The 57,671-nt window shown below is 64.6% G+C and carries 52 protein-coding genes (2 of these 52 running past the window's edge); 28 read left to right on the top strand and 24 right to left on the bottom strand.

The window, feature by feature from the left end; all coding sequences use genetic code 11:
- The 3 genes from ATSB10_RS15695 to ATSB10_RS19810 form a co-directional block, all read left to right on the top strand.
- A protein-coding gene (locus ATSB10_RS15695) for a TonB-dependent receptor (protein WP_063673675.1) crosses the window boundary here: on the top strand, positions 1-1,963 show its 3' portion. The gene continues 1,280 nt to the left of window position 1, outside the view; 1,963 of the gene's 3,243 nt are visible here — the last part of the coding sequence; its start codon lies beyond the left edge, outside the window; it ends in the stop codon at positions 1,961-1,963.
- 142 nt (positions 1,964-2,105) lie between these two features.
- The gene (locus tag ATSB10_RS15690; RefSeq protein ID WP_063673674.1) at positions 2,106-2,492 is read left to right on the top strand and encodes a BlaI/MecI/CopY family transcriptional regulator; all 387 of its coding nucleotides are present in this window, start codon (positions 2,106-2,108) and stop codon (positions 2,490-2,492) included.
- Between the two features lies 1 nt (position 2,493).
- A complete protein-coding gene (locus ATSB10_RS19810; protein WP_063673673.1) occupies positions 2,494-4,365 on the top strand; it encodes a M56 family metallopeptidase in 1,872 nt (623 codons plus the stop codon).
- Between the two features lie 78 nt (positions 4,366-4,443).
- Here the strand turns inward: ATSB10_RS19810 and ATSB10_RS15680 are convergent, their stop codons facing one another.
- On the bottom strand, positions 4,444-6,771 hold the full coding sequence (locus ATSB10_RS15680) for a S9 family peptidase (protein WP_063673672.1): 2,328 nt from the start codon (positions 6,769-6,771) through the stop codon (positions 4,444-4,446).
- Between the two features lie 244 nt (positions 6,772-7,015).
- Between ATSB10_RS15680 and ATSB10_RS15675 the strand changes: the two genes are divergently transcribed.
- Entirely contained in the window at positions 7,016-7,759 is a 744-nt protein-coding gene (locus ATSB10_RS15675) for a glutathione S-transferase family protein (protein ID WP_063673671.1), read from the top strand.
- A gap of 1 nt (position 7,760) precedes the next feature.
- Here the strand turns inward: ATSB10_RS15675 and ATSB10_RS15670 are convergent, their stop codons facing one another.
- Complete coding sequence (locus ATSB10_RS15670) at positions 7,761-8,660, bottom strand: LysR family transcriptional regulator (RefSeq protein ID WP_063673670.1); 900 nt, start codon at positions 8,658-8,660, stop codon at positions 7,761-7,763.
- Positions 8,661-8,774: 114 nt separating this feature from the next.
- Here ATSB10_RS15670 and ATSB10_RS15665 point away from each other — a divergent pair, with 114 nt between their 5' ends.
- The 5 genes from ATSB10_RS15665 (at position 8,775) to ATSB10_RS19070 (ending at position 12,118) form a co-directional block, all read left to right on the top strand.
- On the top strand, positions 8,775-9,767 hold the full coding sequence (locus ATSB10_RS15665; protein ID WP_063673669.1) for an aldo/keto reductase: 993 nt from the start codon (positions 8,775-8,777) through the stop codon (positions 9,765-9,767).
- Between the two features lie 86 nt (positions 9,768-9,853).
- Complete coding sequence (queF, locus tag ATSB10_RS15660) at positions 9,854-10,675, top strand: NADPH-dependent 7-cyano-7-deazaguanine reductase QueF (protein ID WP_063673668.1); 822 nt, start codon at positions 9,854-9,856, stop codon at positions 10,673-10,675.
- Between the two features lie 157 nt (positions 10,676-10,832).
- Positions 10,833-11,450, top strand: a complete 618-nt coding sequence (locus ATSB10_RS15655; protein ID WP_063673667.1) for a hypothetical protein — start codon at positions 10,833-10,835, stop codon at positions 11,448-11,450.
- 237 nt (positions 11,451-11,687) lie between these two features.
- Positions 11,688-11,891, top strand: a complete 204-nt coding sequence (locus ATSB10_RS15650; protein ID WP_017463916.1) for a CsbD family protein — start codon at positions 11,688-11,690, stop codon at positions 11,889-11,891.
- A 53-nt stretch (positions 11,892-11,944) separates the two neighbouring features.
- Positions 11,945-12,118 carry a DUF1328 family protein gene (locus ATSB10_RS19070; protein WP_083966258.1) on the top strand — a complete coding sequence of 58 codons (174 nt, stop codon included), beginning with the start codon at positions 11,945-11,947 and terminating at the stop codon, positions 12,116-12,118.
- Between the two features lie 75 nt (positions 12,119-12,193).
- Here ATSB10_RS19070 and ATSB10_RS15645 read toward each other — a convergent pair whose 3' ends face one another.
- Positions 12,194-12,463: a hypothetical protein gene (locus tag ATSB10_RS15645; protein WP_063673666.1), complete on the bottom strand. Its 270-nt coding sequence runs from the start codon at positions 12,461-12,463 to the stop codon at positions 12,194-12,196.
- A 187-nt stretch (positions 12,464-12,650) separates the two neighbouring features.
- The gene (locus ATSB10_RS15640; RefSeq protein ID WP_063673665.1) at positions 12,651-13,553 is read right to left on the bottom strand and encodes a LysR family transcriptional regulator; all 903 of its coding nucleotides are present in this window, start codon (positions 13,551-13,553) and stop codon (positions 12,651-12,653) included.
- Between the two features lie 102 nt (positions 13,554-13,655).
- On the opposite strand from ATSB10_RS15640, the gene ATSB10_RS15635 reads away from it, so the two are divergent.
- From ATSB10_RS15635 to pyrC, 5 genes are all read left to right on the top strand, one after another.
- Positions 13,656-15,233 carry an NADH-quinone oxidoreductase subunit L gene (locus tag ATSB10_RS15635; protein ID WP_063673664.1) on the top strand — a complete coding sequence of 526 codons (1,578 nt, stop codon included), beginning with the start codon at positions 13,656-13,658 and terminating at the stop codon, positions 15,231-15,233.
- Positions 15,230-17,683 carry a YbcC family protein gene (locus tag ATSB10_RS15630; RefSeq protein ID WP_063673663.1) on the top strand — a complete coding sequence of 818 codons (2,454 nt, stop codon included), beginning with the start codon at positions 15,230-15,232 and terminating at the stop codon, positions 17,681-17,683. The genes ATSB10_RS15635 and ATSB10_RS15630 overlap by 4 nt, the downstream gene beginning before the upstream one ends.
- Positions 17,680-18,600: a sulfate adenylyltransferase subunit CysD gene (gene cysD / locus ATSB10_RS15625; protein WP_063674533.1), complete on the top strand. Its 921-nt coding sequence runs from the start codon at positions 17,680-17,682 to the stop codon at positions 18,598-18,600. The genes ATSB10_RS15630 and cysD overlap by 4 nt, the downstream gene beginning before the upstream one ends.
- On the top strand, positions 18,600-19,463 hold the full coding sequence (locus ATSB10_RS15620) for a DUF6671 family protein (RefSeq protein WP_063673662.1): 864 nt from the start codon (positions 18,600-18,602) through the stop codon (positions 19,461-19,463). The genes cysD and ATSB10_RS15620 overlap by 1 nt, the downstream gene beginning before the upstream one ends.
- A 75-nt stretch (positions 19,464-19,538) precedes the next feature.
- Entirely contained in the window at positions 19,539-20,591 is a 1,053-nt protein-coding gene (pyrC, locus tag ATSB10_RS15615; protein ID WP_063673661.1) for a dihydroorotase, read from the top strand.
- Between the two features lie 10 nt (positions 20,592-20,601).
- On the opposite strand, the gene ATSB10_RS15610 is transcribed toward pyrC, so the two are convergent.
- Together ATSB10_RS15610 and ATSB10_RS15605 are read right to left on the bottom strand one after the other, a co-directional pair.
- Positions 20,602-21,297 (bottom strand): EAL domain-containing protein, encoded by a 696-nt coding sequence (locus ATSB10_RS15610; RefSeq protein WP_083966348.1) that lies wholly within the window; start codon positions 21,295-21,297, stop codon positions 20,602-20,604.
- A gap of 207 nt (positions 21,298-21,504) precedes the next feature.
- Positions 21,505-21,708 carry a hypothetical protein gene (locus ATSB10_RS15605; protein WP_063673660.1) on the bottom strand — a complete coding sequence of 68 codons (204 nt, stop codon included), beginning with the start codon at positions 21,706-21,708 and terminating at the stop codon, positions 21,505-21,507.
- An 876-nt stretch (positions 21,709-22,584) separates the two neighbouring features.
- Here ATSB10_RS15605 and ATSB10_RS15600 point away from each other — a divergent pair.
- The 3 genes from ATSB10_RS15600 (at position 22,585) to ATSB10_RS19460 (ending at position 24,393) form a co-directional block, all read left to right on the top strand.
- Entirely contained in the window at positions 22,585-22,860 is a 276-nt protein-coding gene (locus tag ATSB10_RS15600; protein ID WP_063673659.1) for a type II toxin-antitoxin system TacA family antitoxin, read from the top strand.
- On the top strand, positions 22,857-23,357 hold the full coding sequence (locus ATSB10_RS15595; RefSeq protein ID WP_063673658.1) for a GNAT family N-acetyltransferase: 501 nt from the start codon (positions 22,857-22,859) through the stop codon (positions 23,355-23,357). Before ATSB10_RS15600 ends, ATSB10_RS15595 begins: the two co-directional genes overlap by 4 nt.
- Before the next feature lie 199 nt (positions 23,358-23,556).
- Positions 23,557-24,393 (top strand): hypothetical protein, encoded by an 837-nt coding sequence (locus tag ATSB10_RS19460; RefSeq protein WP_157469311.1) that lies wholly within the window; start codon positions 23,557-23,559, stop codon positions 24,391-24,393.
- Here ATSB10_RS19460 and ATSB10_RS15590 read toward each other — a convergent pair.
- The 8 genes from ATSB10_RS15590 to ATSB10_RS19625 all read right to left on the bottom strand — a co-directional run bounded on the left by ATSB10_RS15590 (position 24,293) and on the right by ATSB10_RS19625 (position 36,586).
- A complete protein-coding gene (locus tag ATSB10_RS15590; RefSeq protein ID WP_083966256.1) occupies positions 24,293-27,361 on the bottom strand; it encodes a glycosyltransferase family 2 protein in 3,069 nt (1,022 codons plus the stop codon). The genes ATSB10_RS19460 and ATSB10_RS15590 overlap by 101 nt on opposite strands.
- Positions 27,348-28,052, bottom strand: coding sequence for a glycosyltransferase (locus ATSB10_RS15580; RefSeq protein ID WP_236886444.1), 705 nt, complete (start codon positions 28,050-28,052; stop codon positions 27,348-27,350). The genes ATSB10_RS15590 and ATSB10_RS15580 overlap by 14 nt, the downstream gene beginning before the upstream one ends.
- Positions 28,053-28,392: 340 nt before the next feature.
- Positions 28,393-28,977, bottom strand: coding sequence for an SHOCT domain-containing protein (locus ATSB10_RS15575; protein WP_063673654.1), 585 nt, complete (start codon positions 28,975-28,977; stop codon positions 28,393-28,395).
- 902 nt (positions 28,978-29,879) lie between these two features.
- Complete coding sequence (locus ATSB10_RS15570) at positions 29,880-31,598, bottom strand: CsgG/HfaB family protein (RefSeq protein WP_063673653.1); 1,719 nt, start codon at positions 31,596-31,598, stop codon at positions 29,880-29,882.
- The gene (locus ATSB10_RS15565) at positions 31,598-32,275 is read right to left on the bottom strand and encodes a hypothetical protein (protein ID WP_063673652.1); all 678 of its coding nucleotides are present in this window, start codon (positions 32,273-32,275) and stop codon (positions 31,598-31,600) included. The genes ATSB10_RS15570 and ATSB10_RS15565 overlap by 1 nt, the downstream gene beginning before the upstream one ends.
- Positions 32,276-32,315: 40 nt before the next feature.
- Positions 32,316-33,425, bottom strand: coding sequence for a hypothetical protein (locus ATSB10_RS15560; protein ID WP_236886443.1), 1,110 nt, complete (start codon positions 33,423-33,425; stop codon positions 32,316-32,318).
- Entirely contained in the window at positions 33,416-34,627 is a 1,212-nt protein-coding gene (locus ATSB10_RS15555; RefSeq protein ID WP_157469307.1) for a hypothetical protein, read from the bottom strand. Before ATSB10_RS15555 ends, ATSB10_RS15560 begins: the two co-directional genes overlap by 10 nt.
- Before the next feature lie 399 nt (positions 34,628-35,026).
- Complete coding sequence (locus ATSB10_RS19625) at positions 35,027-36,586, bottom strand: ADP-ribosylglycohydrolase family protein (RefSeq protein WP_205631065.1); 1,560 nt, start codon at positions 36,584-36,586, stop codon at positions 35,027-35,029.
- Between the two features lie 290 nt (positions 36,587-36,876).
- On the opposite strand from ATSB10_RS19625, the gene ATSB10_RS19455 reads away from it, so the two are divergent.
- On the top strand, positions 36,877-37,317 hold the full coding sequence (locus ATSB10_RS19455) for a hypothetical protein (protein ID WP_157469305.1): 441 nt from the start codon (positions 36,877-36,879) through the stop codon (positions 37,315-37,317).
- 273 nt (positions 37,318-37,590) lie between these two features.
- Entirely contained in the window at positions 37,591-37,896 is a 306-nt protein-coding gene (locus ATSB10_RS15535) for a hypothetical protein (protein ID WP_063673648.1), read from the top strand.
- Positions 37,897-37,942: 46 nt separating this feature from the next.
- Here the strand turns inward: ATSB10_RS15535 and ATSB10_RS15530 are convergent, their stop codons facing one another.
- The 3 genes from ATSB10_RS15530 to ATSB10_RS15520 all read right to left on the bottom strand — a co-directional run bounded on the left by ATSB10_RS15530 (position 37,943) and on the right by ATSB10_RS15520 (position 39,521).
- Positions 37,943-38,335, bottom strand: a complete 393-nt coding sequence (locus ATSB10_RS15530; protein WP_063673647.1) for a hypothetical protein — start codon at positions 38,333-38,335, stop codon at positions 37,943-37,945.
- Positions 38,336-38,518: 183 nt separating this feature from the next.
- Positions 38,519-38,773, bottom strand: a complete 255-nt coding sequence (locus ATSB10_RS15525) for a hypothetical protein (protein ID WP_063673646.1) — start codon at positions 38,771-38,773, stop codon at positions 38,519-38,521.
- Between the two features lie 187 nt (positions 38,774-38,960).
- Complete coding sequence (locus ATSB10_RS15520; RefSeq protein WP_063673645.1) at positions 38,961-39,521, bottom strand: HD domain-containing protein; 561 nt, start codon at positions 39,519-39,521, stop codon at positions 38,961-38,963.
- A 672-nt stretch (positions 39,522-40,193) separates the two neighbouring features.
- Between ATSB10_RS15520 and ATSB10_RS15515 the strand changes: the two genes are divergently transcribed.
- The 6 genes from ATSB10_RS15515 to ATSB10_RS19770 all read left to right on the top strand — a co-directional run bounded on the left by ATSB10_RS15515 (position 40,194) and on the right by ATSB10_RS19770 (position 49,002).
- Positions 40,194-40,724, top strand: coding sequence for a hypothetical protein (locus ATSB10_RS15515; RefSeq protein ID WP_063673644.1), 531 nt, complete (start codon positions 40,194-40,196; stop codon positions 40,722-40,724).
- Complete coding sequence (locus tag ATSB10_RS15510; RefSeq protein ID WP_157469303.1) at positions 40,714-43,332, top strand: hypothetical protein; 2,619 nt, start codon at positions 40,714-40,716, stop codon at positions 43,330-43,332. Before ATSB10_RS15515 ends, ATSB10_RS15510 begins: the two co-directional genes overlap by 11 nt.
- Complete coding sequence (locus ATSB10_RS15505) at positions 43,320-46,262, top strand: site-specific integrase (RefSeq protein WP_157469301.1); 2,943 nt, start codon at positions 43,320-43,322, stop codon at positions 46,260-46,262. The genes ATSB10_RS15510 and ATSB10_RS15505 overlap by 13 nt, the downstream gene beginning before the upstream one ends.
- A 144-nt stretch (positions 46,263-46,406) precedes the next feature.
- Positions 46,407-46,745: a helix-turn-helix transcriptional regulator gene (locus ATSB10_RS15500; RefSeq protein ID WP_063673641.1), complete on the top strand. Its 339-nt coding sequence runs from the start codon at positions 46,407-46,409 to the stop codon at positions 46,743-46,745.
- Complete coding sequence (locus ATSB10_RS15495) at positions 46,735-48,003, top strand: type II toxin-antitoxin system HipA family toxin (protein ID WP_063673640.1); 1,269 nt, start codon at positions 46,735-46,737, stop codon at positions 48,001-48,003. Before ATSB10_RS15500 ends, ATSB10_RS15495 begins: the two co-directional genes overlap by 11 nt.
- A gap of 186 nt (positions 48,004-48,189) precedes the next feature.
- A complete protein-coding gene (locus tag ATSB10_RS19770; RefSeq protein WP_063673639.1) occupies positions 48,190-49,002 on the top strand; it encodes an HNH endonuclease in 813 nt (270 codons plus the stop codon).
- A gap of 122 nt (positions 49,003-49,124) precedes the next feature.
- Here ATSB10_RS19770 and ATSB10_RS15485 read toward each other — a convergent pair whose 3' ends face one another.
- The 6 genes from ATSB10_RS15485 to ATSB10_RS15460 form a co-directional block, all read right to left on the bottom strand.
- Positions 49,125-49,889: a hypothetical protein gene (locus ATSB10_RS15485; RefSeq protein ID WP_063673638.1), complete on the bottom strand. Its 765-nt coding sequence runs from the start codon at positions 49,887-49,889 to the stop codon at positions 49,125-49,127.
- Positions 49,886-50,206: a hypothetical protein gene (locus tag ATSB10_RS15480; protein WP_063673637.1), complete on the bottom strand. Its 321-nt coding sequence runs from the start codon at positions 50,204-50,206 to the stop codon at positions 49,886-49,888. Before ATSB10_RS15480 ends, ATSB10_RS15485 begins: the two co-directional genes overlap by 4 nt.
- On the bottom strand, positions 50,203-51,135 hold the full coding sequence (locus tag ATSB10_RS15475; RefSeq protein ID WP_063673636.1) for a helix-turn-helix domain-containing protein: 933 nt from the start codon (positions 51,133-51,135) through the stop codon (positions 50,203-50,205). The genes ATSB10_RS15480 and ATSB10_RS15475 overlap by 4 nt, the downstream gene beginning before the upstream one ends.
- Positions 51,136-51,368: 233 nt before the next feature.
- Complete coding sequence (locus ATSB10_RS15470) at positions 51,369-52,286, bottom strand: hypothetical protein (RefSeq protein ID WP_063673635.1); 918 nt, start codon at positions 52,284-52,286, stop codon at positions 51,369-51,371.
- Between the two features lie 68 nt (positions 52,287-52,354).
- A complete protein-coding gene (locus ATSB10_RS15465; protein ID WP_205631064.1) occupies positions 52,355-53,599 on the bottom strand; it encodes a site-specific integrase in 1,245 nt (414 codons plus the stop codon).
- 1 nt (position 53,600) lies between these two features.
- Positions 53,601-53,834, bottom strand: coding sequence for a hypothetical protein (locus ATSB10_RS15460; RefSeq protein ID WP_157469299.1), 234 nt, complete (start codon positions 53,832-53,834; stop codon positions 53,601-53,603).
- 102 nt (positions 53,835-53,936) lie between these two features.
- On the opposite strand from ATSB10_RS15460, the gene ATSB10_RS15455 reads away from it, so the two are divergent.
- A complete protein-coding gene (locus ATSB10_RS15455; protein ID WP_236886442.1) occupies positions 53,937-54,200 on the top strand; it encodes a helix-turn-helix domain-containing protein in 264 nt (87 codons plus the stop codon).
- A gap of 141 nt (positions 54,201-54,341) precedes the next feature.
- On the opposite strand, the gene ATSB10_RS15450 is transcribed toward ATSB10_RS15455, so the two are convergent.
- On the bottom strand, positions 54,342-54,785 hold the full coding sequence (locus ATSB10_RS15450; protein ID WP_236886441.1) for a very short patch repair endonuclease: 444 nt from the start codon (positions 54,783-54,785) through the stop codon (positions 54,342-54,344).
- On the opposite strand from ATSB10_RS15450, the gene ATSB10_RS15445 reads away from it, so the two are divergent.
- Positions 54,766-56,427, top strand: a complete 1,662-nt coding sequence (locus tag ATSB10_RS15445; protein ID WP_236886440.1) for a DNA cytosine methyltransferase — start codon at positions 54,766-54,768, stop codon at positions 56,425-56,427. The two genes, ATSB10_RS15450 and ATSB10_RS15445, sit on opposite strands and share 20 nt — an antisense overlap.
- A gap of 142 nt (positions 56,428-56,569) precedes the next feature.
- Positions 56,570-57,671: the 5' portion of a sigma-70 family RNA polymerase sigma factor gene (locus tag ATSB10_RS15440; RefSeq protein ID WP_083966252.1), read on the top strand. The gene runs 1,034 nt beyond the window's last position; the window shows 1,102 of its 2,136 coding nt (coding positions 1-1,102); it begins with the start codon at positions 56,570-56,572; the stop codon falls past the right edge of the window.

Below are 57,671 nucleotides of genomic sequence, written 5' to 3'. Positions count from 1 at the left end.
CACCACCAACAATTACGTCGCCCACGTGTTCGACGACTGGTCGGACAGCTTCTCCACCGAGGCCAAGGTCGGCTTCCAGAAGTACGTGCAGGACACCACCGCGCCGTACCAGCAGCCGTCGGTCAACGTGAACCTGTCGCCGGACGGCAAGGGTCCGTCGGTGAACCTGGGCGAGGAGCGCTATCGCCACTACAACCACATCGATACCAAGAAGCTCAGCGTGTTCCTGGCCGGCACGTACTACGTCGGCGACCACACCATCAAGGGCGGCATCGACTACCAGCGCAACAAGATCAACAACCTGTTCGGCCAGGCCGAGTTCGGCGTGTACACGTTCTGGGGCCTGACCAACTTTGCCGCCGGCAACTACAACTCCTATACCCTGTACCACCCGGCGCCGGGCTACACGCTCAACGACATCGCCGGCAAGTGGACCTACAGCCAGTACAGCCCGTTCCTGCAGGACACCTGGCAGGTCAACGAGCAGCTGTCGGTGCAGTACGGCGTGCGCGTGGACATCCCGCACTCCAGCAACGCGCCGGTGTACAACCCCGCGTTCGAGCAGGCGTTCGGCTACCCGAACAACTACACCATCGGTTCGCACAACCGCGTGGTCGAGCCGCGCCTGAGCTTCAACTACTCGTTCGACAGCGACTACAAGACCCAGCTGCGCGGTGGCGTGGGCCTGTTCCAGACCTCGCCGCCGACGGTGTGGATGACCAACCCGTACCAGAACAACGGCGTCACGCTGCTCTCGTACACCTCGTTCGATCCGTCTACCGCCGCGTTCAGCGCCGATCCGTTCAACCAGAACATCCCGGCCGGCGGTGGCGCCGGTTCGATCGACACGATCGACAAGAACTTCAAGCTGCCGACCGTGTGGAAGGCGAGCCTGGCGCTCGACCGCGAGCTGCCGTGGTGGGGCCTGGTGGCGTCGGCCGAGTACCAGCACATCCAGGTGCGCGACGGCATCCTGTACCAGGCGGTGAACTTCGGTGCACCGACCGGCGTGCTGCCTGACGGCCGCGAGCAGTTCTGGAAGACCCCGGGCGAGGCGCCGACCTCGAAGGACGCGCTGGCCAACCGCAACCTGGCCTTCAGCTCGGCCTCGACGCTGCTGACCAACACCCACAAGGGCAAGTCCGACAGCTTCACCCTGGCAGTCACCAAGCCGTTCACCGACGGCCTGTCCGGCACCGCGAGCGTGACGCTCAACCACGCCACCGACGTCGATCCGGGCGCCGACACCATCGCCTACTCCGGCTACTCGCGCATCGCGCGCCTGAACCCGAACAGCGACGTCGCCGCCACCTCGAACTACAACACCGCCAAGAGCATCAAGCTGGCGCTGAACTGGAGGCACAACTTCTTCGGCGACTACGCCACGCAGGTGTCGATGTTCTACAACGGCCGCACCGGCAACCCGTACACCTGGGTGTTCGGCAACGACGCCAACGGCGACAGCATCTCCGGCTGGGATCCGGCGTACATCCCGACCGCGAACGATCCGAAGGTCAGCTACGGCAACGCCACCGCGCAGCAGATCCAGCAGTTCCAGGATTTCCTCGCCGGCGACAAGTACCTGAAGGATCACCGCGGCCAGATCGCGTCGCGCAACGGCGCGCACACGCCGTGGGTGACCACGCTGGACATGAGCTTCTCGCAGGAGATCCCGGGCCTGTTCAAGGGCAACAAGGGTGAGGTCCGCCTGGACGTCTACAACTTCCTCAACCTGATGAACAAGAACTGGGGCCAGCAGCGCAACACCGGCATCTACCCGACCCGCACGCTGGTCAACTACGGCGGCGTCAACGCTCAGGGCCAGTACGTCTACAACCTGCCGACCGACAAGAACGGCAACTACCAGCCGCAGCAGCTGCAGGTGTACGACGGCGGCTTCTATGACCCGAGCCGCGTGGTCTCGCGCTGGTCGGCCATGCTGACGCTGAAGTACACGTTCTGATCCATCGCACCACCGTCGTCAAGGAAACGGGCGCCCTCGCGGCGCCCGTTTTCTTTTCCCGACCCCGTGCCTGCGGACCTGTTGACTACACATGTAGTCATGGCGTAGCTTGACTACATCTGTAGTCACACGGAGCCCTGCCATGGGCAAGCCCACGATCGGCGACCAGGAACTGGCGCTGCTGCACTACCTGGCCGAGCACCCGGCCGCCTCCGTCGGCGAGGTCGCGGCCGACTTCGGCGAATCGCGCGGCCTGGCCCGCTCCACCGTGCTGACGATGATGGAACGCCTGCGTGGCAAGGGTTACCTCAAGCGCCGGCAGCTCAAGGGCATGTACCGCTACGACACAGCCACCGGTCCGGCCGAGGCGATGCGCAGCGCGGTCGGCAGCTTCGTGGAGAAGACCCTGAGCGGCTCGGTGTCGCCGTTCGTGGCCTACCTGTCCGAACGCGCCGAGGTCAGCGACGACGAACTGGCCGAGCTGGAATCGCTGGTCGCCCAGTTGCAGTCGCAGCGCAAGGAGCGCTGACATGGCCCCCCTCGAGAGTCTCGCGACCGCCCTGCTGGAGCGCCTGGTCTGGAGCTCGCTGCAGGCCTGCGTGCTGATCGGCGCGGTCGCCCTGGTGATCCGCCTGCGGCCGCGGTTGCCGGCCGCCGTGCGCTGCCAGCTGTGGTGGCTGGTCGGCCTGCAGTTGCTGGTGGGGCTGCTGTGGTTCAACCCGGTGCCGCTGCGATGGCTGGCCGCTGCGCCGGCGGAAGTCCCGGCACACGTCTCGGTGGTGCGATCCGCGGTCAACACCGAGGGTCTGCCGCTGATGGTGTCTGCCGCGACGGACAGCCCGGTGCTGGTCGGCTCCCCGGATGACGCGGGGCGTGGCCACTGGCATGCCGAACTCGCCGCGTGCTGGCTCGCGGGCCTGCTGCTGTTGCTGGCCCGCGCCATGCGCCAGCAGCACGAGGCATGGTCGCTGCGCCGAGATTCGATGCCGCTCGACGATGCCGCCCTGCAGGCCCTGTGCACCCGACGGGCCCGCGAACTCGGGCTGCGCCGCGCTCCCGCCTTGCGCGCCAGCGCACAGGTCGTCTCGCCGCAGGTGGTCGGACCCTGGCGGCCGGCGATCCTGCTGCCTGCCGAGCACGCACTCTCCCTCGACGAGACCGCGATGGCGCTGGACCACGAACTGGCCCACCTGCGGCGCGGCGACCTGTGGCTGGCCTGGGTGCCGGCGCTGGCGCAGCGGCTGTTCTTCTTCCATCCGCTGGTGCGCTGGGCGATGCGCGAGTACGCCCTGCACCGCGAAGCGGCCTGCGATGCGCAGGTGCTGCAGCAATCCGGCTCGGCCCCGCAGGCCTACGGCCGGCTGCTGCTGCGCCTGGGCGTGGGCCATCCCCTGCACGCCGGCCTGGCCGGTGCATCCCCCACGTTCGAGAACCTGAAGAGGCGACTGACCATGCTGCAACAGACCGATCCCTCCTCCCGCCTGCGCGGGTGGCTGCTGGTGGCGCTGATCGCCGCCGTCGGCGTGGTGCCCTACCGCGTCACGGCGGCCGAGCCCTCGCTGGCCATCGCCGCCGTCTCCGCCAGCCCGGCCAGTGCCGCGGCACCAGTCGCCGCCGCCACGCCCGCCGCCCTGGCCCGACAGGATGCCGCGCCGATGCCGGTGCCGCCGGCCCCGCCGACTCCTCCCCCGCCGCCGCCGGTCGCCGCACCGCTGCCACCACCCCCGCCGCCCGCGGCGCCGCCCGCCCCACCCGCACCGCCGGCACCTCCCGGGCACAACATCGCCTTCAGCGGCTACAGCCACATCGACATCGATACCGACGACCACGCGCAGAACGGCTTTGCGCTGTTCGACGGCGACTCGGTCACGATGAGCGGTACCGGCGGCGACATCGCCATCGCACGTCGCCTGCGCAAGGGCAGCGAGCCGATGCTGTGGGTGCGCCGCGGCGACAAGTCCTACGTGATCCGAGATGCCGCCACCCTGGCCCGCGCCAGGGCGATCTATGCCCCGGTCACCACGCTTGCCCGCGAGCAGGGCAAGCTCGGCGGCAAGCAGGGTGAGCTGGGCGGACGGCAGGGCGGGCTGGGCGCGCAACAGGGCGCGCTCGGTCAGCAGCAGGCCGAGCTGGCGATGCAGCGGGCCGCGCTGATCGGTCAGCGCGACGCGGCCTCGCGCATGGCCACGCTGGAGGCCCGCGAGCAGGACCTGCAGACCCGCCAGGCCGAACTCGGCAAACGCCAGGCCGAACTGGGGCAGCAGCAGGCCGAGCTCGGCAAGCAGCAGGCTGAGCTGGGCCAGCGCCAGCAGGCCGCCTCCGCCCGCGCCGGCCGCGAGCTCTCCGAGCTGATCGACGGCGCGCTGGCGAAGGGCCTGGCCGAGGCGGTACCGGTGCACTGATCCCGCCGGAGGCGCGCAGGAAAAAGGCCGGCCCCTCGGGGCCGGCCTTTCTTTTCTTCATGGAAACCGTCGCGCCGCTCAGGGCATCGTCGGGTGCATCTGGTACTCCTTCGGCGGGGTGCCACCCATCAGGTAGCGCACGAAGTAGTCCCAGCGACGACGCATCACGTACGGATTGTCCATCGCGTAGCCGTGGTGCATGTTCGGCAGCAGCAGCATGTCGAAGTCCTTGTTGGCCTTGATCAGCGCCTGCGCCACCAGCAGCGTGTTGGTCACCGGCACGTTGTCATCCATCGTGCCGTGCACCAGCATCAAGTGCCCCTTGAGGTTGGCCGCGTGGTTCTCGTTGGCCTGGTCGTCGTAGTTGGACTTGCCGTCCTTGTCGACGACCATTTCGCCCTGGTACTTCTCCGCCCAGTCGTCCTCGTAGTTGCGATTGTCGTGGTTGCCGCTCTCCGACCAGGCGACCTTGAAGAAGTCGGGGTAGCGGAACATCGCATCGGTGGAGGCATTGCCGCCGCCGGAGTGACCCCAGATGCCGACGCGGTCGATGTCGATCCACGGGTAGCGCCTGGCCAGTTCCTTGATGCCGGCGACCTGGTCGGGCAGCGTGTTGTCGCCCATGTTGCCGTACCAGGCGTCATGGAAGGCCTTGGAGCGGTACGGCGTGCCCATGCCGTCGATCGCCACCACGATGAAGCCGAGCTCGGCCAGCGCCTGGTGGTCGACCCGCGCCGGCGAGAACGCGCGCGAACCGACCGAGCCGATCTGCGGACCCGGGTAGACGTAGTCGACGATCGGGTACTTCTTGTGCGGGTCGAAGTTCGACGGCTTGAACATCAGGCCGTACAGCTCGGTCTTGCCGTCGCGCGCCTTCACCGTGATCGGCACCGGCGGCACCCAGCCCACCGCCTTCAGCCGGCTGATGTCGGCCTTGGCCACGGTGGCCAGGGTGTGGCCGTCGCCGCTCGCGCGCAGCACCGTCACCGGCGGCACGGTCGGCGTGGAATACGCATCGACGAAGGTGTCGCCATCCGGCGACAGGCTGATCTGGTGGTCGGCCGGCTCCGGCGTCAGCAGGGTCGGCTTGCCGCCATCCAGGCTCACTTTGTAGAACTGGGTGAAGTACGGATCCAGGCCCTTGGTGCGGCCCACCGCCTCGAACCACACGGTGCGGCTCTTCGGGTCCACCTTCAGCATCTCGGTCACCACGCTGTCGCCGGTGGTGATCGCGTGCTTGAGCTTGCCGGTGGTCAGGTCATACAGGTACAGCTGACCCCAGTTGCTGCGCTCGGAGTACCACACCGCCTCGTGGGTGGCCGGCAGGTAGGCCCAGTTGGCCTTGCCGATGCCGCTCTCGTAGTAGGTCTTGGCCGATTCCTCGAACACCGTGCGCACCTTGCCGGTGGCCGCGTCGGCAATGCGGAACCACTCGTGCTTGTGATAGCGCGAGGTGGAGACGAAGGCGATGGTCTTGCTGTCCGGCGCCCACTTCACGTCGTCCCAGCCGCCATCCGGACCGCAGCTGACGTCGTCGCACAGGGTCGAGCGGTGCTGGTCGGCCGGCATGTCCAGCCGCACCACGTGCTTCGTCGGCACGTCGATGATGACGCGCTCGATCATGGTGACGTGCTTGTCGCCGGCCAGCGGGTACTTCCACGCCTCCAGTTTCGGATGACCGACGTTGGTGGTGAACATGTACATGTCACCGGTCTGGCGCTGATCCTGCTGGAAGGTCGCGATCTTCTTCGAGTCCGGCGACCACTCGAGGATGGCGTTGTCGGTGTGCTTCCAGCCGGCGTTGTCGGTGGCGTAACCGAAGTTCTCCACGCCGTCGGTGGTGAGCTGGGTTTCCTTGCCGGTGGCGACGTCGCGGATCCACAGGTTCCAGTCGCGGATGAAGGCCTCGGACTTCTTGTCCGGCGACAGCACGCCCGGTTCGTTGCCCTTCGCTTCGCCCTTGGCCGGCTCGGCGCAGACCGCGTCGGCGCTGCAAAGGTAGGTCTTGCCACGCACTTCCAGCTTGTAACGGCCGTCCGGTGCCACGGCGATGCCGCGCAGGCCGAGCTTGTCCGCCTCGATCGGCTTGCCGCCGGCCAGCTTGCTCAGCGACGCGGCCAGCCTGGCCTGGTCGAACAGCGGCTCGCTGCGACCGGTGGCGGTGTCCATACGGCGGTAGTGGTCGCCGCTGGCGTCGTGGTCGTCGTAGGCGAAATGGGTGTCGTCCAGCCAGGACACGCGGGTCACCGCGTGATCGACCAGCGGGACGGCCTTGTAGTTGACCATCTGCTCGGCGCGGGCGTAGTCCGCATCGGTGAGTTCGGGGCCTTGGGCGTGGACGCCGGCGGCAAGGCCGGCAAGGACCAGCGCGCCGAGTAGGCGCGGTGTCGCGGGGATGGATCGCATGAGGGACTCCGCTGCGTGGGAACGTACGCCGGAAGGCGCCGGCCATGATCCGGACAGCATCCCTGATTCGCGGCGTGCCCGCATCGCGGAAGCCCGCAGCGCCCCTGTCGCTGCCCGACCCCCGATGCTAGTCCCGCAAGCCACGGGGGGACCCCTGCCAGAAGTCCTGTCGACAAACCCGCCTTGACGCTGAGCGCGGCGCCGTCGCACCCTGCCCGCTTCCCCACCCCCAAGGAACCCGGCCATGGCCGAAGCCGTCAGCGTGATCGGCAGCTACATCTCGCCCTACGTGCGCAAGGTGCTCGCCTGCCTGGAGCTGAAGGGCATCGCGTACCGGATCGACCCGATCGCGCCGTTCGTCGGCAACGAGACGTTCACCCGGCTCAGCCCGCTGCGGCGGATCCCGGTGCTGATCGACGGCGAGCTGGTGCTCAACGACTCCAGCGTGATCTGCCAGTACCTGGAGGATCGTTACCCGACGCCGTCGCTGTACCCGGCCGACCCGGGCCAGCGCGCGCGGGCGCGCTGGCTGGAGGAATACGCCGACACCCACCTGGGCGACGTGCTGGTGTGGAAGCTGTTCTTCCAGCTCGGCGCGAAGCGCTTCCTGTTCCGCGAGGAGGCCGACGAGGCGATGGTGCGCAGGGCGCGCGAGGAGGAGATCCCGGCCGCGCTCGACTACCTGGAGGCGCAGCTGCCACCGACCGGGTTCGTCTTCGGCGAACTGTCGATCGCCGACCTCAGCCTGGCCAGTTTTTTCCGCACCGCCGGCTTCGTGAAGTACGCGATCGACGCTTCGCGCTGGCCACGCATGGCGGCGCTGGTCGATGCCGTGATGGCGCTGCCGGCGATGCGCAGGCTGGCCGACATCGAAGACCGCATCGTGCGCGTGCCGCTGGAGCAGCAGCGCGCCGTGCTGGCCGACCTGGGCGTGGCGCTGACCGCGGATACCGTCGGCGGAGCGCCTGCCCGCCGCGGCTTCCGCTGAGTCATTCGGCCAGCGGGAACAACCCGGCCAGCCAGTCGACGAACACCCGCAGCCGTGCCGGCATCTGCCGCTGCGGCGGGTAAAGCACGGTCAGCGGCAGGCCCGGCGGTGGCGTATCCGGCAGCAGCTCGACCAGCCGTCCAGCCGCCAGCGCCTCGGCCACGTGGTAGCGCGGAAACTGGGCGATGCCCAGGCCGGCCTCGCAGCAGCCGTGATAGGCGTCCACCCCGCTGACCACCACGCGCGAGGGCAACAGCACGGTGCGTCGGTGGCGACCGACCATGAACTCCAGCGGCTCGACCCGGCGCGTGGTGGGCGAGGCCCAGTTCACCGCGACATGGCCCTGTGCCAGATCGGTCAGCGTCCGCGGCATGCCGTGTTCGCGCACATAGCCGGCACTGGCGAGGGTGACCTGGCCTAGCACGGCGAGCTGGCGACCGACCATGCCCGAGTCGGGGAGCGCCCCGGCGCGCAGCACGCAGTCCACGCCCTCGCGCAGCAGGTCGACGAAACGGTCGCCGGTGCCGATGTCCAGTTCGATGCCGGGGTAGCGGGCGCAGAATGCCGGCAGGTGCGGAATGATCCGGCTGCGCGCGAATGCGCCGGGCAGGTCCACCCGCAGGCGTCCGCGCGGCTGCGTGGCCGCCTCGCGGAAATCCGCCTCCACCTCGTCCAGGTCGGCCAGCAGGCGACGGCAGTGACCGTAGTAGACCTCGCCATCACGGGTGGTGCGCACACGCCGGGTGGTGCGCTGGAGCAGCTGCGCGCCGAGCCGCGCCTCCAGCCGCTTGACCGCGTGGGTGACGGTGGCGCGCGGCAGGCTGAGGTCATCCGCCGCCGCGGTGAAGCTGCCCAGATCGACGATGCGGGTGAACAGGCGCATGGCCTCGATGCGGTCCATGATTGTTCATTCCAGTGAAATGGTGTTGGCCATTATTGAGCATTTATCCATCTTCAGGCCGGCGGCACACTGGCTCCCTGCGGCACCCCACACCCCCTCAAAGGAGCGATCACGATGCAGATGCGTACCCTCGGCCGGAACGGTCCCCAGGTCTCCGCCCTCGGTCTGGGCTGCATGGGCATGAGCGATTTCTACAGCGGCCGCGACGACGCCGAGTCGATCGCCACCATCCGCCACGCCCTGGACCGCGGCGTCACCCTGCTGGACACCGCCGACATGTACGGCCCGCACACCAACGAGCGACTGGTCGGCCAGGCGATCAAGGGCCGCCGCGACGAGGTGTTCCTGGCCACCAAGTTCGGCGTCATGCGCGACCCCAACGATCCGACCGTGCGCGGCATCAACGGCCGGCCGGAATACGTGCGTGCGGCCTGCGACGCCAGCCTCAAGCGGCTCGGCGTGGAAACGATCGACCTGTACTACCAGCACCGCGTGGACCAGAGCGTGCCGATCGAGGAAACCGTGGGCGCGATGGTCGGGCTGGTGCAGGCCGGCAAGGTGCGCTATCTCGGCCTGTCCGAAGCCTCCGGCGCCACGCTGGAGCGCGCCTGCAAGGTGCACCCGATCGCCGCGCTGCAGAGCGAGTTCTCGCTGTGGACGCGCGACCCGGAGACCAACGGCATGCTCGCCGCCTGCCGCCGGCTCGGCGTGGCACTGGTGGCCTATTCGCCGCTGGGTCGCGGCTTCCTCACCGGCTCGATCACGAAGCCCGAGGACTTCGCAGAGGACGACTATCGCCGGCACAGTCCGCGCTTCCAGGGTGAGAACTTCGCCCGCAACCTGGAACTGGTGGACCAGGTGAAGGCGCTGGCCGCCCGCAAGGGCTGCACGCCGGCACAGCTGGCGCTGGCGTGGGTGCTGGCACAGGGCGAGGACATCGTGCCGATTCCCGGCACCAAGCGCCGCACGCGGCTGGACGAGAACCTCGACGCGCTCGACGTCCAGCTGGACGCCGCCGAGCGGGCTGCGATCGATGCGGTATTCCCACCGGATGCCGCCGCCGGCACCCGCTATCCCGAGGCGATGATGGCTGCCGTGAACGCCTGATCCGGTCGGCCTGGCCGGCCGCGGCGGCTTGTCGCTGCCGTGGCCGGCGTCGCAGCCGGTTCACGCACGACCGCTACACTGGCGCGATGAACACGCCCGAAGACTCCCAGCTCGGCAAGACCACCGTCTACGCCGACCGCTACGACCCGACCCTGCTCTATCCGATCGCCCGCGCCGCCAAGCGCGCGGAGATCGGCGTCACCGGGCCGCTGCCCTTCCACGGCGTGGATATCTGGAACGCCTACGAGTTCTCGTGGCTGGACGCGCGCGGCAAGCCGATGGTGGCGATCGTCGAGATCCGCGTGCCGGCGACATCGCCGAACATCATCGAGTCGAAGTCACTCAAGCTGTATCTCAACGGCTTCTCGCAGGAGCGCATGCCCGATGCGCCGCACCTGATCGGTGTGCTCGAACGCGACCTCTCCGCGGCCGCCGGTGCGACGGTGAAAGTGGAGCTGAGCCTGCCCGCGGCCATCGTGCACACCATCCGCGATCTCGAAGGCGAGTACATCGACGACCAGCCGCTGGAGATCGACGACTACGGCCCGCCCAAGGCCGACTGCCTGCGCGTGGCCGGCACGGACGTGGTCGAAGAGGAACTGGTGTCCGACCTGCTGCGTTCGAACTGCCCGGTCACCGGGCAGCCGGATTGGGGCACCGTGCAGATCCGCTACCGTGGCCGGCCGATCGATCGCGAGGGCCTGCTGCGCTACCTGATCTCGTTCCGCACCCACAACGAGTTCCACGAACAGTGCGTGGAGCGGATCTACGTCGACCTGATGGCGCGCTGTGCCCCGGACACCCTCAGCGTATACGCGCGCTACACGCGGCGCGGCGGGCTGGATATCAATCCTTTCCGCAGCAGCAGCGAGCAGGTGCCGGTCAATCTGCGCGGTGCGCGTCAGTAGCGGCCGAACGACTGCCTCACTGCCAGATGAACCGGCGGCGGCCACAGTAACCGACGCTTCAGACCGGCCGGACTAGCCTCCCGGATCCTGCGGTGCCAGATGCACCGCACGGCCACGGATGGTGTCTCCTCCCCAGTCGAAGACGGAAGAACCTGCCATGAAAACGTCCGCTCGCTCTCTCCTCCTGTGCAGTCTCGCAGCCGGTGGCGCGCTCCTGCTCGGCGCCTGCGGCAAGCACGACGACAACAACACCCCGGCCCCGGCGCCTGCCAGCACCGCGGCCACTTCGCCGATGACCCCGATGAGCCCGATGCCGGTCCCGGCCGCCACCGCGCCCGCCCCCGCCTCCACTGCCGCACCCGCCCCGGCAGCCAGCAGTGCCCCGGCGAACGCCGGCACCGCAGCCGCCGCCACGCCCGCCGTCGACAATGCCTTCGGCATCGAGCAGGTGGTGATCGGCGATGCGGTGAACACCGGTCATGCGGTGACCGCGCCGAAAGAGAGCATCGCCGCCGACCACAAGTCGATCTACGCCAGCGTGGAAACCCGCGGCAAGACCGACGGTGTCACGCTCAGCGCACGCTGGAGCTACCTGGAGGGCAAGGGCCAGCTGGTCAGTGCGATCAGCCAGTCGATCGCCACCGACGGTCCGGCGGTGACCACCTTCAAGATCCAGAACCCGCACCTGTGGCCGGCCGGCAAGTACCAGGTCGAGATCGCACTGGACGGCAAGCCGGTGTCGACCCGCGCCTTCGAGGTGAAGAGCCCTGGCTGACCGGCATGCTTCGTCGGCCAGCGATCCGAGGCGCCCACCGGGCGCCTCTTTTTTTGCGCGGCGTTCACGCGGGCGTGCAGGCGCCGCGAACGGAGGGTGATTCCCCCTGCACGGCGATGAACGCCGGCCACGGCGGTTGCGGAAAACGCACGGCTCGTTCACGGCGACGCGGATCGAATGGTCGCCACGCGGGGCGATGAACGCCCTGTCCATCCCGACCAGACGAAGGAGACCGCGATGAACCAGGACACCATTGAAGGCCAGTGGAAGCAGCTCGCCGGCACGCTCAAGCAGAAGTGGGGCAAGCTGACCGACGACGACCTCACCGTCGCTTCCGGCGACGCCGAGTATCTGGCCGGCAAGCTGCAGCAGCGCTACGGCATGGCCCGCGACGAGGCCGAGGCCCAGGTCCGCGCTCTCGAAAAGCAGCTGCGCCACTGAGCCATCGCGCGACCGCCAGCGTCGCGCCACCCGCCCAAGCAGGAGATCTCCCCATGCTTCATTACGCCATCGTGTTTCTGGTGATCGCGCTGATCGCCGCCCTGTTCGGTTTCACCGGCATCGCCGCTGGCGCGGCCAGCATCGCCAAGATCCTGTTCGTGGTGTTCCTGGTGCTGTTCGTGCTCTCGCTGATCTTCGGCGGGATACGACGGGGGCCGCGCGTGTAGCTCATCGGCGGATCGTGTTTCACCCCGGGGCGGCGTCGCTGGACGCCGCCCTTTTTGTGCGCCGGAGCGCGCGGTTCAGTCGCGGCGACCGCTGGCCACCTCGGCGAGGAAACCGAGCACGCGCCGCCCCTGCCCGGCATCGACCAGTTCGCGGGCCGTGCGACCCCACAGCTCGTCGATGCCGACCGTGTCGTACCAGAGCAGCACCGCACACGCATCCGGTTCGATCGCCCGCGCCAGCGACAGCACCGAGCGGCGGGTCCTGGCCTGGCCGGCCTGGACATGTGCGAGCCCGGCAGGAGCAACCTTCGGCGCGATCGCGGCAGACGGCATCATCGGCATCATGGTGGTTGCCTCGCGCAAGTCGGCGGGCGCCGTCGGCGTTCCGCCGGAGGGCAGGGAACCGGCACAGCCCGGACCGGAAGTGCGGGAGGGGGAGTCGCGGATTCCGGCCCGGGCTGCATCGGTGCAGTTGTTACGCAGGTCCAGGTCGGTCGGATGCCTCGCCCTCGCCCCCCCTGCGGGCGACGCCTCAACCGGCCGGTTCGTGCGCCGCGGGTGCGAACGAGGCGATCAGCTCGCGCGCCAGCGGGTTGGGAAAACGCCGCGACAGCGTGACCGCAACGAACGTCTCGCTCAGTTCCGGCAACTGCACCAATTCCACCAGGCTGCCGTTGGCCAGCTCGTCGCGCACCACGATCGGTGGCACCACCGCCAGCCCGACGCCCTCGCGGGCGAGCAGGCGCATCATCGCCATGTCCTCCACCTCGGCGGCGATGCGCACGCGCACGCCGAGCCGGTCCACCAGCGCATCAAAGCCGATGCGGATGCTGCTCTCCAGCGTCGGCAGCACCAGCGGCTCGCGCGCCAGCAGGTCCCTCAGCGCCAGCCCGTGGCCGGCATGCGCCGGCGTGCCGATCAGGCTCACCGGCTGCTCGGCGATCGGATGGGAGATCCACGGCGTGGCCGCGTCGTGCACCGGCGGCAGGTTGATCAGCACCACGTCGAGCCGGTGCGACTCCAGCGCATGCAGCAGCTCGGCGGTGGTGCCCGAGCGCAGCACCAGCTCGACGTCCTCGCGCGCCAGCAGTGGGCGCAGGAACGCCATCTGGAAATTGCGCGACAACGTGGCCAGCGCGCCCACGCGCAGGATCTGCCGGCGCGCGCCGGGGCGGTCGCCTAGGATGCTCAGCAGCTCGCCGCCGGCGCTGAAGATGGTGTCGGCATGCTCCAGCGCGATCCGCCCGGCCTCGGTCAGCAGCAGCTGTTTGCCGTTGCGGTCGAACAGGGCGTGGCCGAGCTGCTCCTCCAGCTTGCGGATCTGGATCGACAGCGCCGACTGCGAGACGTGCAGCTTCTCGGCGGTGCGGGTGAGGTTCCCCTCGTGGGCCACGGCCCAGAAATAGCGCAGGTGGTTGTAGTTGAGTGCGGCCACGGACGTTCTCTTTCATAGAACTTTGTGCTTCATATTATGAATTTTATGGAATGAAAGCACTGCGATAAGGTGACATGGTTTTCATATGTTCCGGACCCGTCCATGCCCATGCTTATCGTGCTGCTTGCCCCCGCCTCGTTCGTCCTCGCCGCGCTGGTAGCGATGACCGATGCCGCCGGGCGTCGTCGCTTCTCCTGGGCGGCGATCCAAGCCGCCGGGGCGCTCTCGACAGGGCTTGCGCTGGCGGCCCTGGCGGCGGCGGTGATGCGCGGCCCGCTGTCCGCCGCGCTGGTGGACTGGCACGGCGCGGGCGTGTCGGTGCGGCTGGACGCGCTGGGCACCAGCCTGTTCCTGCTGGTCGCGTTCATCGGGACGATCGTGCTGCGCTACAGCCGCAACTACCTCGACGGCGATCCGCGCCGCGGCCTGTTCGCCGCCGAGCTGTGCCTGACCCTGGCCGCGGTGATGACCCTCGTGCTGGCCGGCAACCTCGCCCTGCTCGCCGCGGCGTGGATCGCTACCAGCCTGGCACTGCACCGGCTGCTGCTGTTCTATCCCGAGCGCGCCGCCGCGGTACGCGCGGCCGGCCGCAAGTTCATCGTCGCCCGCCTCGGCGACGCCTGCCTGCTCGGCGCATTCGCCCTGCTCGCCTGGACCTGCCGCAGCGCCGACCTCGCTACCGTGCTGGCGCAGGTGCGCGACGGCGCGCCAACCGGCGCAGCGGTGCCGGCGGCCGCGGTGCTGCTGGTGATCGCCGCCGCGCTGAAGTCGGCGCAGTTTCCCGCCCACGGCTGGCTGCCGGACATCATCGACACGCCCACGCCGGTGTCGGCGCTGCTGCACGCCGGCATCATCAACGGCGGCGGCTTCCTGGCGATCCGCTTTGCCGAGGTGCTGGTGGCGGTGCCCGCAGCGATGCACCTGCTGGCGGCGATCGGCGCGATCACCGCGGTCTACGGTTCGCTGGTGATGCTGACCCAGACCAGCATCAAGGCCTCGCTGGCCTGGTCGACCATCGCGCAGATGGGCCTGATGCTGCTGGAGTGCGGCCTGGGCGCCTTCCCGCTCGCGCTGCTGCACCTGATCGCCCACTCGTTCTACAAGGCACACGGCTTCCTCGCCTCCGGCACCGCGGTGGACGCGGTGGCCCGCCGCCGCGCCGCCGCACCGGCCGCGGGCGGTCGGGCGCGGGCGCTGGGCCCGGTGCTGGCGATCGTGCTCTACCTCGCGCTGCGTCCGCTGATGGACCGGATCGACCCGGAGCCCGCCGCGATCGGCGCGCTCGGCCTGCTGCTGGCGATCGGCGCCGGCCTGCTGCTGGCACGCGCCACGCCGGCGCGGCGGCCGGCCGCCAACCTCGTGCGCGGACTCGTGCTCGCCGCCTTCGCCATGCTCGCCTACGCCGCGTTGCACGCGGTTGCCGGCGCTGCGCTGGCCGGCAGCGTGCCGGCCGCCCCGGCGGCGAGCTGGGTCACCTGGGCGATCCTCGGCCCCACCCTGCTGGCCTTCGCCGCCATCGCGCTGGTGCAGCTGATGCCCGAGACGCTGCAGGCGCGGCGCGGCTGGCGCACTGCCTACGTGCATCTCGCGCAGGGCCTCTATGTCGATGCCTTCCTGTGGCATCGCCTGGAGAACCGCGCGACCACTGCCCCTGTCTCCGTCGCGGAGGTCCGTCGATGAACGCCATGCTGCGCCCCGCCGAAACCGACGCCGCCCCGGCTGCCACCACGACACCGACGCTGCAGGCCGCCGTCACGGACGCCTGCCGCCGGGTCGCCCCGCTGTGGCCGCTCGCCCACTTCGTCGCGGTGAACCCCTTCCTCGGCCTCACCGACCTGCCGTTCGCCGAAGCGGCGCAGCGGGTCGCCGCCACCGAGGGCGCCCGCGTGACGCCAGCGCGGCGCGTCCACGCCGAGGCAATCGCCCGCGGCGAGATCACCGACGCCGACCTCGCCGAGGCGCTGCGCCAGGCCGCACCCGGCCCGCACCGCCCGGCCGACGTGGCCGAACTCAAGCGCCACCTCGCCGGACCGCACGACCCCGCCGGCGATGCGTTGCCCACGGTGCTGTCGCTGGCCGCAACGGTCCACCGGCGCGACGACGAAGCGCTGGCCGACGCCCAGCTCGCGCAGTGGGCGGCCTCGCACTACGACCAGGGCCAGGCGATGTGGGCCTCGCCCTGGCGCGGACTGCGCCCGTATGCGGCGTGGCACGAGCAGGCACAGCGCGACCGGCGCCCCGAGATCGAGGGCTGGTCGGGCTTCCGCGCCGCGGTGCGCGCGCTGCCGGCGGACGCCGACGCGCTGATCGCCGAAGCGGCCACCGCGCTGGCGCTGCCGGCGCCGGGCCTGCCGCTCTACTTCCAGCGCCTGCTGGCGACGCTCGGCGGCTGGGCCGGCCACGCGCGCTACCGCGACTGGCAGGACGAGCTGCGCGGCGAAGCCGGCAGCGAGCTGGCCGAACTGCTCGCCGTGCGGCTGGCGTGGGAGCTGCTGGCGCTGCGCCTCGGTGGCCCGCGGCTCGCCGCGGCCTGGGCCGGTGCCCGCGAACGGTTCGTCGAACACGGCCGCGATCCGCGCCGGCTGCGCGCCTTCGTGGTCGACGAGATCGTCCAGCATGCCTACGAGATCGCCTGGCAGCGCCCGCTGGCCGCGAAGCTGGTGGCGACCCGCGCGCCAGCGACCGAGCCCGCGCCGCGCGCGCCGGTGCAGGCGGCGTTCTGCATCGACGTGCGCTCCGAAGTGTTCCGCCGCGCGCTGGAAGGCAGCCTGCCCGGCGCCGAGACGCTGGGCTTCGCCGGCTTCTTCGGCATGCCGGTGAGCTACGTCCCGTTCGGCCACGACACCGGCCGCGCGCAGTGCCCGGCGTTGCTCGCGCCGCCGCTGACCGTGCACGAACAGCCCAAGCGCAGCTCCGACAGCGACCGCGCGACGCGACTCGCGCAGCAGCGCACGCGCAACCTGCGCGCCGCCGGCTGGCAGGCGTTCAAGCGCGCGGCGGTGGCCTCGTTCGCCTTCGTCGAGAGCCTGGGCCTGGTCTACGCCGCACGCCTGCTGCTGGACGGCTTCGGGCTGGCCAGGCATTCGCCGCGTGGCCGCTGCCGCGACGACATGGAAGCCACGCTGCCGCCGCCGGAGGTCCGGCTGGACCTGGCGACCAACCTGCTGCGCGGCATGTCGCTCACCGACCGCTTCGCACGGCTGGTGCTGCTCGCCGGCCACGGCGCCAGCAGCACCAACAACCCCTACGCCAGCGGGCTGGACTGCGGCGCCTGCGGCGGCCACAGCGGCGAAGCGAATGCCCGGCTAGCCGCGCGCGTGCTCAACGACGCGGCAGTGCGCGAGGGCCTCGCAACCCGCGGCATCGCGATTCCCGCCGACACCGTGTTCGTGGCCGGCCTGCACGACACCACTACCGACGCGCTCATCCTGTACGACCGCGACGACGTGCCGGCCAGCCACGCCGACGACCTCGACCGCCTCGAGCAGGCGCTGGCCGAAGCCGGCGCGCGCACCCGCACCGAGCGCGCCGCCCGGCTGGGGCTGGACGCCTCGCCCGAGGGCCTGCGTGCCCTGCTCGCGCGCAGCCAGGACTGGAGCCAGCCGCGACCGGAATGGGGCCTGGCCGGCTGCGCCGCCTTCATCGCCGCGCCGCGCGAGGCCACCCGTGCGCTCGACCTCGGGGGCCGCGTGTTCCTGCACAGCTACACCTGGGCGCAGGATCCGGAGGGCCGCGTGCTGGAGCAGATCATGAGCGCGCCGATGGTGGTCGCCAGCTGGATCAACCTGCAGTACTACGCCTCCAGCGTGGACAACGACGCGTTCGGCAGCGGCAACAAAACCCTGCACAACGTGGTCGCCGGCGTCGGCGTGATGGAGGGCGCCGGCGGCCACCTGCGCAGCGGCCTGCCCTGGCAGTCGGTCTCCGACGGCACCGCGCTGGTGCACGAACCGCGCCGGCTCACCGCGGTGCTGGCCGCGCCCACCGAGGCGATCGAGCGCGTGCTGGCGAAGCAGGCCGGCGTGCGCGAACTGGTCGATCACGGCTGGCTGCACCTGTTCGCGCTGCCGCCCGGCGGCGAGGGTCTGTGGCGCCGCGGCGCCGACAGCCGCTGGGAACGCTTCGCGTGAATCCGGCCGGCGCGCGCCGGCTGGGCGGCCACCTCGACGCGCTGGAGAACGAGGCGATCCACATCCTGCGCGAGGGCGTGGCGCAGGCCCAGCGCCCGGTACTGCTGTTCTCCGCCGGCAAGGATTCCACCGTGCTGGCCCACCTCGCGGTGTGCGCGTTTCATCCCGCGCCGCCGCCGATGCCGCTGCTGCACGTCGACTCCACTTGGGAGTTCCGCGAACTGCTGGCGTTTCGCGACGCGTTCGCGCGGGCGCACCGCTTCGAGCTGCACGTCTACGCCAACGAGGCCGGGCGCGCCGCGGGCATCAACCCGTTCGACCACGGCGAGGCCTACACCACCGCGATGCGCACCGACGCGCTGAAGCAGGCGCTGGACCGCGGCCGGCACGACGTGGTGTTCGGCGGCGCGCGCCGCGACGAGGAGCGCACCCGCGCCAAGGAGCGCGTGTTCTCGGTGCGCAGCGCCACCCACGCCTGGAACCCGCGCCAGCAGCGGCCGGAGCTGTGGAATCTCTACAACACGCGGCTGGCGCCGGGGCAGTCGCTGCGCGCCTACCCGCTGTCCTACTGGACCGAGCTCGACATCTGGTGCTACGCGCTGCGCCGCGAACTGGCGCTGGCGCCGCTGTACTTCGCCGCGTCGCGCCCGGTGGTCGAGCGCGACGGCGGCCTGCTGGTGGTGGACGACCGGGCGCGGATGCGCCTGGCACCGGGCGAGACCGTCACGCACCGCCCGGTGCGCTTCCGCACGCTCGGCTGCTGGCCAGTGACCGGAGCGATCGCCTCGGACGCGCGCGACCTGCGCGCGGTGATCGCCGAGACCGCGCGCGCCAGCGGCTCGGAGCGCCAGGGCCGGCTGGCCGATCGCGAAGGTGGCGGCAGCCTCGAGCAGCAGAAGCTCGAAGGCTACTTCTGATGGCCGAGGCGGTGCCCTCGCTGTGCGGCGAGACCGCGGTGCTGGCCACCATGCACGGCAAGGAGCGGGCGATCGCGCCGCTGCTGGCGCGCTTCCTCGGCGTGCGGGTGGTGGTGCCGGAGGACTTCGACACCGACCGCTTCGGCACCTTCAGCCGCGACGTCGCGCGCACCAGCACGTCGCTGGAGACGGCGCGGGCGAAGATCCGCACCGGCTTTGAGCGCGTCCCCGAAGCGCGGCTCGGACTGGCCAGCGAGGGCAGCTTCGGGCCGCATCCGCACGTGCCCTTCCTGGCCTGGGGCAGCGAGCAGGTGGTGCTGGTCGACCGCGCCACCGGGCTGGAGCTGGTCGGCCGCCACGAGGCGCCGGCCCGGCACTTCGCCCATGCGCGGGTGGAGGACGTGGACGCGGCGCGGGCCTTCGCCGCGCGCGTCGGCTTTCCCCGCCAGGGCGTGATCGTGATGGGCATGGAGGGCGGCCAGCCCACGCCCGCCGTCGCGCTGGCCAAGGACGCGCACGACGACGGGACCTTGGTCGCCGCGGTACGCCGCGCACTGGATGCCTGTGAGGCGGCCTCGGTGGAAACCGACATGCGCGCCCACCGCAATCCGCAGCGCATGCGCTGCATCCGCCGCGCCACCGTGGATCTGCTGCGCGCCTGGCGCAGCCGCTGCCCGGCCTGCGCGCGGCCGGGCTTCGTGATCAGCGCCCGCCTGCCCGGCCGGCCCTGCGGCTGGTGCGGCGCACCGACCCGGCAGGTGCTGGCCGACGAGCGGCGCTGCGCCGGCTGCGGCCATCTCGAACGGCGCCCGCGCGACGGCGGTCCGGCCGACCCTGCGCACTGCGACGCCTGCAACCCCTGACGCACCCACCGGACTTTTTCGCCCGGACGCGGGACACTATGCGTCTTTGATCCCCATCCACGAGAGGAACGGCCCATGAGCACGGACCGACTGGACATCGTCCGCCCCGACGACTGGCACCTGCACCTGCGCGACGGCGAGGCGCTGGCCTCGGTGATCGGCCACACCGCGCGGCGCTTCGCCCGCGCCATCGTGATGCCCAACCTCAAGCCGCCGGTGGCCACCGTGGGGCAGGCGCTGGCCTACCGCGAACGCATTCTCGCCGCCGTGCCCGCGGGCATGACGTTCGAACCGCTGATGACGCTGTACCTCACGCGGCAGACCACGCCGGAGGAGATCTTCGCGGCCAAGGCCAGCGGCCAGGTGTTCGCGGTGAAGTTCTACCCGCAGGGCGCCACCACCAACTCGGCCGCCGGCGTGTCCGATCTGGCCACCGTCTACCCGGTGCTGGAAGCGATGGAGCAGGCCGACCTGCCGCTGCTGGTGCACGGCGAGGTGACCGATCCGGCGGTGGACGTGTTCGACCGCGAGAAGACCTTCATCGACCAGCACATGGTGCCGCTGCGCGCGCGCTTCCCGAACCTGCGCGTGGTGTTCGAGCACATCACCACCGCCGACGCGGTGCAGTTCGTGCAGGCGCAGGACAAGCACGTGGCCGCCACGATCACCGTCCACCACCTGCTGCTCAATCGCAACGCGCTGTTCGACGGCGGCGTGCGCCCGCATCACTACTGCGCGCCGGTGCTCAAGCGCGAGCAGCATCGCCGGGCGCTGCTGGCCGCGGCGACCGGCGGCGATGCGCGCTTCTTCCTCGGCACCGACAGCGCACCGCATCCGCGCGAGGCCAAGCTGGCCGACTGCGGCTGCGCCGGCATCTTCACCGCGCACGCTGCGATCGAGCTGTACGCCGAGGCCTTCGAGGAAGCCGGCCGGCTCGACCGGCTGGAAGGCTTCGCCAGCTTCCACGGCGCGGATTTCTATCGCCTGCCGCGCAACACCGCGCGCATGGTGCTGGAACGCCGCGCCTGGACCGTGCCGGACACCGTGCCGCTGGGGTCGAGCGTGTGCGTGCCGATGCGCGCCGGCAGCCAGGTGCCGTGGTCGATCGTGGACGCATCCGCCGGCTGAGGGCAGCGGATCAGCTCGCGTCGAGCGCCGACCAGTCGACGTCGGACAAGCGCTCGAAACCCGGCCGGGCGAACAGGAAACCCTGGAACAGTCCGATGCCGAATTCGCGCAGCAGCGCGAATTCGGCGCGGGTCTCCACGCCCTCGGCGATCACCTCGATGTGCAGCGCCTGGCACACGCCGAGGATGCCCCGCACGATCGCCTGGCGCACCGGGTCGGTATCGATCGCGCGCACCAGCGCCATGTCCAGCTTGATGATGTCCGGCTGGAATTCGGCCAGCAGGTTGAGGCCGGAATAGCCGGCACCGAAGTCGTCGATGGCGGTCCTGAAGCCCTGCCGCTTGTACTCGCGGATGATGCTCTTGAGGTGTTCCTTGTCGACCAGCTGCTCGTTCTCGGTGATCTCGAAGATCAGCCGCTCGGTGGGAAAACCGAACCGCCGCGCGGCCTCCAGCGTGGCGCGGATGCAGGTGGCGGCCTGGTACACCGCGTTGGGCAGGAAATTGATGCTCACGAAGCACGGCATCGCCAGCCGCGAGGCCAGCTCCACCGCCTTGACCCGGCAGGCCTGGTCGAACACGTAGCGGTTGTCCACCGTGACCTGCGGCAGGATCGTCTCGGCCCCCTCGCCCTTCAGCCCGCGGATCAGCGCCTCGTAGGCGAACACCTTGCGTTCGCGCACGTCGACGATCGGCTGGAACGCCATGGTGAATTCGAACGGCAGATCCTCGCCGGGACGGCAGGCGTTGCACGGCGGCAAGGGAGGGGTGTCGGCGGTCAAGGCGATGCATCGGGAACGCGGAGTCGCCAGCATACGAGGCCACACCGGGCGCCGCCACCGGCGCACCCCGCCTGCGGAACGCGGCGTGTGCGCGCCGGATCCCGCCAGCCGTCGATCACCGACCGCGGGCGATCAAAGCGCCTGCCAACGCTTCCAGTGATTGCACATCGCGCCGGGCGCCATCTGGGTGCGATGGGTCGTCGAGACCGGGTTCGCGCAGGCGGCGGTCTTCAGCGCCCCCTCGAACGTCACTTGGCCGGCCGGCTCGTGGCGACGCTCGCCGGTCCAGAATTCGCAGGTGAAGCACTGGGTGACGCCGGCGGGTTTGGTTTCCACGGGAGGGCTCGCTGTGAGGGGACTGGACGGTGACACTCGCGCATCACCACGGATATCACTCGACATGTGCGAGAGGCTCGCAAGCGAGCCTTCGGCATCGACGCGTTACGGTCACCGGATGCCCTTGGATCCCCGGCCCGACCTCGGCCGCTTCGGTCACCACGCGCACATTCATCCGACCCGGGAAAGCATCGCGCACGATCAACGCAAGAAGGCCCCGCCGGGGATGTCGACGAGGCCTGCATGGTTGGCTGGATGCGGCTTTCCGCCGCTTCGGGATCACCGCGTTCCAGCCGCAGCCGGCGAGGCGATGACCCATGGCAGATGGCGCGCCCGGAGGGATTCGAACCCCCCTTCGGAATGCAAGAAGGGACCGTCCTTCCGGTAGCGCCAAGTCCCATCGTGAGCGATAAAGATATCTAAATCAGTTATTTGCTTCCCGATCGCCCGGACGGATTCCTGTCATCTTTCCGGGCGCGCGGGACACGAATTGCCCGCTGCACCTTGTACGTTTTGACCTCAGATGAGTTATGGCCCACGTGCAGGAGAGGGCCGAGGTCGAGTTCTCGAGGGGATTTCAGGCATGCGCCGGATAGACACCAAACTTGCTCGCGAGAGGAAAGCGGCGCAGGGAGTTCTACCCGTCTCCAGGGTCGGCGGGGTTAAGAACCGCGCGGCTTACCTGGCTGTTGATGCTGAAAGCGATAAACACCACGACGCATCCGTTGTGGAGGCCGCGGGTTTGATCTACCGCCGACGCGGTGTCGACACTTGCTTCCGACGCTTGATACCCCAGAACCACGGAGGGCTGAACAGGGGCGGTGGCGTCCAGCGATTCGTGTACGTACAATGTGTATACACATGAGGACTGCCACCATGACCACCGTTGCCCGACCAACCACCATCAATCTGCGCGCCAAAGCGGCGCAGCGTAGCTTGATCGACCAGGCGGCACAGGTGGCCGGCAAGAGCCGTACGGACTTCATGCTCGAAGCGGCCTGCGAGCGGGCGCAGCAGGTGTTGCTGGAGCGGACCGTGTTTACCCTGGATGCCAACCGCTTCAAGCGGTTCCAGGCGCTACTGGATGCCCCAGTGGAGACGGGCGAGGCCCTGCGCAAGCTGCTGCGTCGTCAGGCACCGTGGGAGGCGTGAAGCGGCCAACACTGCAGGCGCCGAAGCCGCTGACCGAGGCACACCGACTGGAGGGCTTCCGCTGCACCGAGTCGGCACTGGACAGCTGGCTCAAACAGCGCGCCCGGCGTAATCAGCAGGACGGCGCCTCGCGGTGCTACGTGGTATGCGCTGACGACGATGTGGTGGGTTACTACGCCTTGGCTGCTGGAGCCGTCTCGCATGCCCAGGTCCCGGGAAGCGTCCGCCGCAACATGCCTGAACCGATTCCGGTGGTGGTGTTGGGCCGCTTGGCCGTGCATGCCGATTGGGCGGGCCAGGGGATCGGTGCCGGGCTACTCAAAGATGCTGTGCTTCGTGCCTTGCGACTGTCACAAGAGCTGGGCATCCGTGCCTTGCTGTGCCACGCCCTCCACGAAGATGCCAAGCGGTTTTACCTGCATCACGGCTTCGTCGAATCACCGATCGAGCCGCTGACCGTGATGCTGAATCTGGCGAAGCTTCAATCGATCGAGTAAGCCACAACCACATCAATGATGGCCGCCGTGCGCCGGCCGGACGATGCTTGGTTCCGCACCGATTCGGAGAACACGGGGTAGAACCCCACCCTGGTCAATTTTCAACGCGCGCCAACAGATTCGATAGCCTTCACATTCCCGTCCCTTCCAACGGAGCGGGCGAAGCTCGGGCTTCTCATCAGTGGCCATGATGTCGTCAATGTCTGAAATCCCTCTTCTGATCCTCGGGAACGGGGAACATCAATCGGTGGCCGTCGGGCCCAAGCACATCGTGCTCACGTTCAATGGGGTCTACAGGGACGGTAGCTTTGACCGCCACGTGGAGGTACTGAACGCGGCTCGTTCAGGCAGCGGTGAGGATCACCTGACGCTTCACCCGAACGCGGAAGATCTTGATTCTTGGGTTTCTGAGCTGGAAGCGTTCCTTGGTTCGACATGCCGAGCGATCCAGGACGAGCTGGGCGCCGTGCCGTCGACAGGCTTCAGCGTCGTCCACGCGCTCTGGAGTCGCCACACATCGGTTCGCATCTCCGGGATGTCGTTCGACCCCTCTCTGCTCAGGCCACGGTCGCTCGGAAACCGCACGCCGTTGCCTCAGATGTTTCACAACTGGCTTGGAGAGCGCCGCGCCAGCTTCGGGAGATGGATTCGATCACCGAACCGAGGCTGGTCTTGGCCCCTGATGGATCTGTCCGGAACTCTTGCATCGCCAGGCGAAGCCTATGACCACCGCGAGCTGCTCGACGCTCTCGATATAGCCAAGACGACGGGCTGCATAGCCTCCTTGTCCGAACGGTCCAGATCGCCAATCTATCCGGATGAAGCCCTGCTCCGAGGCACCAGTGGGACGATGGCACTGGAGCGGTGCTTCTATCTGGAGAGGGGAAAACGCGAGACCACCAATTGGTGGCTCTACGATGCTGACGCTTCCATGATCATCGATCGCCTGGCCGCGCATCTGAGGGAGGCTCAACGACAGGCTTTTGCGAAAGCGATGTCTCAGTTAACGGCGATTGCTCGAACAGCCAGCGCTTGATGGCTTGCTCCACGCGCTTGCGCTCAGATGGGTAGGCGCCACGATCGTGAAGATAGACGTACGGGCCATCCAAGTATCTGGGGCTCCTTGCCAACTCCGCCATGGGCACCATGGTCAGGAAGTCGCTCAGAATCGACGTATCCGGAGCCTCATTCCACGCGCTCTTCGGCACCTTCTCGAATAGCGACTTCCTGAAGGCGCGCAGGTGTGCCCACACATTGCCGCCCCCGGACGAGCGCGGAGCGTGATAGCTCACCGGATACAGCTGCAAGGGTTTATCAGGGCGGAACATGGGACCGTTGAGCAGATCTGCTCCCTGCTCTCGAGCCTGGGCTATGCGGTCGATGACATCCTCACCCAACAAGGCATCGTCCTGGTCAACCACGACGAGCATCGTGTCGCCATGCGGGCAAACGCACTCGACGGCCTCCCGGAAATTGGCGATATAGCCCACATGCTTGGGGCGTCGAATGAGCGTGAGTCGGTCACACAGCCAAGCGAGCTTGTGGTGGAGACCGATTGAGGCCCCGGTGTGCCCGCCGTCGTCGATGAAGATCACACCGAAGGCTTGGTTCGTCTGGCGCTTTATTGACTCCAGGCAGCGGTCCAGCTTGGCCGATGGCGTATCGCGTCCGAACAGCAGGAGCACGACCGCTTCACCCCGATGCGGGTAATTCCAAGCCGCCTCCGGGTTCACGTCCCAATGACCGCCTTGCCTCGCCGGGATCACGCCTTGGCTGAACAAGTCGCGGATACGTGCGATCACGTCCGGATCCTTATCGACGTTCAGAGGATGGATGTATCGGCTGCGGCAATCGCCGCCCCGCACGCTTCGCATACCTATAGCCGGTTGCACGGCCTCAAGGGCGCGGTGCCACATCCGCTCGAAGCGACGATTCCTGACGGTGTTCGGGAAAGGGCGACGCTTCAGTATCCGCTCAAGATCGAGAAGGCCGAATCGGACCTCAGGCGGGAAGGCGCCCGGCGTGCCTTGATACGGCTTGTAGCCCGGTTCCTGCTGGGGGATGTTGAAGCCTACGCACCAGACCGAGTCATCAAGCGCGGCCCGCTTCATGTCGTTCAGCACGTCATGGTTCCGGTCTGCCAGGCTGATCAGCACGTCGACGTCACACTGAAGGACATATCGCGTCGATACCTGATCAAAGGCCCAGACCTGGGAGAAGAGCGGAGCACCACCCGTCGTGTGTGATTCCACGATGTCGCTTCGGCCAAACCAGGCGGCATGGGTGGCGCCAATCGCGTCCCCGTCCCGGGGCGCAACCCATACCTCGTCCAGCCAGCCTTCCCGCTTCAAACGCTCAGCTTCAAAATGCAGTCGCGCACCATCGCCGGCTGCATGTTGCCGGAGGTACGGCCCCTCAAACGGATCGATGAGGAGCACCACGCGCCCCGGTAACGAGACCCGCCTAAGCTCGCCGACTATGTGCATGACCTGGCCGCGAAGCCAGTCCGCGTCCTGCGCACACGCCTTCAGGAGAAGTGTGACGTCGGCATGGACGGGCGCCCCGGAAGTGGGAAGGGCTTCCGCGGTCGCGGGGACGCCCCACGGGTGCAACGCGACCATCAGGTCGCGATAGAAGACATCGAAGGCAGGCAGGCATTGCAGCGCCTCGACGGGGGTCTGCTCTGTGCGCCTTCGTGCCAGTTCATGGTCCGACCAACCCAGCTCACCAATCGCATACAAGCGAGCCGCGACGTCCAGGAAGCGAGAGGCCGACAAAGGCACGATGTCCTTGCCGATATCGATGTACTGAAGTTCGCCGGCTTCGGTCACGCGCAGATTGTCGCGCTTGATGTTGGCGGTGACGACACGGGACCGGTAGAGCTTCGTCAGATAGCGCCCGATCGGAGCAACACCGATGCGCCTGGGCATCAATCGTGTCGCCGTATGGTTGTACCGGATGCGCGCACCAGCCGTGGCAGAGGGCACGATGTCGAAGTCGGCAATCGCTCCGTGGGTGTCACGGGTCAGCTCTTGGATGTTCCTCGCGTCGAGGCTCGACATGGCGTGGGGATAGAACTGCTTGAAGGTTCCCTCGAGATTACGAAAGACAACGCCCTCCTGGCCCCAACCCAGGATCGTCGCCCCGCTTGCACGAGCAACAAGCCAGGTATCGGCCGCGTTTGCCAACGCCTTGCGTGCACTAACCCAGGAAGCGACCTTCTTGCTCGACCGGGTAGCCATCCCATTCAGGGAATAAACCGCATAAGCAGGCTCGGGGATCACGCAACCACGGTCGGACGCGTGCATGAGCAAGCCTGCAACAAGCCAGTGATCTTCGGCACTCGCCGTCAGCGGGTACCGAATGCCGGATCGTGCGCGCAGCAGGAGGTTGCACGAAGGCAGTTCTTGGCGGGAGCGCTGGCTGCAGAACGACTGGATGAAGGCGTTCAGTCGCGCCGGGTCGGTGAGCGTTCGCGGATCCGCCCGATTGATCTGCGGGAGCAGTCGCTGACCCTCTCGAAGGCGGTGGCTCCCCACGACATAGTCGCAGCCATGTAGATCACCTGCTTCCACGAGTGCCCGGAGGCTCTGAGGGGTTGCCAAGGAATCATCCGCATCGAGGCGTGCGACCCACCGACAGGATGGAAAGTGATCATCCACAAGGTCCAGCAGTGCATTTCGCGCGTGCGCTGGGGATCCCAATCGAGCCGTAGCGACCACCAGGCGATCATCGGCCTCCCAGCCATCCCCCAGCGAAGACAGCCAGTCCGCATCGGAACTATCGTCGAGAACGAGAATGGCCAACCGATCGGCGAGATCCTGGCTCGCGACCGAAGCCAGAGCCTCGCGAAGGCCCTCGGGATGGTTGCGATGGGTTACCCCTACCACGATCGGCATGTCGAGCGCCGCGGCCGACGGAGCCTTCAAGAAGCGCATTTGGCGATGGGTTAGTGCAACACGCACGGTCCGCGGGGCATCCAAGCCGTGGTCAGATGGTTCCATCGATTGCTTCTGTGCTTTCCAGGTCAACGTCGAAGAGCTGCTTTGCCCGCTCCACGCACTGCAGCCTAACGGCGGGCGTCATGAGGTGGGAATGTGTGCGGAAGAACGCCCGGAGGCCTGCGCGCTTCTGCGGGCTACCTCTCCGCGATAAAGCGTCATCGCACGCCTCAAGGTGCCAAGTCGCGGTCATTTTCCCGGTGTAGGCAAGCTCGATGCCGGGGATCGAGAGGAGGCGGACGGCAAGATCACGGTCGTTCGTACTCGGGAGACCGTCCGTGAAGCCAGCCACCTTCCGGAGAGTCGATAACCGCACGAAAGTGTTTGATCCCTGCCAGCCAGGGTTTCCGGCCAGGAAGTCGTCCCGCTTCACCATAGCAAGCGGCGAGCGCGGCAACTCCACGCCCTGCCGCTCGACCCTGAGTCCAGACAACACTATGTCCGGCATCCCAGCTGCGCAAGCGGCGACTTCGCAACATCGCAGATGGTCGGGATCCCACGCGTCGTCGTCATCCAGGATCGCCACGTAACCGTCGTCCACAAGATCGGACACCTCATCGATTCCGGTATTCCAGGATCCTGCAGCTCCGGGTAGGCGGCGGTTCTTGATGAGATGCAGATCGATTCCACCGGCCACGGTCCTAAGATGCGCTGCCTCCTGCGGCGTGAACGCACGGTCGTCACTGACGATCACAAGGACATTCGGAAGTCGTCTCTGGGAGAGAATGGTGGGAAGAGCGACGTAGACGAGTGAGTTCCATCGAGGCCGGGTGGCCACTACGGCGGCGATGAAGTGAAATCCCCTTCGCGACGATTGGAAGTTCTGGACCTTCTTTGCTTTACTTCCAACCATACCTTTTGTAATCGCAGCTCGTTAACCGCTTAAGCATCCGACGATGCCAAAATAACCACGTTTGGGGCGGAGCATCCCGATGCTCTAGATATCACTGGGGGACATAGGTAACCGCACACTGGCCTGTCGCGCACGCAGACATTGAACGACAGCGGACCCAAGGCATCGAGACTTCCTTTTCTTAGCGCCCTAGTAGTTTTCTTCTGACCTCGTTGAAATCTTCATCAGATATGTGACCGTCGTTCTTGAGCTTCGCCCATTTGGCCAGCTCATCTGCTACTGAATACGGCTTCAGGCTCTCGGTCTTAATGATATCCAGCTCGGCGCGTGCCGCGTCTTGCCGCTGCTTCCTTGGCTTCGTCGCAAAAATTCCATTAGAGCTGACCCATTCATAATGGCGAACGATTGGCTCTTTGAACAAGTATTCAATGAATAGGAGATAGCAAACGCATAAAAATACCATAAAGGAGAGGCCAATGAATTCATCCCAGTCGTAATCCCAGTAGTGAGGATGAATGTAAAATTCCCCAGCAAGCTTCGCCAAAGCAAGGATCAGGATAATTATAGCTATGTAGATATATGCCTTAGCAAGTCTTGCAGCCGTAATTATATGACTGACATCTCCGCTTCTTTTTAGCATTGCCATTCCAAACAGCAAGAAGATTGCTGGGATAATTCCAATGACAGCAATCGTCGGCGGTATCATAAGCAGGATAAATCCAAATGCCTTTGCTTGCTCATTGCTGCTAAGTGGCTTATTTATCACAGTCTTCCTTTTCGTACTGCGGACTTATCTGGATCACGAGAGAGAATTGATCCGAGCGCCTTCGTCGACGGATATTCGTTGGCTTCGAATGAGGGCTGGCTTGCATCGATCACTTCGACAAGGACCCGTCTATGCCTCGCTCTTAGCTGAAAAATGGGTACACCTATCTGATGCGTTTGTCTGCTCTTTATGGAAATCACACTGCCCGGAGCTCAGATCCCACTTACTCTTGGGACGGTAATAGGAGCAATCAAAGCAAACACCCAACGCAGACGATGGGAGCTCATCCACGCGAGCCTTAACTTCGGCTACGACTGGAGAGAGCGCCCTTTGGCAGTGCTTGCATAGCTTTGCCTCAACCCTGATCGACTCAGCACAGTATGGACAAGCTCTGTAGCCAACTTCGTCTCTTGCGGAAGAGTTTCGATTGCTCATTGAAGCGAAGCCAAAAAATAGAACACCGACGATCACGATTAGGCTTCCCACAATGATGAAATTGCGTCGCTGGTCCATAAGTCCAATATTGTTAACTCGTCCACCAAAATCAGTAGCGACCGTCGCGTCCATATTGAACGCAACGATGGTCACGAGGATGCCTATAACAAGCGCTATAACGCCGATCGCTTTCATTCCCCCTCCCCAGCCATGTGAGTTACGCCCAAGTTTCGCAAGAACGTGCGTTCATGCCGAGAGCATAACGCATCCGTGAGCAAGTATCCGTTTCGCGGCTAATGGCAGGCATTCGTCGGACGAACATACCAAGCTGCTGGGCTTTGGGGCTGCACACTGGATCGGCCGGTCGATGATTGAGAGCGGCCATCACAGCGGCGACGCACAGAGGTTTCTCAACGGCCGGCTAAAAAGGCAAGCCCCGACCATACGATCGAGGCTTGCCGTTAGCACTACCAATTCGAGTCTGTGTCAGGCTTGGCTTGTGCCTTTTTCTTCACTACTTTTGGTTGCGAGCGCCTTTCGGCGACCTCAAGTTTCGGCTTACTCGATGCCGAAGGGTTCACCCGGTCCCGAAGCTCCATGCTCCCCGGCACAAACGGATGGGGCAAGCTAACACCAGACCCCAAAATGTGGCCGTAGGACATCGTAGGCGTTACGCGGTCGATCTGAATCGTGCAACACGGCGTTTCAGTCGGACCTAAACGCTGGCCCGACTGAGGATCGATCAGTTCCTTGCCGAGAGATACCGCTTGATACGCAGCGCCGACCACGAGGGAGTCACCGCCTTGATTGATCACCACGTTGCTGCCCGTGACCTCGATGACTGAGGGCGGGAACGTGTTCTGCAAGATCGCATGGACTATGTCCGCATCAAGTGCATTCATCATCATGGAAGCGAGGGCACTTCCATCCGCAGACGCACCGAGCGTAGTAGGTGCAGTTGCCGGCAAGTCGTAATTGAAGGATTGCGACATCACCACCTGCCCGGTAACAGCATTGACCACTCGGAAGGAAATATCCCCCCCACCCGTGTAGCTGACTAGAGTCCGGTCACTCAACCGAAGGTGACGCTCGTGGCGGAGATACTCAAAGCGCTCGACAGTGGGAATCACGATCAGATCGGTTGCGAGCTGATGTCCCAGTCTCGCGGTGTCGGCCGGACTGGCGTTGCCCGATCGAATCAGATCGAGTTCGTGGTCGATGTCACTGTTGGCCTCGCGATCCAGAACCGTGAACCGGTGCGTCTGGGTGAGCGCATCCACAAGATACTGACGAATGCGGTCCGAAACGCTTGCCGCGGGAATGGCCGAATCCCCCACCTGGAAGGTTTGTTGAGCCGAACGCGGGGCCGCCACGACGACGCGAGTGAGCTTTGCACCTTCAGCCTCGTGGTATTTCGCAACGTCGGCGGCAATTTTTACTTGCCATTCGTGGGCGTAGACCGTGTGCTTCTTCTGGTAGTCGATACTTTGGGCACCGTCATGGTGATCCCACTCACCGGAGGCCTTTGCTTCCCGCGAGGCATTCAACTTTTCATCAGCCCCCGCACTGGCACTGGCCTGACCGACGTTGTCTGCCTCCGCTGCAGCATCTGCTCGATAACTGCCGCTTGCTGAAAGGTCTGCGCTCTCCGACGCGTCGAATTTACCTTTATCCCAGCTTTCGCCCTTGCTCGCCTTCAGACTCTCCTCGTCCGCGCTGACAGGCTTGGAGACTTGGGCTTGGGACAAGATGCGGAAGTTGGTCACAGCCCCGGAGGTCTGACTGGCTAGCCACTGCGCAAAGGTCGACGAGTTCACGTCGACCTGATGGCCATCAGCGGCAAGGGCGCCATTGATTTCCGCCGATACGGATCCGCCAGAAAGCACCTTGCCGTTGACCTGCTCGATTGCGAGCTGGAGTGCGTTGTTAACCGCAGCGTTGAGCGTCGGCCCGTTGGCACTGACTTCGATGTGCTCCGTCGAGACTCCACCGAAATCAGGCTTTGCACGGATAGGTGCCGGGGTGGCAGGGGGGGGCGTGGTGGAAGGCCCTGCTGATGCAACGACCTTCTTGACGGCCGGCGCTGGGGGCGTCGCGCTTTTCTGGCTGCAGGCAGCAAGGAGAACCGCGCCTGCAAACAGATAGCTGCAGCGAATGAGCCACGCAGCTGGGCGGGTGCCCAACATCACGGCGCAAGCCCGGCAAGTGCTGCGGTTGCATCCGCGGGCATCTTTACCTTGTTGCTCTTACCAATCATTACCGTTTTACGGAACGTATCGAAGACGCTCTTCGAGTAACCCGGTGTGGCCTTGGCGATGACCATCGCCTCTTTCAACTTGCCCATACCACCGCGAAGCGCAGAAAGCCCACCCCCCATCATCGATTGCTTCGAGCTTGAACCGAAACTGGCAACCTCACCCACCAGCTTCTTGGTCCCAGCTACACCTCGAACAAAGTAAGGGAGACTCTGCACGTAATACTGCTTCTCCTGCTCGGAGAGCTTGGCTTTCTCCGCCTGCTTTGCCGCAAGCTCCTCGTTGGTCTTCTGGGACAGCTCAACCGCCTTCTTGAGTTCGTCCGCACCCACGCCGTCGCTTTGGATCGCCTTCGCTTCACTCTCCAGCAGTGCGGCCTTGTCCTTCTGGTCGTAGGCGAGCGCAAGGAATTTCTGTGCCGTCAGAATCTGGGTGTTCGACTGGATGAACGACGTGACAAGCGCGTCGCTCGTCACAGCCGCGTCACTGGAACCGCTACTTGAAGCCCCGCCAAGTGCCCCAGGCAGCTTGAACTGTGCTTGGGCGATGGTCGCACCGCCTGCAAGAACCAGCAACGACATACCGAGAGCCAATTTCCTGAGTTTCATTTACTTTCTCCCTGTTCCTGAGAATGATCCTTGGATCGTTTCAATGGATGCCCTTGTTGTTGAGCTCATCCACCATTTGCTGCGCTGCCGTCTGGGCCGCGATCTTTAGGGCATTGGTGCGTGCGACCGATGCATCCGGCCCCAGACCCGCATACTGAACGGGGCCAACCGAGCTGAGCGTCCTGGCGAAGCGGCCACTCACGTCGTAGACCTTGCCAGTCACGGTTACATAGACACGGGTATTGCCACTGACCGGGTCGATGTCCTGCATCCCAACATCAAGCGTGCCGATCGCAAACAGGTTGATACCCGCAGCGTGGACACCTTGAGTCGCGTCGCGAGTCATCTTCGGCGGGAGGTCGTCCCCGTGGCTGTAGGCGTCCCGAATCGCCTGGATGCTCAGCAGTCCATTACTTGCTCCCTCCACCTGGTCAGCTTCAATGACGTCGTAACCCGCATTGGCGAAGGTGCCAGTCATGGCCGTGTTGATTTCACCTGCTTGAGTCACCGTCCAAGCAACCTTGTCCGCCTTTCTCGTCGTGCTTCCACCAGTAGTGACAGCGACGCTTGAATGCTCGTTGACGCCATCCGACGTACCGATCTGATTCGAATGGATCGATTCGCCTTCCCGAGTCTTGCGGGTCGAGGACTGGTCAACGTCTGCACGCTTGTAGACCTTGGCATCGAAGGTCTGCACGCTCGCTTGGCTCCTCGCAACGAACAGGAAAGTCAGCATCGAGTGCTGCTGTCGCGCCACATCCGCGGCCGATGCCGAGCCACTACCGAGATCATTGAGCAGACGCGTCCCGTTGATGTCGGCTCTGATGACGACATTGAAGGTCTTGGTGGACTTATCGTCCTGCTCGTTGATGACCGTCGTCCCGAGGATGTAGTCGCTAATATGACTGGCAAGCTCCGCGCGCTTCTGGTCAAAAAGTCGCGACCGCGCCGCGTCGGTGTCCGCGACGTAGCGCTCGATCGCATTCATCTGGGCCTTCTGGATCGCCGCTTGGCGATCCTTGGCTGAAAGGTGCCAGCTATATTGCGTACTACCCATGCCTTTTTCGGAGACGGTCTGAGCATGAATGGGGCAACAGATCGTCAGCATGATGCCCATCAACATGAGCGAGGCAAGAAGCTTCATCGACATGACTGGACAAGTCCTTTGAGGGAATTGAGTTGGGATTTCACCCCGGTTTCGTGTGGCATCGAAGACGTCACCCATCGACTGTCCGGGTTGGAGATTGCCAGGGTGAAGTTGTTGAACAGCAATCGAAGTGTGTCGTAAGCATTGGCCCAGTCATCCATCGCTGATTGCGTCACCGGAACCGTTTGACTGGCGCCTTGCTTGATACTCTGCGAGAAATAGACCGTCCCCGACATCGGCTCGGTGACGGCAACATCTACGAACGCCCCATAGATGTAGCCGATGGACGTATCGGTACGTCCCTGCTCAATTTTCTTGAAGCCGGCGACCTTGAGGGAAATGGCGTAATCCGCCTCCGGGATTTTCAACTGGTACGCGTCGCCCTCGATGAAACGCGCGGCCATGCTGCCGCCGAGCGCTTGGCTGCTTGCGTACGGCAGGATTGCGAGCCGTTGATTGGCGGAGAGGTACTTTCCGAACTCACGCGCGATTTGTCCCCGAACAACCTCAGGATCCGCATTGGGCATCGCTTGGTGAAGATAGGAAAGCGCCTTAGGACCCAGGGTGACGGACGTGACGCGCAAATGGCGGCTTGCAGGTGTGGGTACTGAGGCAGAAGCGAGCGCAGATACAAATTCATCGAGCAGCGAATGGCGACCGTCCTCTCCGAGAACCATCGCCCTGAACTGTCGATCAATATCGTTGTCGTCTGGCGGCTGGGAGCTGGTGTCTATGTAGTCGACAATGATCGGGAAGCCCCCCAAGATCTGCTTCTCCTTGAAGTCGAAAAACAGGAGCTGCGCGGATATCTCAAGACGACTCTTGAAGACATCGCCAATCCGTTCGATGGAGGTGCTCTCTCCATCGAGAGCGAGCGCGAGCGCGGTAGAGCGGCTGGAATCCTTGATTGAACCCAGTTGATCGAAGATGAGTTTGGGTGCACTTGGGTTCTCGCGAATCCGCTGTCGCAATGCGGAGTTGACCTGTGCATTGGTGGCGCTATCGAGCACCCTTGAAAGGTGTGGAAACTCTTTCGGCACGCCGGCCGCATTGGCTGAAAAAGCAACGCCTGCGAAGTAGACGTTCTCCGGCGGTGCGGCAAAGGCCGCAGGCGGTGCGGCAAGAAGCAATACCAATAGCAGCCAGATACCGGCCAAAGCCCGAGATAGAGCACACCGATGAGGCGCCCGCTCTGCGAAATGCATTCCCTTTCCCCTGTTCCTTATCTTCGCGACCTCTTAGCGGTCAGAGATCGCTCTGCATTTGATCAAGGCGCTGAGCAACCACAGTCTCCACGCCTTGCTGCTTCTGACTCGGACACCGTCAAAGGCGCCACAAGAAATCAGATCCCGAGACTTTCGTGTCAGCTCCGTGTCAAAGACGACTCCGACCGATGATCCACACTATGTGCTGGCAAGGCAAGATTTGCGGGTTATCGCACAAACCTGCGACGACTCACGTGCTAGCCGGACTTCCCTTCACTTTCGAATTGCTCGGGGTTCTTCCCTGATCCCGTCGAACAACTCCGCGACGCCGCGAGGAGCGTGAAGGCGTCGAGGTAGCCGAGGAGGCCGGACGGCGCCTCATCGAATGTATCGCCCCTTTCAGATCACGTGCTCTGAAAAGTGGTCCCTTAGATATCGCTCCTGCGCGACAGTTTCGATGGCATTCGGCCTCGCCTCCCTTACGCGCTGGATGATGTCGTCAGCCGCCATGCCGCCTGACGCATGGGCCAGCAACAAGGCCGCCACTGTCCCCGCCCGGCCCAGTCCACCCTTGCAATGAACAACCGCTCCTTCGCCTTGCGCCAAGGAGTCGAGAAGCGTAGTGCGAAGCTTCGACCACACGGCCTCGAACCAAAGTGATGCATCTTCTCCGTCAGGCACGATACCGGGCACGTGGCCGTCCATAATCGGGGCGTGATGCCAGATGAGTCCATGCGCCGCAGCTCTCGTCGGGAGATCGGTGACAGAAAGCTCTTCGAATTCCCAAGGCGCGATCAGCGTGACGAGATGGGTTGCGCCCCAGTCCCGGATCGCCTGGAGATCGATATCCAGATCACGGTCCCAGTGGCCGCTCATAGCCGAGGCTTGCTTCTTTCCCGGGCAGAAGGTGATGCCAATCCGGCCGCCACTGTCCAGGTTGATCGTGCCAATGCGCAGTGGGTGACTCTGGCTGGTGCGAATCACTTGGCCCGAGTGATGTTCGGTCGATGACACGCGCTGCACCAGGGCATCCTGAAAACCCCGGAAAAGCTCGACCCCACGCAGACGCATTCGCCAGGAGAGAGGGATACCGTAGAGGCCATACCGGATGCCTGCCAGACCACCCACGACAGCGGCGGTCGTATCGGTATCCCTTCCGAGCCCTACTGCGTGGCGAACGGCGTCCGTGTAACTGCCGGTGTGCTCGAGCGACTGTCGGGCTGACCAGAGGGTATCTACGACATAGCCTGAACCAGCCACCCGATCGGCATGGGAAGGATCCAGGACGTGTTCGATCTCGGCCTGCGGTAATCCGTTGGCCGGCCCGAGCTGTCGCAGGACGGTTTCGGCCCGTTCCCAGCCATGAGGAGCCGACTCGATCTCTGCACGAGCCCAAAGACACAGCAGCGCACAAGCGACGGCAGCACGAGGATGACCGTGGGTAGGCAACGATTGTTGAGCAGCCATCGCTATCAACGACGTGTCGTCGCCGGCATGCCAAAGCGCGAGCGGCAATACCCGCATCAGCGAGCCATTGCCGTTATCCGACTCACTGGAGGGTCCAGCTTCGTTTGGTGCAGCTCCCGCCCGAAGGCGCGCGATGGCGCGTGCTGTCTGCGAGCCAATGTCGAAGACCTTGCCATCAACTGCCAGATGGCCTCGGTCGGCCCAATCGACAAGGCGGCGGGAAAAATCCCCGAGATCCAACGTGTCCTTGGTGAGCAACGACTCCAAGAGGCAAAGCGCCTGCGCACCATCATCGGACCAAGTACCCGGAGGCACACCCCTGTGGGAGCGAGGAAAGCCCGCGGGGGGCTCGAAGTCGATTTGCTGAAGCGGCGGAAGCTCGGACGGATCGTGGAACGCGTAAGGAACGCCGAGCGCGTCACCGATCAGCAGTCCCTGGAGCCCACCGGCCAATCGATCCCGGCGAACGTAGATACTTTCGAACTTTTCCACGGCATGATCATCCGAGCCAGTAGGAGCCACATCCTGACAGTGGTCCGTATCTCCGTTTGAGACGAGGTCAGTGCGACATCCCCTCCTCTGAGTAGCGTTGAGGTTTCGAGTCCAATCTAGCCTATGCGGACCGGCCGGCTCCGTGTTTGGGACACGAGGCACTTCACTGCAGCACATCGTCGGCTTGGCTGCGCTTCGCTGAGCGTGTCACTGACCCAATGACCGAAGATGCTTCAGGTTAAATGTAATATCGGGCCGCGAATCCCACGCGCTTCACAGGCTTCTCAGCGATGGAATCGAACCGGATCATAGGGTACTTGGAACGGCAACGGGCACGCGCCAGTGAGAGGGCCAGAGAGCATGTCTTTGGTTCGACGCGTTGGCTCAACGTCGAGGAAATCGAGGAGCTGATCGGCTCAAGGCCAAACGATCCAAGAGCGCTACCGTCGACATGGAAGCGAGAGCGAAAAATATTCGCTCTCCACGTGGATGGCGTCGAACGGTTCCCCATCTATCTGCTGGATCCGGACGACGGCTTTCGACCGCGACCCGTGGTCAGGAAGATTCTGGACGCGTTCGGTGACCAGTGGACCGACTGGGAGTTGGCTAACTGGTTTGCGTCGGCAAACGGCTACCTGGAGGGTAAGGCGCCAATGGATTGCTTAAGTGGGCCTAGTGAGATGCTGATTAAGGCGGCTGAGGCCGCGGCGGGCAACTACCTGCACGGTTAAGCAGGTGAAGGCTCGCATTCAACGTCTGACGGCGCCTGTTTTCAAGCATCACCTGCTGGTGCGGTCGAATCCCTGGGTGATGGAGAACATCCTCATGACACACCGAGCTTGCCTCTCCATGCCCTGCCCAGTGTCGGCCGCTGAAGAGTCCTGTGATCTCGACCTAGGGTTCCGGCTCGAAACATCGATCCGGGCAGGCAGCCAATCGCTGATTGTGCGTTTCCAGTCGGACTATCGCCGCAACGACTCTAGGACCGGCACAGGGGTTGTCCCATGACGCTCGAACAGATCGCGCAGCTTTTCGGCATGCCGTCGGATGCCCTCGCCAGGTCGGTGAACGCCCATATATCGGCGTCCCCCGATACCTCCGTCGTTGAGAAGGATTTCGTCCATCAGTTCACGGCCGCCTTGGAGCAAGCCACCGTCCTGTTCGAAGATCGATCGGTCGCGATCCGATGGCTTCGGGAGGAACGCATCGAGTGCTTTGGGGGTAGGACCGGGCTTGATCTTCTGCTTGCTGGGCGCGGCAAGAACCTCATCCACTACATTGAGTCCCTTCAGGCGGGTTACCTGGGTTGACGCCGCGGATCGCAACAGCCGAAGTTCCGCGGCGACAACCCGGTCGTTAGGGACGCTTGCGGTTCATCACGCCCTCGGTCACATCGTGCATCCAGTAGGCGAGCGCGATCAGGGGCGCGAAGTACTGCTTTGACAAATGGCGGGCATCACGAAGCCCCAGGCGCACGCCCTCGCCCATGGCTCGCCAAAGGCCGCCAGCCGCGTGGTCAGCATCGCCCATCCGCTGATGAGTCGGCGCTTGGCCGGGTTGGCCCGTCTCGTGTGGCGGCCGTGCGACCACCTTGTGCGTTGAAGCCTTGCCCGGTGGCTGCCCCTCGTGGACGAGCGCATGAAGATTTGAGACGGCCTCGCGGAGCGCTTCTTCTGGCGTCATGCCGAGCTTTTCCGCGCACTCTTCGAGAACCCGCCGGTCGGACGGCCCGAGCATCGATTCAGCCATGGAAGGATTCTCCGTTGGAAGTTGACTTGCGGTGGCTCACCTCGCCCTTCATCCGCGTCCAGGCGATCGAGAACCCGTGGAAAAGAGCCCCGTACCGGACCCGTCGGGCCCAACCTCGGGGGCAGCTTGGCACCATGCCGGTGGACTTCGCGCCCGCACCGTCGAAATTGTGGGAAGCCCGGGTCATGGCTCGCCCCACTTTGCGGCCTGCGCACGGGCTATTTCGAAGATGCAGGAAACAACCTCGACGTCGGGTCCGGTCAGCGACTCGGCGCTTTGGCTGTAGTCGATATCCGCGATGTCGGCATCGCTCTGGTAGAGGGCCGCATGGAGCCGGGCGACCGCACGGGCCAGGGTCTCGTCGAGGCTCAGGTTCAGCTGCTCGGCGCAGTCGCGCAGAAGCGACTCGCAGGAGGGGTTCAACTTGGGGGAAGTCATGAGTCACGGCTCCTTGATGAGTGCATCAGCCATCCGCCAGGACCTACCCGGCAGATCACCAATGTGTATGCACTTGCTGGAGCCGCTGGCCGCTTGCCGGCCTTTGCGCCCGACCATGATGCGACGAATACGGGCGCCCTGCCAAGCCCGGCGACTGGCCATCACGAGTCGCCGATGATGGATCCGATCAGGAGGCAAGCTGGTGCAGTCCATCAACCACAGCTGAGAGTGCCGGCCCCACCGGACACGACCGCTCGCTGAAGATCTTGGCCAGCTCCCCGTAGTACCAGAGGGTCCCTTCCCGGCCGGCTTTGAAGCGGGCGAATACCCCCATGCCCACCTCGAGGAGATCCTCCTGGATGGAGAGCGCGTTGTAGAGCTTGTCGCAACCGCTCACCAGCAACGTGTCTACATCCGCGTCACGAAGATGTTCCAGGTAAGTCGTCTTGCGCTCCTTCCAGTCCGCCTTCTGGCCCGTGGCGTCGGGCACGCCATCGGTACAGCCATGCACCACGCGAAGCACCCGCTCTCCGAAGTGGGCGATGCGATCCTCATAGTGGGGGCCCGCGTCTTCCAGCACGTCATGCAGGAGTGCCGCGATCTGCAGGTCCTCGTCACCCTCGTAGCGGGCGACCAGACCGGCCACGCCCACCGGGTGGACGATGTACGGAATCGAGGTGCCCTTGCGGCACTGTCCTTCATGGGCCTGCGCGGCCAACAGGAGCGCTTGCGTGAATCGAGGCGTCATCTAAATGGACCTCCGGGTGGGATGCATGCAGGGCCCTGCCGTCCGCGTGGATCGCCAGCGACGCGAGGTCCATGGCTGCCACGGGCTGCTTGGGACGGTGTGTACCGAGGCGCATCATTCAAGCCCTTTCGAGAGGGACATGTACATGATCATCCTCCCTGCGCTCACGAAGTGAGACAGCGCTTTGACCTTAATCGGAAGTCTTCCGTGCATCGACCACGGAAACGCGGGCGGGCGCTGGAAGTACGGCTCCTCCGCGACCGGCCGCACGACGTCCCCGGAAGAGGAAATATCCAAACCCACGGGATGAGAGGGACGCGTGGGAAATGTTCCCTCGCCCACGCCGAGACGCCATGACAATGACGGGCAAATCCTCGATTCAAATGCGGACCCGGCAGCACTGGGCCGGCGGCCGCCCGATGGCCCCAATCTGAATCCGTTCTCGAAACGGACGGGAAGATCCGTCCAGATTCATGATTCGCAGGCATTATTTTTCACGGTCGTTGCGTGAGCTTATAAAAACCCTGAAATCGCGCTTTTTGGTCATTTTTGAGCAATTTGGCCTTATTCATTGCGATTTTTGCGAGCCGTCACACAAAGCCATGGATCCGTGCTTGCTAGGCGATAACCAAAAACTAGGCTGATGGGCACCCGAGCTGCTCGTGCAAACTGATGCCAAGCTGCCACCCACCGACGTGCCGCAAGCAATCGACGCCCCGCGTTACGACCAGTCTCAAGCTGAAAAGGATCGGCATTGATCGGATTTCGTCGGCCAAACTGCTTGGCGCCGGCGACGCCACTGACAGCACGCTGCCGTATCTGGCCGTAGCGGCCGATCAGGCACGCCTGATCCAGGCGATCTATCCGCCGGTCCTGACGCCATATCCCGACGATCCCGAGCGTTACCTCGCGCTCACCAACACAGCGACCCTCCAGTGGCTCCTCAACGGCATGGCGGTGGGAAACGCTGTCTCGACCAAGGTACTGGCGCTGATCGTGGAATGCCCGGGCTGGACGATCGAGCAGCTCTCGAGCGTGGCCGACGACCTCGCACCGCTGGTGTTCGGGAGGCAATCGGCACGTGATCGCCGAGCCAGTCACCGAGCCCTGAAGCGGCACGGGATCACGATTCCGCGCGAACCCACCTTGGCTGAACTCATGCGCTGCGGTGGCGCCTCACCAAAGGCGAAGCATGGCAGGTAACTCGCCGCTTCTGGCATTGGGAAAGGACTTTCATCGTAGCCATCCTGAGGTCGACTTTCCGGTATTGGCGACCCAGCTGAGCCTGTTGCCGAACCTTCGCTATCTTCAGGACGGCTTGCGGCGCTCTTGCCTAGCCATCGCCCGCCACGGCTCCGAACTTGCCCTGTGCCTGCGGGCCGTACCGGGTAACCGGTTTGAGCCGGATGAACTTGTCCATTCCGTGGAGACGCTGCTCTCCTGGATCGACCAGCAGGCATGGCCGCAGGACGATCCTCGCCGAAAATTGATGACCGGCGACTGGGGCACAACCCGACATCCACTGGCCGGCTATTGCCTCTCAGCCTGCTTCCTATGGCCGAATCTCTTCTATGCACCGGAGCCTCTTGCAGGCAACGGCAAGCTCTTGCTCGATCTGGACGACCGCTACGCGGATCTGATGGGTGAGTTCTCGATGTACGTCATCGCTGCACAGGCCACGATGGACCCCGCCGAATACATGGCCTACTGCGCACGATGGTGGCACAGCAAGCGCCTTCCCAGCCGTCCGCCCTATCCGGACCGGCGAGTCCTGAATCGGGTCGCATACGCATCGCGCGTCATGCGACGGCTGACACTAAAGAAATACCGAGCACTCCTCCTTGCGCTTCTCCAGAACGCCGACTCCGCGCCCTTTCACGAGCGGGTTTCGATGGCGCTGGAATCCCCGTGGGATGACGTTGAGAAAAAGGCGCTTAAGGCACTCACCCGCCTTTTGGAAGACGTCCGTCTGGGTTGGCGAAGGCCTGGCGCCAAGAGCGCACTGGCGACGGGGAAGCAACGAGGGACAAGCACTCGGGTGACGCAGAAGAATCTGCGCGACGGCTACTTGCGGCTACCGGAACAGCATGCCATGAGCATGACGGAGGTCTCCACGGATGGCTGGAAAGTCATGAGTGTGATGCCGCAGCCGGCCACGCTAAAGACGCTCACTCAGGAACTACTTCTCGCTAAGGAGGCAGAAGCGATTTCCCAGTTAGTGGAGGGTGACTCCGAGGGTGAAGCGGAATTGGCCGACATCGATCTGGCCGCCTTGCGCGAGCAAGCCGGCATCGAGGCCGAGCGCGAGATCGACGGCCTGGAGTGGATGCCAGTCGAAGAGAGTGCGGGCGCTGAAGCGATCGAATCTATCCTGCTGGATGAGGTAGCTGGCGAGTCGGAGTCAACCGCACCGCCAAAGAGCAGCAGCATCGCGGCACATATTCGCCGCTTCCGATATGGCCATGACCTCACCAAGGACCGCCTGACCTTCCGGGAGGCAAACCGCATCCTCTATGCACTGATGGGGGAACCCAGCGACTCACCCGCGAGGGAGGCGCTAGTGGCGTTGCACGCAAGCATCGCACTGGGTCGACCGCTGGAGAGCCTACGGGCTCTGGAAGTTCGCGAGGACGAACGCAGCGACCAAGATAGGAAGGGCAGCATCCGCTATGTCCTGAACAAAAAGCGCTGGGTGCTGCCGGCACCGCCCGCGGCGTGGGCCGACCTGGCCCGGACACACGACGAAAGGCCGCAATGCTCGCAGATGTGGCTGAACGATCACACGGGCTTCGTCGAGCTCCTCGCGCATTTCGGCTTGGCGAAGCCCGGCAGCCTCTTTCAGAATTTCACGGAGCCAATGAAGCGAGGTGTCACCGATTTCCTGCGGCGCGCGCTGCCCCGGACCGAAGTCACGACCACCCAATGCGCGAAGTTTCTCCATCGCGAGCTGCTGACGGTCAACGACGGAGACCTCGGGCTCGCGGTACTGATCACAGGCCACCTGCACGGCCACGCTGCGTCGGTCGCCCACTACGCCCACTATCGAGCCCCCACCATGTCGGACGTGTACCGGCGCGCATGGGTTCGGGATAGGCCTCATCCCGAGAACAACGGCGAGGGGAAGCCCGAAAACAATCCTGTCTACGGGTATGGGGCCCTGCGCGTGCCGACGGTGGAAAGCGTGGCCCGCAAGCTCGAGCACCTACGGGACCGGGTCAGGCACGGAAGCCACCGGGAGCGGCACAACGCCTTCACCGCCTACACCCTGGCGAGCCTGGTGCTCGGCACGGCCATGCGCCCGGTCGTCAGCCTCGACCTCGATCTACCGGCCAAGGTGCGTGGCCTGCCGGCGATGCTGAGCTTCGTGGACAAGGCCAGGACGGATTACCACCGTCGGGTCGTGGCGATCCCCCGAACACTGGAGGCCCACCTCAGGAGCTACCTACGTTACCTGCTGGCAAGGGGACTGCCCCGTGAGAACGCGTCATTTCCCCTGATCTACATCGACCCGGTGACCGGCGCCCCGGAGCGCTTTCGGCCCAGCCACGCGGTCGGGCTCACGACGCCCGCCTTTGAGCTGGAGGTCTACGCGTTGCGGCGTTTCGTGCGCACGCATCTGCGCGAAGTTCACGACGTCGCCGGCGAGGACCTGGACGCGTGGATGGGGCACTGGCTGCATCGTGTCAGCCCGCATGACTTTCTGTCCACGTATCCGATGCGCCGGCTGTGCGGCCTGGCCGAGGGTCCCGTCGAGCAGATGCTCGTCGAGGTAGGCTTCGTCCCGCTCAAGGGGCCGACATGGCAAGACTGATCGACGCCCTGTGGGATCCGCCGCCGGTTGATGCACCGGATGCGCAAGTGCAGGCGTACCGGCGAATGATGCAGATCCTCCGGGACATCCAGGATCGCGTGCCCACGGTGCTTTCCGAGCCATCGACGGCCGGCGGCAAGAAGGTGATGCTGGCCGCCATCGCCGCCAGCCTCAACCCGAAGATCGCCCGGGACCATCGCAACGCGGCGCTGACGATGCTGCAAAAGCGGATGCGATCGGTGGATCCGGACACCCCACGGCGTGGCTTCGCCGCGCCGGCCGAGGACCGAAGCACGGTCAGCCGCACCTGGTGCGCCGAGATCGAGGCATTGGATGCGTTCGAGGGAGCGCTGGATGCTTACGTCCTCCAGTTGCGTCCTGGGCAGAGCCGCCGGAAGGGGAAGGCGCCAGAGGCCGACGCCCTGGTGGCACTGGGACTGGTCATGGCGATGCTGGTCGTGCGGCTCGGGCAAGGGTCCAAGACCGTGCTCGGCCGAGCGGTGGAGGAGATAGGTAGGGCACCGCTGGTCGCCGGACCTTGGGCGTGGGTGGACCTTGACCTGAGCACCAACGGACATGGCGCGGCCAGGCTGCATCGCCTGCATCTTGATCCGAGCACGCTCGTGGCATGGTTGCAGGCCTCCGAGCAGGCATCGGACCTGCCCAGGCCAGGCAAGGACCTCAAGGCCAGCGGCAGGACCCGGTTTTACGAAGGGCTCGCGTCGAGGGCCTTCACGGCGCTGCTTAAAACAATGAAGGCAACCCTCGGCAAACCCGTGCCCCGGCTGACGCTGGACGGGCTTCGGGAGGCGATGCTCCAGCGGCTGCTGATGACGTCCATGCCGATGCTGGTGACCTATGCCCGGGGAGACATCGCCAGCTCCTCCCTGGAGAGCGATACGTGGCTGCGCCTGTTGGGTTACCGAGCACCGAGTTCCACGAACGATCCCGGCGGGCGGGAGGCGGCACGGTCCCCGAGCGCAGATGCACCCGCGCCATTGGCCGGAACCGACGCAACTGCCGCCGCAACGTTCGTCGAGCAGGCCTGGCAGGGTGACCTGGAAGACGAAGGCCTGGTCCCGGCGCTTCGACGCATCCTGAAGTCCCCTCGCGAGAGCTGGATGGAGCGGCTGAACGCGCTTATCGATGAGCTCGATGGCGCTCGGGAGACGGCCCGTCTGGTGGTGGCGTGGCTGCGCTACCTGGGCTGCGAACGGCGCAACAACGGAAAGGCCCTTGAGGCAGGATCCGTGAACAACTACCGCGCCCTGCTCGCCAATCGGCTGCTCGAGGCGCTGCCAGACCGGCTGAGCGACCTGGATGATGAGGAGCTGCTCGAGGCCTACGAAGACGTGCTCATGACACGGCACTCGATGGGGCAGACCGGTCGCATTGGCGCCGCGCTGGGTTCCTTTGACAGGTACGTGCGTAGCCAGCACCTGCCGCATCTGCCCCGTGTCCAGCTGAAGGGTTTCGACAGCGGCCATTACGCGATCAGCAGCCTGATCATCGTGGAGGAGGAGTTCCAGCGGGGACTGGACCTGATCGACCGGGGCGCGCTGGCCTTTCAGGACGCCGCGCTGGCCGACCAGACCCGGGCCTTCTGGATCCTTGCATTCCGGCTGACGATGCGGCGCAAGGAGATCCTGGGGCTTCGGGCCCGCGACCTGGACGAGGAGCTCCTGCGCGTGCGCCCCAATGAGGCGCGCAAGCTCAAGACCAGCAACGCGCATCGGGTGCTCCCCCTGTTTGCTTTGCCGCCCCGCGAACGCGAGATCGTGATGCGGATGGCAGAGGGTCGTGGCTTGGAAGACTACGTGTTCTTCGGCGCTGGCGTCCCGACGGCCGACATGCTCGAGGGTCATCCGGTGGTCGGGAAGATCAACGACCTGTTGGTACGCGTGACCGGGGACCGCCGCCTGCATCCACACAACCTGCGGCACAGCACCGCCACCCTCGCCGTGTTCGGCGCGCTGGCCAGCGATCTGCGCATCGACAAACACCCCTACCTGTCCGGGTGGATGAAAAGTGCGATCGAGCGGTCGGCCCCAATCGAGGCCGCGGTCTCCGGCCAGCTCTACCGCCGTGGGGGACGCGGCTCCGCGGTCGCCATGGTGATGGGCCACGGATCGGAGCTCACGACCTATGAGCACTACGTCCATTGCCTGGATCTCCTGCTCTTCCTGAGCAGCTGGTCGGGCCGCTTCAATGAGCACGTCCAGAAGTGGGAGGGACGATTTGGGCCACCTCGGCATGAGGCGGCTCAGCTGCTCGCCATGCTCGGATACGAGGCGACAACTCGCATCGAGATGAAGAAGCTCGACGTGCTCATGGCCCTCATCGCCAAGCGTTACCCCGACCGGCTGCAGTGGCTGGAGCCGCGCGGCAGGACGCTTCACGAGATCGTGGATTCGAAGGACATCTCGGGGTTCCGGCAGGGGGTGAACCTGCAATCACTGCTGGAGGACCCGGCGCTCAAGGAATGGGAGGGCTATCCCCGTCGGCAGACCGAGCTCGACGCCGTGACCCACGTCCTCGCCCTACTCTTGCCCGCGGCGCGCTCGGATCGGTCGAAGATTCAGGCGGTGGCGGCGCAGTGGGTCGCGGCGAAGAAAAAAGATCATGACTGGGCATCGATGTCGGGGGACCAGGTCCGCCACTGGATGATGGAACTCAATCGGCTGGCCCCGGATCTGGGCGTGGAAGCGATGCACGTCACGCATCACAAGAGGACGGAAAGCAAGCACAAGGTCCGCGTCGACAAGCCCGATGACCTGGCCTCGTATCACCATGAGCGCGGTCGATATTGGATCCGGATCGCCAATCCCCACGAGCGCAAAGACAATCGTCCCCGCAAGACCGGGGTAAAGCGCTCTCGTGCACAGACGAGCATCAGTTGGTTGCTGGCGGCGCTGGCCCACATGGCCTGAAGGGATGCGGCCAGGACCTCATGCAAGGCCAAGCGGACAAGATCGACCGGGCCGGGAACGGCAAAGCCGCGTCATGGCCGAAAATATGTCTTTTTTATAAGACTAGATCGTTGTAATGTCTTATTCATAAGACTACTATGGGCCATGGCCCGGAGTCGCAACCGCACCTATTCGCGCTACACCCAGCACGCACTGAACCTGCTGGGCAGCCTGCTGCGTGCCTCCCGTATCGAAAGGAAAGTGTCGACCCAGGCGCTTGCCGAGCGAGCCGGCATTTCCCGGGACCTGCTTTACCGAATCGAAAAGGGGGATCCGCGCTGCGAAATCGGCGTGGTGTTCGAGTTGGCAGCCATCCTCGGTGTCTCGTTGTTCGAACCGGACGTGGGCGCCCTGCAGAAGCACGGCCGCGAGATCGAGGACCGACTGACGCTCCTTCCCAAGACCGTGCACGCACCACGCGACGAGGTAAAGGATGACTTCTGAGGCGCGTGCACCGCGTGAGGCATACGTCTGGACCTGGCTACCGGACCGAGTGGACCCCGTGGTGGCCGGGCGATTGGCGGCGACGCCGGCCGGGCTGCAATTCAACTATGGCCAAAGCTACCTCGCTCGCGAGGAGGCGGTGCCGCTCTACCTGCCGGAACTCCCGCTCCAACCGAGCCTGCTGCCCCTCCCCACTGGCCTCAGCATGCCCGGGTGCCTGCGTGACGCCGCTCCGGATGCGTGGGGCCGTCGGGTCATCCTCAATCGGTTGCTGGGACAGGCCGGACGTGATGCCGACACCGCGATCCTCGATGAGTTGAGCTATCTGCTGCAGTCCGGCTCCGATCGGATCGGTGCGCTGGATTTCCAGGCCTCGCCAAGCCAGTACATACCGCGTCAGGGCGATGGTGCGCCGCTGGAAGAACTCATGGAGAGCGCCGAGCTTGTGGAACGCGGCCTGCCGCTCTCCCCGGCCCTTGCCGAGGCCATCCAGCACGGCACCGCCATCGGCGGCGCCCGGCCCAAGGCGACGCTGTGGGATAAGGGCCGCCGATGGATTGCCAAGTTCTCCAGCAGCACGGACGTGCAGCCCGTCGTGAAGCTGGAATTTCTCGCCATGCGGCTGGCCGCCTTGGTCGGCTTGGACGTGGCGCCCGTGAAGCTGATGCATGTGGCCGGCAAGGACGTGCTGCTGGTCGAGCGCTTCGATCGCGTGATGCATGTCGATGGCCAATGGCGACGACGCGGCCAGGTCTCGGCGCTGACGCTGCTGGCGCTGGACGAGATGATGGCCGCCTACGCCAGCTACGAGGATCTCGCCGAGATTATCCGCCATCGCTTCGAACGGCCCCGGGTTGCGCTGCACGAACTGTTCGGGCGATTGGTCTTCAACATCCTGTGCGGCAACACCGACGACCATGCGCGCAACCACGCCGCGTTCTGGGACGGTACGCGACTGTCGCTGACGCCTGCCTACGACATCTGCCCCCAACCCCGTGCGGGGCAGGAAGCGACCCAGGCCATGAAGATCCTCGGCGACCGTCGCTTCAGTCGCCTGACGCTCTGCGTGGAGGCAGCGCCACACTTCCAGCTCTCCAGGGAAGAGGCGCGCGGCATCATTGATGCACAGCTCTCGGCCATCAGGGCCCATTGGCAAGCGATATGCGGCGAGGCGGGATTGGGTGAAGCCGAGCGCAACGCACTCTGGGGACGGCAGTTCCTCAATCCGTTTGGGCTTCAGGATTACCTGGAAGCTTGAGTGCCAGGACGACACCTACCTTTTGGCACGGGCCGGAGCATGGCAAGGTCTGACCAGTGAGCATCGGTTAGCTGATTGCGACAATGACCAAAAGGTTGGAAAACTCCCCTACATGACCGCCAGATCGTCTCAGGCCGTGAGCAGTGCCTCGGTAATATGGCCCTATAGAAAGCAGGGAGCCGGGACGTGGCACAGCAGCAACGCTTGGATATGGGGGCGCTCTATTGGCGCGTCCTGGATGCGATCAAGGAACTGGGACCCAGCACCACCGAGCAGGTCCAAGAGTGGCTCGAAGAACATCATCCGGCCGCAGCCAAGACGCGCGCCAATGACCGCCTTTGCCTACTTACGGTTAACGACGCCAATCGGCGGTACCACAACCACTCGCGCCGTGAATTTCGATCCGACCAAGGCCATCCGCAGGATGCGCTATTCCGGAGGGAGGACGGCGTCTATGAGCTTTATGACATTCGCCGACATGGCGTGTGGGACCTTCAACCGGGCGGCAAGTCCTATATCGCGGTGAAGGTCGAACTTCATCCGCTTCGTGCAGCGATGGATGCGGCACGTACCGCGATGGAGCGAGAAGTCGAGCCACTGACAGGCGAAGACGACGCGCGAGAACGAGTCATGCGTGCGATCGCGCTGCGCGAAGGGCAACAACAGTTCCGCGCCTTGCTATTGGAAGCCTACGAGGGACGGTGCGCCGTCACCGGCTGCATCGTCCCGGAGCTTCTGGAAGCGGCGCACATCGTTCCCTACCGCGGCCCAGACACCAATCGGGTCGACAACGGCCTCCTCCTTCGCAGCGACATCCACACGCTCTTTGACCGTGGAATGTGGTGGGTCGACGCGAACGGCATGATCGAGCTTGTTGAGCGCTTGCGTGGCACCGAATACGAGGCGCATGCAGGCAAACGGCTGGACCTCCCGCGCGATCCAGATCAGCGCCCTCACCCCGACCACTTGGCTCTACACCGCAGCGTTGCACAGGGATGACGGCTCCCGCCGTCATGATTGGCCTAGGCCTGATTCTGTGCTTCGTTTCGTGGTCTACCTGCTACGCACCAACCTGAGCGACATGGAGCAGACATCCAGGAAACTCGCCAAGGGCCGGGGCACTAGCCTCTCACGCCACTCACTTTACGAATGAGCACGTCCCGAGCCGAATCGATGCTCTCGGCCCGCGTCTTTGACGAAAGCTGCCCGCGCTGCTTGCGACCCAAAAAATAGGCGATCCGCTCAGCGTTGGCTCCCGAGGGATGAGGCAGGCCGTCGAGCACGCGATCGCCTTCAATCAGGCCTCGCTCGGCAAAACTTCGCATGACCGCCGTCGGCTCCTTGCCCAGGGGAATCCATAGCGCGTTCGGTAGCTTTCGTACCTCATCAGCGAGCCACTGGTCTGTCATGCCCTTGAGGTAGGGCGTACGGAGGATGGCCGGATTGCCTGCGTAGTTTTCGCCCTTGGCAAACACCGGGTGGCGCAGCACCGAGGTGTAGTGAACGAGGGATCTTGCCGTTCCAAAAAGGTCCGCGCTGCTGCGAAGACCAAGGGCCACATGCAGCCCGATTCGGTCGAGCATTTCAACCAGGGCCGTGCGCATGGATCCCGAGAAGCTCGCGGTCTCCTTGGCGCGACGCAAGGCATCGGCATCGCTGAACCCTTCACGCAGGCAGGCGCGCAACTGGTCGAGTGCCGCTTGGGCCTGGAACTTGCCCGGCGTGATCCCGACGAGCACAACCCGGGCTTGCTCATTGAGGTGCTCGAACGGCGAGTAATAGGTCGCGAGATCGCCGGATTGGGAGATCAGGAGCCGCTGATCCAGCACGCTGGCGGACTGCAGATTCAACACGGTGGATCGGAAACGATTGAGCATCTCGCTCATGAGAGGACTCCTTGGCGGGAAAGGGGATAAAGGGAACGGGCGGTGCGCCGGGAAGGGCCACGCTTCGTGTCATGTGCCGTCGTGATGAGGGTGTTGGTGTCCGTGACTACCGCGTACGCGTCGACGAGATGATCCCAGCGCTGCAGGAGATGCTTGAGTCGGCGCCGCAAGTGCTCGGCTTCACGTCGTGCGAGGGAGAGCCTTTCGACGCCTCGCCCTGCGGCCCTCTCGATCCCGAAGCAACTCAGTATCTCGATGAAGTCGGCCGGGATGGCGCGCTGTGCCATGCGCTGTTGGGCATGCGATGTCGGAGTCATGCCAGCTGCTCCTTCACCAGTGCCTCGCTGAAGGCGCCGGCAATCAACCGGTAGTTTTCCCGGGCAAACTCGAGCGGCTCGTGGATTTCGAGATGTTTGGCCACCTGCGCCAGATGCCGTGGCTGCAAGGCGGCCAAGTCCACAGGTGCCGTGGCCGTCTCGAGGGCCCGGTAGGCAGCCAGCGTGTCATCGCTCCAACTGAGAGCCTCACTTAGTGCTTCGACCGTCAGCCCGCGTTCGTTGCGGACAGCCCGAAGATGTTCGGCCAGCGCGGGAAAGGTGACGGGACGAGGGCGTGATTCTGCCGAGACGTGGTAGCGAGTCGGCTTGAAATCACTGCGGCGACCCAGCCACTCCAGTGCGTCCTCGCTGCGGATGAACGTGGCCGAGCCGTCCTTGACCGTCTTGAGCGGACGATCGTTATTCGGATTCGACGCCATCCGGATGGTTTTCTCGGACACGCGCGCAAGTGCAGCGAGCATCGGCACGTTGATGAGCGATTCCAGCTCGATGGCGAGCCGCGTCTGGGCCGCGGTCAGGACATCGAGAAGGCAGCTCCTGGATGCCTCGGGGACAAGGACGTCGTGGTTCGGATCAATCAGGCAGCAGCCATGCTTGCCGTTGAGCAACTCGGTGGCGACCTCGAACTCGGCGAGGTTTTCCATCAGGTCATTCTGGTCTCTTGGCCAAGTGCCCTCCCAAGCATAAGTCTCGAGACTCTCGGCCATGTGGACCATTCGCGTCTGGTGCGCCGCTTTCCGGGCGACACTGTCCTGACGGTCCCGCAGGTCGGCTTTGAACGCTTCGGGCTTTACGCCCAGAAGAGCAGCCGAGGCTTTCGTGTCATAGGAGATGTATTGGAGGGCTTCGGCCAGAGCGAGAATCAGGTCCGCTGCGGCGGAACCGGCCGATGCTTTTGATTCAGACATTACAGATATCCTTTGTGTCGCGGCGTGGGGGCAATGTAGCTCGCCTGTTGTGCCTCGTCAAGATACTGCAGATATCTTTTATGTCTTATGACGATTCGATCAGCAGGGATGCGCTTATCGTCTCGCCGCTGGGGTCTTAGCAGGAGCCAACCCTCCGTATTTCGGGAGACGCCGGGTTTTGAGGATCGTGCGTCTCTGCCCTCGTGTGCCGTCACGAGGTGGCGAGACGCAGTCTATGAAGAGGATGGCGCACGCGTGTGGCTGGCCCGCGGGCGATACGACGACTGCCCCACCGGGGCGATCAGGGCCCTCAGATCACGACGCGAGAACCCCGCGGCGCTCCATTGGTCGAACTGCACCACCACCTCGGCGGGGAAGTACCGTGGGCGGGGACGGGCGCTGGCCGGAAGGGAGAGATATTCGAGGACGTAGACCAGGCCCGCATGCAGGTCGGGGCGCCGGTCGCGTAGCCATGCCAAGTGCTCGGCAAGGAGCAGGAGGTTATGGGTTTCGTGGCGGATGACGTGGTGGTACGGCGGGCGGCGATCAGCGCCCACCGTCCAGATCTTGCCGACGTCGTGGAGGAAGTAGCCCAGTTGGGCGATGCCGACCGAATCGGCGTCACCCGGCAGGGTGCGCCGCACAATGGCCGCGATCAGGTCGAGCGATTCGAGACTGTGGCGCAGCAGGCCTCCGACGTCGGCATGATGGTGGCGGGCACTGGCACGGCACGTGGCGAGGCGGGCGCCAATGCCCGGATCCAGGAGCACCCGCTGGAGGAACGGCCGCAACGGATCAGGCAGGCCGGTCTCCAGCGCGCGCAAAGGCAGGTAGCCGCCGGAGTGGTGCAGGTCGGCCATGAGATCCGTGGCGCAGCTCACGGCCTCCACGGTCAGCGGACGCATGGATGCGATGCATAGCTGTGCCCTGCCCTCATGCAGGCGGACCGTTGCATGGACGTCCACGGCAGACCCTATACCGGGCAACTCCACAGCCGGCCGATGCTCGGGCCAGACGAAGCCAAGCACCGATCCGGTCGCGTCGGCGAGCGTCAGCTGCAGTCGGAGTGTCGAAGCGATCGCCTCAAGCGCACCGACCAGGCGGTAGTGACCGCGGATCGCTTGGCCGCTCCTGGCGGGCAAATCGCTCATCCGGCACAAGGGCAATCCGCCGGATGGCTGGAAAGACGAGGGACCGGAAGGAACGAGATGGAGGTGACTCATCGCTCCACCCCCGGACTCGCGCTCGTCGTAACGCCTCCGTGGATGGCACCCGCGATCATCCGGTCAAACGCCGTGCCGTCGCGCCGCATCAGGTTGGGCACGTAGCGCGAGTATGTTCGGAAGAGCATCTCGGTGGTGGTATGCCCCAGCTGGCGTGCGATCCACTCCGGCGCCTCGCCGGCGGCGAGCCACAGGGTGGCGCAGGTGTGACGCATCTCGTACGGGCGGCGGTACGGGATGTCCAGGCGCTCCAGCAGCGGCTTCCAGACCCGGTAGACGAAATTGGCCGTGTCCACCGGCTTGCCGGCGCGCGTCAGGAACACATAGGTATCGGCGAACGCGCGGGGATTGGCGTCATAGCCCTCCGGACGCATGGCCTTCAAGGCGTCCAGCACCGGGGCGCTCACTTGCAGGTCGCGCTGGGAGCCGTCGGTCTTGGTGTACTCGGTACGACCGTCCTGGTACGTCTCGCGGATCATCACCTCGCCGCGCGCGAAGTCGACGTATTTCCATTTCAGGCCATTGGCCTCGGCCGATCGCACTCCCGTGAAGAAGCGAAAGGTGAGGTACGGGCGATAGTCCGGGCGCACGGCCGCGAGCAGGCGATTGATTTCTTCCAGCGTGAACGGCTGGATGTCGGTGCGCTTGAGCTTGAGCCGGCGGATTTCCGCGCACGGGTTCTCGATGCCGAACCGCAACTGCGCCTCGGTCATCACCATGCGCAGCATGCCGATGATCCGGTTGATGGTGGCGGGAGCGAGCACAGCGCGGCGGCGCCCGTTCTTTTGCTCCGGGTCGACGAGCTTACGCCGGAAGTCCATCACCTTGGCGCGATCGATCTGATCGAGGTATAGGTCGCCAAAGGCCGGCATGAGGTGGGTCTTGAAGATCGATTCCACCGCGACTTTATGGGTATAGCGCCACTCGAGGCTGTGCTCGGCAAACCACTGGTCCGAAAACTCCCGGAACTTCGGCAGATCGACCACCTTGCGATGGGAAACCGGTGAAGCCGCCGGTGCGAGCATCCCCAGCTTCATGAACTGCCTGGCCTTCTTGCTCCCCGGGAAGGTCCGGGCGTACTCGAACGTACCGGCTTCGATCTCAGCCTCGATGCGCTCCAGCAGCTTTTCCATCTGGCGGCGATTGGCGGGCGTGTCCGGAAGCGCCGCGTATTCACGGCAACGCACCCCTTGGTAGAAGAAGTCGAAGTACAGGCGCTGGGTGTCGGGACGGAAGCGCACGTTACCCACGGCAGATGGCCCCCGAGGCCATCGGGATGGAGATATCGGCCTCGGTCGCGCGGCGGAGCATGTCGCGCTCGATGTGCTCCCAGATGTACAGGATCTTCCGGCCGCCGAAGGGGCGGAAGTAGTGCACGCCCTCGAGAAGGACGTTGTCCTTGAGGCGATTGCGGATCGTCCGCGGGTCGTACTGAATCCGGGTAGCCAGCTGCTCGGTGGTCAGGTAAGTTTGCATCTTCATCCTCCCGTTGACTGTGGTCGACAAGCGTCGCCTTTAAGCGACACTTGTTGCCAATAGTAGTCGACGAGAGTCGCCTGCAAACACCAAACGTCGCTCTTGAGCGACGCCATTCAGCGGATAGTTATGATCAGGTTCCGGCTGACCGAGCTCATCGCGGACAAGGCCTTCAAGGAGCGACGCGTCGTCTCGCTCACCGAGGTCGCGGAAGCCACCGGCATTCACCGAGCAACTCTGTCGAAGATGGCGAATCAGCCCGGGGCGAACATCGGGACGGAGGTCATCGACAAGCTATGTCGGTACTTTGGATGCCAGCCCGGACACTTGTTGACTTACGTCGAAGAAGAAACCGAACAGTCCTGACCGAGAACAGCACTCGGAGACGAGTCGGACTACGTTCCGGACCAAGGTGAATCTGGTCTCATGCGATGAGACATAGGATCTCCACCCTATTTAGCCAGCCTAAACTTCCCCACTCCTATGACGTTGGAGCCGAACCTGACCTCATTGCAGGGCAGAGGCAGTGAGGTTGACGACCTCAGTGCCGTCCCGGAAAACCTCAATTGCGGGACTGTCGCTGCGCAGCCAGCGCGTGAGGCTTTGCTCTACGCGCGCCTCGTCTACCTTGAGAGCACACTCCCAGACAATAGCCACGCGCCAGCCCCTTTCTTGCAGCTCACGAATCGACCTCCGGTCGCGCTCCCGGTTGCCGCTGAGCTTGTTGAGCCAGAACTCGGTCCTAGTTGCAGGGAGTCGAAAGAGCACGCAACCTTCGTGGTAGTGCCAGAAGCAACCGTGCACGAGGATGACGGCCCGCCAGCGCGGCAAGACTACATCTGGCCTGCCTGGCAGCTTCGGGCCATGGAGCCGGTAGCGGAAGCCTGCATGCCACAGAAGTTTGCGGATCTGCATTTCGGGGCGCGTGTGCTTGCCCCTGATCCGTGACATCAGTGCCGATCGTTTGCCTGCACTCATCACGTCGACCATTCGCGGACCTCAGCTCTTGACAGTAGTACGCCGTCGCATAGAAAACTCCATCGGCATCATCGATATCTTTGCCGGACCGGGAGGTCTGGGTGAAGGTTTCAGCAGCTTTGAACCCAACGCAGGATACCGACCGTTCCGCATAGGCGTCTCTGCCGAGATGGAACAATCGGCCCACGCGACGCTTCGTCTACGTGCGTTTTACCGGCTGCTGCGTGAGCGCGAGGGCAACATGCCGAAGCAGTACCTGGCTTATCTGCAGGCCGCCGCAGCGGGCAAAGCCCTACCACCCGAAAGCCACTTTGCCGATGGACCCCTACGCACATTGTGGGAAGAGGCAGCTCAGGAGGCTCTAAACCTGAAACTGGGCGAGCCGGAGCACAATTCAGCACTATACGAGCGAATCAATGAGGTGCGTCAGCGCCATGAACGATTAGTACTGATCGGCGGACCTCCGTGCCAGGCGTACTCGGTGGTCGGTCGCGCACGACAGCGGAACGTCAAAGGATTCAGGACCAGAGGAGATCATCGCCACTTCCTCTATCGCGAGTACCTCGAAATCCTATCGAGATTCACGCCGGATGTTTTCATCATGGAGAACGTGAAGGGAATCCTTTCCTCGACGGTTGGTGGACGAAACATGTTCGCAAGCATCCGTGAGGACCTGATGGATCCCGGCCAGGCCCTTGGGAAGGCATCATCGGCTTCCGTAGCCTCACACCGTTACGTACTGCTGCCGATCCATTTGGAAAGCGGATCGTCACGATGTCCCGAACGTGCGGCCGGAGATCCGAAGGAATTTGTTATCCGTTGTGAGAACCACGGCGTCCCGCAGGCGCGCCATCGGGTAATCATCATGGGGGTGCGCGCGGATCACGCAGATCGCGCCTTGGGCGTGGCTGGCCTGCATATACCTGACGTACACCCGCGTCTGACAGACGCTCTTAGCGGTCTTCCGACACTGAGGAGTGGACTGAGCCGTCGCGCCGACGTTCCCAACGAGTGGGCGTCCGCCATGGAACGCCAGAAGAAGCGAGTCTCGTCAGCACTCTCCCGCGGTTCGACCTCGCTTCGTAACCGAATATTATCGATACCGGTAGATCCAGCCCTCCCACGCGGGTCAATCACGTATGCCGCTGAGCCTACCGGATTTGCGGCCCAGCTCTGGCACCGTGACCAACAGGTGGTGGTCAACCACGAAACGCGTGGTCACATGGAATCCGACTTGGGCCGCTACCTATTTTGCGCCTCATACGCAATGGAGCACGGTCGATGCTTGCCGTTGACGGAATTCCCGGAGGTCCTCAAGCCGGAGCATGCAAACACGGACAGCGGTGACTTTGCTGACCGTTTCCGTGTGCAGTTGCCCAATCGTCCCTCAAGCACCATCACGAGCCATCTCTCGAAGGATGGACACGCATTTATTCATTGGGATGCCAGCCAGTGTCGGAGCCTTACGGTCCGCGAGGCGGCACGGTTGCAGACTTTCAGCGACGACTATCTGTTTCTCGGGAACCGAACACAGCAGTTTGTACAGGTTGGCAATGCGGTACCGCCAATTATCGCTCGACAGATCGCCAAGGTCGTCTGGTCGATACTCGATTAGCCGGCAACGGCAAAGAGCGTAAGGGACTACTAGCGAATATGGTGGGCGAGACAGTTCATATCGGGTCGGTTCGTAAGGCACAGCACGTGTCAACTGCTGGCGCGCCTGTATTAGACGGACTCATGGCGGCGGACATTGCACCATGAATGCGGTACAGGAATTTACGCCGATGCATCCTCTATTCCGAATGGCGCTGACGCATGGCGACACTGAGGGTGCGGCAACACATCTGGAGAGCGGGCGCCCGGTCGACTGCCGGGACAGCATCGGCCGGACGCCGCTGATGATTGCGGCGCAAAAAGGTTACCTAGACCTGTGTGCCCTTCTACTCCAGCGCGGTGCCGACATCCATGCGAAAGACAACAGCGGGAACACCGCACTAACAATTGCACAAGCAGCCGACCGACCTGATATTGCTGAACTCCTCCTCGCGGCAGGAGGGAATGCCGCTACAGATACGCCAGGCCACAAGACTCATGAAATCCGGCTTGAACTAGCGGCCTCGGGTGAGGGGTCCGCCTCAGAATCATCCGCAGATGACGACTCCAGTCTCGGAGATTGGGAGACGGAAGACCCTGTTGAAGCGCCCGGCAATGACGCTGACTGCCTGACCGAAGCAACCATTCTTCAAGCGCAGATCGGTACACACGAAGCAGTCGACCTAGATGGGGACTGGCTTGACGTCGAAGTTGACCTACCCGCTTCACTGCGCGATCGGAGACGTACGCGCCTTCTGGATCCTGCCGAGAGGGCATTGCTGGAGGGCCTGCTTTCTGACGCGATCGACTATGGAATAGTGCCGGCAACACGATTGGCGCGGTATGCCTACGCCACCGAGAGTGAGCTTGACCCGGATTTCCCTGACCATCTGATGCGGCTTCTGGGTGAGCTCGGCGCTGTCATCGACGACGACGACGAGGAGTGGCTGATACCGGATGAGGAACGTGATGTTCCCGAGGAGTACTCAGAAACCCTAGAAGATGCGTTCGTTTACCTAGAGGACATGTCGGCCAGACTCAATGATCCGCTAACAAGGTTTGTTGCTGACATCCGCTCAAAGGGGCTCTTCACTCGTGACGACGAACAGCGAGTTGGGAGCGCGGTAGAGACCGCACTTGGACGCGCACTCGACACCATCGCAACCTCACCAACCGGCACCGCTGCGGCTATCGAGGTCGGAACCTCCATCCTCACTGGCCAAAGGGCACCATCTGGTCTTACCCGTCTGGTGGATGAGGGTCCTG

Source organism: Dyella thiooxydans (genome assembly GCF_001641285.1).
Classification (GTDB): Bacteria; Pseudomonadota; Gammaproteobacteria; order Xanthomonadales; family Rhodanobacteraceae; genus Dyella_A; species Dyella_A thiooxydans.
The sequence above is the reverse complement of the archived record's forward strand: the minus strand, read 5'-3'. Positions and strand labels throughout refer to the sequence as shown.

Coding starts and splice junctions, on each gene's coding strand:
- ATSB10_RS15680 (WP_063673672.1), bottom strand. CDS start 6,771: ATGCGATCCATCCCCGCGACACCGCGCCTACTCGGCGCGCTGGTCCTT.
- ATSB10_RS15620 (WP_063673662.1), top strand. CDS start 18,600: ATGGCCGAGGCGGTGCCCTCGCTGTGCGGCGAGACCGCGGTGCTGGCC.
- ATSB10_RS15690 (WP_063673674.1), top strand. CDS start 2,106: ATGGGCAAGCCCACGATCGGCGACCAGGAACTGGCGCTGCTGCACTAC.
- ATSB10_RS15475 (WP_063673636.1), bottom strand. CDS start 51,135: ATGTCTGAATCAAAAGCATCGGCCGGTTCCGCCGCAGCGGACCTGATT.
- ATSB10_RS15590 (WP_083966256.1), bottom strand. CDS start 27,361: ATGGAACCATCTGACCACGGCTTGGATGCCCCGCGGACCGTGCGTGTT.
- ATSB10_RS15515 (WP_063673644.1), top strand. CDS start 40,194: ATGCCAAGCTGCCACCCACCGACGTGCCGCAAGCAATCGACGCCCCGC.
- ATSB10_RS15510 (WP_157469303.1), top strand. CDS start 40,714: ATGGCAGGTAACTCGCCGCTTCTGGCATTGGGAAAGGACTTTCATCGT.
- ATSB10_RS15565 (WP_063673652.1), bottom strand. CDS start 32,275: ATGAAACTCAGGAAATTGGCTCTCGGTATGTCGTTGCTGGTTCTTGCA.
- ATSB10_RS15630 (WP_063673663.1), top strand. CDS start 15,230: ATGAACGCCATGCTGCGCCCCGCCGAAACCGACGCCGCCCCGGCTGCC.
- ATSB10_RS15675 (WP_063673671.1), top strand. CDS start 7,016: ATGGCCGAAGCCGTCAGCGTGATCGGCAGCTACATCTCGCCCTACGTG.
- ATSB10_RS15530 (WP_063673647.1), bottom strand. CDS start 38,335: ATGGCTGAATCGATGCTCGGGCCGTCCGACCGGCGGGTTCTCGAAGAG.
- ATSB10_RS15665 (WP_063673669.1), top strand. CDS start 8,775: ATGCAGATGCGTACCCTCGGCCGGAACGGTCCCCAGGTCTCCGCCCTC.
- ATSB10_RS15535 (WP_063673648.1), top strand. CDS start 37,591: ATGACGCTCGAACAGATCGCGCAGCTTTTCGGCATGCCGTCGGATGCC.
- ATSB10_RS19455 (WP_157469305.1), top strand. CDS start 36,877: ATGGAATCGAACCGGATCATAGGGTACTTGGAACGGCAACGGGCACGC.
- ATSB10_RS15450 (WP_236886441.1), bottom strand. CDS start 54,785: ATGTCACGGATCAGGGGCAAGCACACGCGCCCCGAAATGCAGATCCGC.
- ATSB10_RS15505 (WP_157469301.1), top strand. CDS start 43,320: ATGGCAAGACTGATCGACGCCCTGTGGGATCCGCCGCCGGTTGATGCA.
- ATSB10_RS15670 (WP_063673670.1), bottom strand. CDS start 8,660: ATGGACCGCATCGAGGCCATGCGCCTGTTCACCCGCATCGTCGATCTG.
- ATSB10_RS19460 (WP_157469311.1), top strand. CDS start 23,557: ATGTCTGAAATCCCTCTTCTGATCCTCGGGAACGGGGAACATCAATCG.
- ATSB10_RS15555 (WP_157469307.1), bottom strand. CDS start 34,627: ATGCATTTCGCAGAGCGGGCGCCTCATCGGTGTGCTCTATCTCGGGCT.
- ATSB10_RS15650 (WP_017463916.1), top strand. CDS start 11,688: ATGAACCAGGACACCATTGAAGGCCAGTGGAAGCAGCTCGCCGGCACG.
- ATSB10_RS19070 (WP_083966258.1), top strand. CDS start 11,945: ATGCTTCATTACGCCATCGTGTTTCTGGTGATCGCGCTGATCGCCGCC.
- ATSB10_RS15495 (WP_063673640.1), top strand. CDS start 46,735: ATGACTTCTGAGGCGCGTGCACCGCGTGAGGCATACGTCTGGACCTGG.
- ATSB10_RS15645 (WP_063673666.1), bottom strand. CDS start 12,463: ATGATGCCGATGATGCCGTCTGCCGCGATCGCGCCGAAGGTTGCTCCT.
- ATSB10_RS15600 (WP_063673659.1), top strand. CDS start 22,585: ATGACCACCGTTGCCCGACCAACCACCATCAATCTGCGCGCCAAAGCG.
- ATSB10_RS15560 (WP_236886443.1), bottom strand. CDS start 33,425: ATGTCGATGAAGCTTCTTGCCTCGCTCATGTTGATGGGCATCATGCTG.
- ATSB10_RS15460 (WP_157469299.1), bottom strand. CDS start 53,834: ATGCAAACTTACCTGACCACCGAGCAGCTGGCTACCCGGATTCAGTAC.
- ATSB10_RS15525 (WP_063673646.1), bottom strand. CDS start 38,773: ATGACTTCCCCCAAGTTGAACCCCTCCTGCGAGTCGCTTCTGCGCGAC.
- ATSB10_RS19810 (WP_063673673.1), top strand. CDS start 2,494: ATGGCCCCCCTCGAGAGTCTCGCGACCGCCCTGCTGGAGCGCCTGGTC.
- queF (WP_063673668.1), top strand. CDS start 9,854: ATGAACACGCCCGAAGACTCCCAGCTCGGCAAGACCACCGTCTACGCC.
- ATSB10_RS15520 (WP_063673645.1), bottom strand. CDS start 39,521: ATGACGCCTCGATTCACGCAAGCGCTCCTGTTGGCCGCGCAGGCCCAT.
- ATSB10_RS15635 (WP_063673664.1), top strand. CDS start 13,656: ATGCCCATGCTTATCGTGCTGCTTGCCCCCGCCTCGTTCGTCCTCGCC.
- ATSB10_RS15500 (WP_063673641.1), top strand. CDS start 46,407: ATGGCCCGGAGTCGCAACCGCACCTATTCGCGCTACACCCAGCACGCA.
- ATSB10_RS15480 (WP_063673637.1), bottom strand. CDS start 50,206: ATGACTCCGACATCGCATGCCCAACAGCGCATGGCACAGCGCGCCATC.
- ATSB10_RS15485 (WP_063673638.1), bottom strand. CDS start 49,889: ATGAGCGAGATGCTCAATCGTTTCCGATCCACCGTGTTGAATCTGCAG.
- ATSB10_RS15470 (WP_063673635.1), bottom strand. CDS start 52,286: ATGAGCGATTTGCCCGCCAGGAGCGGCCAAGCGATCCGCGGTCACTAC.
- ATSB10_RS15655 (WP_063673667.1), top strand. CDS start 10,833: ATGAAAACGTCCGCTCGCTCTCTCCTCCTGTGCAGTCTCGCAGCCGGT.
- ATSB10_RS15610 (WP_083966348.1), bottom strand. CDS start 21,297: ATGGCGTTCCAGCCGATCGTCGACGTGCGCGAACGCAAGGTGTTCGCC.
- pyrC (WP_063673661.1), top strand. CDS start 19,539: ATGAGCACGGACCGACTGGACATCGTCCGCCCCGACGACTGGCACCTG.
- ATSB10_RS15570 (WP_063673653.1), bottom strand. CDS start 31,598: ATGTTGGGCACCCGCCCAGCTGCGTGGCTCATTCGCTGCAGCTATCTG.